Origin of the sequence: Burkholderia sp. BCC1638 (genome assembly GCF_902833195.1) — a bacterium.
GTDB lineage: Bacteria > Pseudomonadota > Gammaproteobacteria > Burkholderiales > Burkholderiaceae > Burkholderia > Burkholderia diffusa.
Genome location: NZ_CADFEC010000004.1, coordinates 109906 through 166919 on the forward strand (window position 1 = coordinate 109906; position 57014 = coordinate 166919).

The 57014-nt window shown below is 66.7% G+C and carries 51 protein-coding genes, 1 tRNA gene, 1 other RNA gene and 1 riboswitch (2 of these 54 only partly in view); of the genes, 26 read left to right on the plus strand and 27 right to left on the minus strand.

Translation table 11 applies throughout. The features are described from left to right. Positions 1-561, minus strand: partial view of a histone deacetylase family protein gene (locus HWX22_RS05850; protein WP_059699499.1) — the 5' portion only. Its footprint begins 363 nt before the window's first position; 561 of the gene's 924 nt are visible here — the first part of the coding sequence; the start codon lies at positions 559-561; the stop codon falls past the left edge of the window. A 43-nt stretch (positions 562-604) separates the two neighbouring features. Between HWX22_RS05850 and mltB the strand changes: the two genes are divergently transcribed. Further along, positions 605-1954, plus strand: a complete 1350-nt coding sequence (mltB, locus tag HWX22_RS05855; protein WP_082750561.1) for a lytic murein transglycosylase B — start codon at positions 605-607, stop codon at positions 1952-1954. 76 nt (positions 1955-2030) lie between these two features. On the opposite strand, the gene cysM is transcribed toward mltB, so the two are convergent. The 16 genes from cysM to gyrA all read right to left on the minus strand — a co-directional run bounded on the left by cysM (position 2031) and on the right by gyrA (position 19780). Then, on the minus strand, positions 2031-2933 hold the full coding sequence (gene cysM / locus HWX22_RS05860) for a cysteine synthase CysM (RefSeq protein ID WP_175915194.1): 903 nt from the start codon (positions 2931-2933) through the stop codon (positions 2031-2033). A 206-nt stretch (positions 2934-3139) separates the two neighbouring features. After that, complete coding sequence (locus HWX22_RS05865; protein WP_175915195.1) at positions 3140-3484, minus strand: helix-hairpin-helix domain-containing protein; 345 nt, start codon at positions 3482-3484, stop codon at positions 3140-3142. Positions 3485-3557: 73 nt separating this feature from the next. Then, the gene (rfaD, locus tag HWX22_RS05870; RefSeq protein WP_175915196.1) at positions 3558-4550 is read right to left on the minus strand and encodes an ADP-glyceromanno-heptose 6-epimerase; all 993 of its coding nucleotides are present in this window, start codon (positions 4548-4550) and stop codon (positions 3558-3560) included. Positions 4551-4614: 64 nt separating this feature from the next. Next, positions 4615-5565 (minus strand): D-glycero-beta-D-manno-heptose-7-phosphate kinase, encoded by a 951-nt coding sequence (rfaE1, locus tag HWX22_RS05875; protein ID WP_175915197.1) that lies wholly within the window; start codon positions 5563-5565, stop codon positions 4615-4617. A gap of 7 nt (positions 5566-5572) precedes the next feature. Then, complete coding sequence (locus HWX22_RS05880; protein WP_175915198.1) at positions 5573-6973, minus strand: UDP-glucose/GDP-mannose dehydrogenase family protein; 1401 nt, start codon at positions 6971-6973, stop codon at positions 5573-5575. A 90-nt stretch (positions 6974-7063) separates the two neighbouring features. After that, complete coding sequence (gene lapB / locus HWX22_RS05885) at positions 7064-8236, minus strand: lipopolysaccharide assembly protein LapB (RefSeq protein ID WP_175915199.1); 1173 nt, start codon at positions 8234-8236, stop codon at positions 7064-7066. A 53-nt stretch (positions 8237-8289) separates the two neighbouring features. Beyond that, positions 8290-8583, minus strand: a complete 294-nt coding sequence (locus HWX22_RS05890) for a LapA family protein (protein ID WP_059530004.1) — start codon at positions 8581-8583, stop codon at positions 8290-8292. 210 nt (positions 8584-8793) lie between these two features. After that, positions 8794-9117, minus strand: a complete 324-nt coding sequence (locus HWX22_RS05895) for an integration host factor subunit beta (protein ID WP_006750752.1) — start codon at positions 9115-9117, stop codon at positions 8794-8796. A 22-nt stretch (positions 9118-9139) separates the two neighbouring features. After that, entirely contained in the window at positions 9140-10870 is a 1731-nt protein-coding gene (rpsA, locus tag HWX22_RS05900) for a 30S ribosomal protein S1 (protein ID WP_347879454.1), read from the minus strand. Between the two features lie 123 nt (positions 10871-10993). Next, positions 10994-11680, minus strand: coding sequence for a (d)CMP kinase (cmk, locus tag HWX22_RS05905; protein ID WP_059530008.1), 687 nt, complete (start codon positions 11678-11680; stop codon positions 10994-10996). 13 nt (positions 11681-11693) lie between these two features. Next, positions 11694-12998 (minus strand): 3-phosphoshikimate 1-carboxyvinyltransferase, encoded by a 1305-nt coding sequence (gene aroA, locus HWX22_RS05910; RefSeq protein WP_175915201.1) that lies wholly within the window; start codon positions 12996-12998, stop codon positions 11694-11696. Between the two features lie 20 nt (positions 12999-13018). After that, on the minus strand, positions 13019-13945 hold the full coding sequence (locus HWX22_RS05915; RefSeq protein ID WP_175915202.1) for a prephenate dehydrogenase/arogenate dehydrogenase family protein: 927 nt from the start codon (positions 13943-13945) through the stop codon (positions 13019-13021). Between the two features lie 187 nt (positions 13946-14132). Next, positions 14133-15215, minus strand: a complete 1083-nt coding sequence (pheA, locus tag HWX22_RS05920) for a prephenate dehydratase (RefSeq protein WP_059530016.1) — start codon at positions 15213-15215, stop codon at positions 14133-14135. 33 nt (positions 15216-15248) lie between these two features. Continuing rightward, positions 15249-16331, minus strand: a complete 1083-nt coding sequence (serC, locus tag HWX22_RS05925) for a 3-phosphoserine/phosphohydroxythreonine transaminase (RefSeq protein WP_059530019.1) — start codon at positions 16329-16331, stop codon at positions 15249-15251. Positions 16332-16493: 162 nt separating this feature from the next. Then, on the minus strand, positions 16494-17093 hold the full coding sequence (locus HWX22_RS05930) for a DUF2059 domain-containing protein (RefSeq protein WP_059448245.1): 600 nt from the start codon (positions 17091-17093) through the stop codon (positions 16494-16496). Positions 17094-17176: 83 nt separating this feature from the next. Then, positions 17177-19780 (minus strand): DNA gyrase subunit A, encoded by a 2604-nt coding sequence (gyrA, locus tag HWX22_RS05935; protein ID WP_059816208.1) that lies wholly within the window; start codon positions 19778-19780, stop codon positions 17177-17179. 536 nt (positions 19781-20316) lie between these two features. Between gyrA and ompA the strand changes: the two genes are divergently transcribed. From ompA to ssrA, 4 genes are all read left to right on the plus strand, one after another. After that, entirely contained in the window at positions 20317-20985 is a 669-nt protein-coding gene (gene ompA, locus HWX22_RS05940) for an outer membrane protein OmpA (protein ID WP_006400736.1), read from the plus strand. A 152-nt stretch (positions 20986-21137) separates the two neighbouring features. Further along, entirely contained in the window at positions 21138-21836 is a 699-nt protein-coding gene (gene ubiG / locus HWX22_RS05945; protein WP_175915203.1) for a bifunctional 2-polyprenyl-6-hydroxyphenol methylase/3-demethylubiquinol 3-O-methyltransferase UbiG, read from the plus strand. 13 nt (positions 21837-21849) lie between these two features. Then, complete coding sequence (locus tag HWX22_RS05950) at positions 21850-22566, plus strand: HAD-IA family hydrolase (protein WP_175915204.1); 717 nt, start codon at positions 21850-21852, stop codon at positions 22564-22566. 17 nt (positions 22567-22583) lie between these two features. Further along, positions 22584-22953: a transfer-messenger RNA gene (gene ssrA / locus HWX22_RS05955) on the plus strand. Between the two features lie 260 nt (positions 22954-23213). Here the strand turns inward: ssrA and HWX22_RS05960 are convergent. The 3 genes from HWX22_RS05960 to HWX22_RS05970 all read right to left on the minus strand — a co-directional run bounded on the left by HWX22_RS05960 (position 23214) and on the right by HWX22_RS05970 (position 25366). Then, positions 23214-23567, minus strand: coding sequence for a DUF4148 domain-containing protein (locus HWX22_RS05960; protein ID WP_059699488.1), 354 nt, complete (start codon positions 23565-23567; stop codon positions 23214-23216). Positions 23568-23888: 321 nt separating this feature from the next. Next, positions 23889-24158 (minus strand): hypothetical protein, encoded by a 270-nt coding sequence (locus HWX22_RS05965; RefSeq protein ID WP_175915205.1) that lies wholly within the window; start codon positions 24156-24158, stop codon positions 23889-23891. A 101-nt stretch (positions 24159-24259) separates the two neighbouring features. Beyond that, entirely contained in the window at positions 24260-25366 is a 1107-nt protein-coding gene (locus HWX22_RS05970; protein ID WP_175915206.1) for a substrate-binding domain-containing protein, read from the minus strand. Positions 25367-25497: 131 nt separating this feature from the next. Between HWX22_RS05970 and HWX22_RS05975 the strand changes: the two genes are divergently transcribed. The 4 genes from HWX22_RS05975 to HWX22_RS05990 are packed head-to-tail and all read left to right on the plus strand — an operon-like array spanning position 25498 to position 30800. Beyond that, on the plus strand, positions 25498-25998 hold the full coding sequence (locus HWX22_RS05975; RefSeq protein WP_175907431.1) for an NAD(P)H-dependent oxidoreductase subunit E: 501 nt from the start codon (positions 25498-25500) through the stop codon (positions 25996-25998). Then, positions 25995-27572 carry a formate dehydrogenase beta subunit gene (locus HWX22_RS05980; protein ID WP_175915207.1) on the plus strand — a complete coding sequence of 526 codons (1578 nt, stop codon included), beginning with the start codon at positions 25995-25997 and terminating at the stop codon, positions 27570-27572. The genes HWX22_RS05975 and HWX22_RS05980 overlap by 4 nt, the downstream gene beginning before the upstream one ends. Positions 27573-27589: 17 nt before the next feature. Beyond that, positions 27590-30541: a formate dehydrogenase subunit alpha gene (gene fdhF, locus HWX22_RS05985; RefSeq protein ID WP_175907435.1), complete on the plus strand. Its 2952-nt coding sequence runs from the start codon at positions 27590-27592 to the stop codon at positions 30539-30541. A gap of 7 nt (positions 30542-30548) precedes the next feature. Next, positions 30549-30800 carry a formate dehydrogenase subunit delta gene (locus HWX22_RS05990; RefSeq protein ID WP_059816236.1) on the plus strand — a complete coding sequence of 84 codons (252 nt, stop codon included), beginning with the start codon at positions 30549-30551 and terminating at the stop codon, positions 30798-30800. Positions 30801-30808: 8 nt separating this feature from the next. On the opposite strand, the gene HWX22_RS05995 is transcribed toward HWX22_RS05990, so the two are convergent. Then, positions 30809-32473 (minus strand): FAD-dependent monooxygenase, encoded by a 1665-nt coding sequence (locus HWX22_RS05995; protein ID WP_175915208.1) that lies wholly within the window; start codon positions 32471-32473, stop codon positions 30809-30811. Positions 32474-32531: 58 nt separating this feature from the next. Between HWX22_RS05995 and HWX22_RS06000 the strand changes: the two genes are divergently transcribed. Further along, positions 32532-34442 (plus strand): tetratricopeptide repeat protein, encoded by a 1911-nt coding sequence (locus HWX22_RS06000; RefSeq protein ID WP_175915209.1) that lies wholly within the window; start codon positions 32532-32534, stop codon positions 34440-34442. A gap of 77 nt (positions 34443-34519) precedes the next feature. Here the strand turns inward: HWX22_RS06000 and HWX22_RS06005 are convergent, their stop codons facing one another. Continuing rightward, positions 34520-35815, minus strand: coding sequence for an MFS transporter (locus HWX22_RS06005; protein WP_175915210.1), 1296 nt, complete (start codon positions 35813-35815; stop codon positions 34520-34522). 41 nt (positions 35816-35856) lie between these two features. Here HWX22_RS06005 and HWX22_RS06010 point away from each other — a divergent pair, with 41 nt between their 5' ends. Then, on the plus strand, positions 35857-37116 hold the full coding sequence (locus tag HWX22_RS06010) for a hypothetical protein (protein WP_244135192.1): 1260 nt from the start codon (positions 35857-35859) through the stop codon (positions 37114-37116). Between the two features lie 77 nt (positions 37117-37193). Here HWX22_RS06010 and HWX22_RS06015 read toward each other — a convergent pair whose 3' ends face one another. Beyond that, positions 37194-37886 carry a DUF2968 domain-containing protein gene (locus tag HWX22_RS06015; protein WP_059816252.1) on the minus strand — a complete coding sequence of 231 codons (693 nt, stop codon included), beginning with the start codon at positions 37884-37886 and terminating at the stop codon, positions 37194-37196. A 114-nt stretch (positions 37887-38000) separates the two neighbouring features. Beyond that, the gene (locus HWX22_RS06020) at positions 38001-39188 is read right to left on the minus strand and encodes a type 1 glutamine amidotransferase (RefSeq protein ID WP_175907445.1); all 1188 of its coding nucleotides are present in this window, start codon (positions 39186-39188) and stop codon (positions 38001-38003) included. Positions 39189-39466: 278 nt separating this feature from the next. Here HWX22_RS06020 and HWX22_RS06025 point away from each other — a divergent pair, with 278 nt between their 5' ends. From HWX22_RS06025 to HWX22_RS06060, 8 genes are all read left to right on the plus strand, one after another. Continuing rightward, entirely contained in the window at positions 39467-40147 is a 681-nt protein-coding gene (locus HWX22_RS06025) for a GntR family transcriptional regulator (protein WP_175915211.1), read from the plus strand. Positions 40148-40154: 7 nt separating this feature from the next. Continuing rightward, positions 40155-41531 carry an amidase gene (locus HWX22_RS06030; protein ID WP_175915212.1) on the plus strand — a complete coding sequence of 459 codons (1377 nt, stop codon included), beginning with the start codon at positions 40155-40157 and terminating at the stop codon, positions 41529-41531. A 149-nt stretch (positions 41532-41680) separates the two neighbouring features. Further along, positions 41681-42193: a disulfide bond formation protein B gene (locus HWX22_RS06035; protein WP_175915213.1), complete on the plus strand. Its 513-nt coding sequence runs from the start codon at positions 41681-41683 to the stop codon at positions 42191-42193. Between the two features lie 613 nt (positions 42194-42806). Continuing rightward, the gene (xdhC, locus tag HWX22_RS06040) at positions 42807-43811 is read left to right on the plus strand and encodes a xanthine dehydrogenase accessory protein XdhC (protein ID WP_175915214.1); all 1005 of its coding nucleotides are present in this window, start codon (positions 42807-42809) and stop codon (positions 43809-43811) included. An 18-nt stretch (positions 43812-43829) separates the two neighbouring features. Beyond that, the gene (locus HWX22_RS06045) at positions 43830-44855 is read left to right on the plus strand and encodes an adenosine deaminase (protein ID WP_059530071.1); all 1026 of its coding nucleotides are present in this window, start codon (positions 43830-43832) and stop codon (positions 44853-44855) included. A 27-nt stretch (positions 44856-44882) separates the two neighbouring features. After that, positions 44883-45233: a hypothetical protein gene (locus tag HWX22_RS06050; RefSeq protein WP_175915215.1), complete on the plus strand. Its 351-nt coding sequence runs from the start codon at positions 44883-44885 to the stop codon at positions 45231-45233. Next, positions 45230-46549 (plus strand): guanine deaminase, encoded by a 1320-nt coding sequence (guaD, locus tag HWX22_RS06055; RefSeq protein WP_175915216.1) that lies wholly within the window; start codon positions 45230-45232, stop codon positions 46547-46549. The genes HWX22_RS06050 and guaD overlap by 4 nt, the downstream gene beginning before the upstream one ends. Before the next feature lie 96 nt (positions 46550-46645). Further along, positions 46646-46770, plus strand: a riboswitch (yybP-ykoY riboswitch). Positions 46771-46861: 91 nt separating this feature from the next. Then, a complete protein-coding gene (locus HWX22_RS06060; RefSeq protein ID WP_059448199.1) occupies positions 46862-47434 on the plus strand; it encodes a TMEM165/GDT1 family protein in 573 nt (190 codons plus the stop codon). A 52-nt stretch (positions 47435-47486) separates the two neighbouring features. On the opposite strand, the gene HWX22_RS06065 is transcribed toward HWX22_RS06060, so the two are convergent. Next, complete coding sequence (locus HWX22_RS06065; RefSeq protein ID WP_175915217.1) at positions 47487-48188, minus strand: DUF4136 domain-containing protein; 702 nt, start codon at positions 48186-48188, stop codon at positions 47487-47489. Between the two features lie 186 nt (positions 48189-48374). On the opposite strand from HWX22_RS06065, the gene pepN reads away from it, so the two are divergent. The 7 genes from pepN (at position 48375) to HWX22_RS06100 (ending at position 56252) form a co-directional block, all read left to right on the plus strand. Then, entirely contained in the window at positions 48375-51068 is a 2694-nt protein-coding gene (gene pepN / locus HWX22_RS06070; protein WP_059816280.1) for an aminopeptidase N, read from the plus strand. 288 nt (positions 51069-51356) lie between these two features. Beyond that, positions 51357-52376 (plus strand): class 1 fructose-bisphosphatase, encoded by a 1020-nt coding sequence (locus HWX22_RS06075; protein WP_059530086.1) that lies wholly within the window; start codon positions 51357-51359, stop codon positions 52374-52376. Positions 52377-52585: 209 nt separating this feature from the next. Further along, positions 52586-52661 (plus strand) — tRNA-Thr (locus HWX22_RS06080). 181 nt (positions 52662-52842) lie between these two features. Beyond that, on the plus strand, positions 52843-53652 hold the full coding sequence (locus HWX22_RS06085; RefSeq protein WP_175915218.1) for a LuxR C-terminal-related transcriptional regulator: 810 nt from the start codon (positions 52843-52845) through the stop codon (positions 53650-53652). A gap of 176 nt (positions 53653-53828) precedes the next feature. After that, positions 53829-55574 (plus strand): FAD-dependent oxidoreductase, encoded by a 1746-nt coding sequence (locus tag HWX22_RS06090; protein ID WP_175915219.1) that lies wholly within the window; start codon positions 53829-53831, stop codon positions 55572-55574. Continuing rightward, complete coding sequence (locus HWX22_RS06095; RefSeq protein WP_059530094.1) at positions 55571-55783, plus strand: hypothetical protein; 213 nt, start codon at positions 55571-55573, stop codon at positions 55781-55783. Before HWX22_RS06090 ends, HWX22_RS06095 begins: the two co-directional genes overlap by 4 nt. A gap of 214 nt (positions 55784-55997) precedes the next feature. Further along, positions 55998-56252 carry a GlsB/YeaQ/YmgE family stress response membrane protein gene (locus HWX22_RS06100; protein WP_059530096.1) on the plus strand — a complete coding sequence of 85 codons (255 nt, stop codon included), beginning with the start codon at positions 55998-56000 and terminating at the stop codon, positions 56250-56252. 90 nt (positions 56253-56342) lie between these two features. Here HWX22_RS06100 and HWX22_RS06105 read toward each other — a convergent pair whose 3' ends face one another. Together HWX22_RS06105 and HWX22_RS06110 are read right to left on the minus strand one after the other, a co-directional pair. Further along, positions 56343-56825: a hypothetical protein gene (locus HWX22_RS06105; RefSeq protein WP_059816289.1), complete on the minus strand. Its 483-nt coding sequence runs from the start codon at positions 56823-56825 to the stop codon at positions 56343-56345. Next, on the minus strand, positions 56822-57014 hold the 3' portion of the coding sequence (locus HWX22_RS06110) for a sialidase family protein (RefSeq protein WP_175915220.1). The gene runs 1067 nt beyond the window's last position; only the last 193 of its 1260 coding nucleotides appear in the window; its start codon lies off the right edge, out of view; its stop codon occupies positions 56822-56824. Before HWX22_RS06110 ends, HWX22_RS06105 begins: the two co-directional genes overlap by 4 nt.

Below are 57014 nucleotides of genomic sequence, written 5' to 3' on the forward strand. Positions count from 1 at the left end.
CTGGAAGAAGCTGCACATCAGCACGCGCTCGTCGTTCGCGAACGCGGCTTCGGTGCCGTTGCCGTGGTGCACGTCGAAATCGACGATTGCGACACGCTCGAGGCCATGGACGTCGAGCGCATGCCGCGCGGCGATCGCGACGTTGTTGAAAAAGCAGAAACCCATCGCGCGCGCGGGTTCCGCGTGATGGCCGGGGGGCCGCACGCTGCAGAACGCATTCGCGTAGCGGCCTTCGATCACGGCGTCGGTCGCCGCGATCGCCGCGCCGGCCGCACGCAGCGCGGCGCGCCACGTGTCGCGGTTCATCAGCGTGTCGGGATCGATCTCGACGTAGCCGTCAACGGGCGTCATGCTGCGGATGTAGTCGATGTGAGCCTGCGTATGCACGCGGCCCAGCGCCACCTCGCTCGCGAACGGCGCGGTTTCGTGCACGATCAGGTCGTCGATGCGGCTCGCGATCAGCTGATCCTGGATCGCCGACAGGCGGGCCGGGCATTCCGGATGCCATTCCCCCATCTCGTGCAGCATGCAGTCGGGGTGCGTATAGAAGGCGGTTGCCATAAGCTGTCATCCGCGACGCAGGGTGCGCCGCAGGTCTCCATCAATGATGTCCATCGTCTGCCGCGAATTCGCCGCTAACTTACCACAACGGTGCGCTGCTTCGCCCCGGCACGCAGGATGCGTCGGGTATACTGCGCCGAACCCCATCGCCCTGTCCGCCCGCTTCGACATGAATTCCAGCAAGCCTGCCGCCCTTCTCTCCGCACTGTTCAGCGTTCGCGTCCCGCTCGTTGCTGCTGCCGTCGCCGTTACCGTGGCCGCCGCGCCCGCCATCGCGCAGACGCAGCCCGCGAAGTCCCCCGGCACGCGCGTCGCGCAGGCGCAACCGCAGCAGCCGGCGCCGCAAGGCCAGACCTTCGAAGAGGAAATCGTTCCGCAGCGTTACGCGAACAACGCGAAGGTCGATGCGTTCATCGACGAGATGGTGAGCCGCAACGGCTTCGATTCCGCGAGCCTGCATGCGCTGTTCTCACGCATCAGCTACTCGGCCACCGCCGTGAAGCTCGTGAAGCCGGCGCCGACGCCTTCGGTGAAGAACTGGCGCGTCTATCGTTCGCGCTTCATCGAACCGATCCGCATCAACGCGGGCGTGAAATTCTGGAAGGCGAACAAGGCGACGCTGCAGCGCGCGTCCGAGGAATTCGGCGTGCCGCCCGAAGTGATCGTCGGCATCATCGGCGTCGAAACGATTTACGGCCGCTACATGGGCAACTTCCGCGTGCTCGATGCGCTGACGACGCTCACGTTCGACTACCCGGACACGCCGAATCGCGACAGCCGCCAGGCAACGTTCCGCAAGAATCTCGAGGACTTCCTCGTCTGGACCCGCGACAACCAGCTCGACCCGACGACCGTGCTGGGCTCGTACACGGGCGCGATCGGCATCCCGCAGTTCCTGCCGAGCAGCATCCGCGAGTATGCGGTCGATTACGACGGCGGCGGCCACGTCGATCTGCGCAGCAGTCCTGCCGATGCGATCGGCAGCGTCGCGAACTACCTGAAGCAGCACGGCTGGGAAACCGATCGCCCGGTAGTCTGGCGAATCACGCCCGACACGGGCAGCCTCGGCATCGCCCAGGCGGCCGCAGACGGTCAGCCCGAACCGCACTGGGCCCTGTCGCAACTGCTGCGCGCCGGCATGACGCTCAACGAGCCGACGGTCAACATCACCACCGAAGCCGGCACGCCGGTCACCGTGGTCGATCTGCCGTCGCCGGGGAGTGCGACCGAATACATGCTCGGCCTCAAGAACTTCTACGTGCTGACGCGCTACAACCGCAGCTTCTTCTACGCACTCGCCGTGTACCAGCTCGGCGAAGCCGTGAAGGCGCAGATGGAAGCGAATGGTGCATTGCCGCTGCCTGCGGCGGACACGGAAGCGCCGGCGCAGTAAGCACGGTCCGCGCAAAGAAAAAGCGCCGCTTGTGCGGCGCTTTTTTATCGCGTGATGCTGCTGATGCCGTTCGGGCTCAGGCAGGAAATACGCCAGTCGACAGATAGCGGTCGCCGCGATCGCAGACGATGAACACGATCGTCGCGTTCTCGACCTGACGCGCGATACGCATCGCGACTTCGCATGCGCCGCCCGACGAGATGCCGGCAAAGATGCCTTCGACAGCCGCGAGCCGGCGCGCCATCGTTTCGGACGCGGCCTGGCTCACGCTCTCGACGCGATCAACGCGGCTGCGATCGAAGATCGTCGGCATATAGGCTTCCGGCCACTTGCGAATGCCCGGAATGCGCGACCCTTCTTCCGGCTGCGCGCCGACGATCTCGATCGCCGGATTCTGTTCCTTCAGAAAGCGCGACGTGCCCATGATCGTGCCCGTCGTGCCCATCGCCGACACGAAGTGTGTGACGCGCCCTTCGGTGTCGCGCCAGATCTCCGGGCCCGTTCCTTCGTAGTGCGCGATCGGATTGTCGGGGTTCCCGAACTGATCGAGGATCACGCCCTTGCCTTCGCGCTGCATCTGCTCCGCAAGGTCGCGCGCCAGTTCCATCCCGCCCTTTACCGGCGTCAGGATGATTTCGGCGCCGTAAGCGGCCATGCTCTGGCGGCGCTCGATCGACAGATCCTCCGGCATGATCAGCACCATCTTGTAGCCGCGGATCGCCGCTGCCATCGCGAGCGCGATGCCCGTGTTGCCGCTCGTCGCCTCGATCAGCGTATCACCCGGCTTGATGCGACCGCGCGCCTCGGCCTTGCTGATCATCGACAGCGCCGGACGATCCTTCACGGAACCGGCCGGATTGTTGCCTTCCAGCTTCGCGAGCACCACGTTGTTGCGTGCGCGAATCTCTTCGTCCGGCAGGCGGACCAGTTGCACGAGCGGCGTGTTGCCGATCGTGTCTTCGATAGTTTTGTAAGCCATGGAGATACCGTGAGTGCGAGGCCGATCAATCGATTGATTGTAAACCAGCACCGGGGCTCGCGCCGGCAACCCCATTGTGACGATGGAATAGACGCGCCACACGATTCACGCGTGTGCGTGTGCAGCATGCACGCAAAAAACCCGCGGCAAGCCGCGGGAAGCCGTCGCAATGACGGCGACTGAAGGAGCCCTTTGTCTCGCGTGCGTTATTTCTGCGCGGTGCGGGCAGGTGCCGCAGCAGGCTTCGCCGCCGCCGGCTTGCCCGCGGCCGGTGCCGCCGCACCCGAGCCTGCCGCACCGATCGTCAACCCTTCCCGCTGAAGGCGCTCGACCGTTTGGCCGCCCATGCCTTTCACGCGCGATGCGAGATCGTCTGCATTCCTGAATGGCCCGTGTGCGCCGCGCTCGTCGAGAATCGCCTTCGCCCGCGCGGGACCGATGCCCTTGATGCCGACGAGTGCATCCTCGTTCGCGGTGTTGACGTCGACGGCCCCCCAGGCCGACGCGATCGCGCCGAGCATCGCGGCGGCGGCAAACCATTTCCTGATCATGTGCTGGATCTCCGATGAAATCGGTCGGCGGCTGCCGACCGTGAGACCCAGTCTAGCGATGCGACGCGCAGGTTTAAACCTGGCCGGATAGCCAACGCACGTAGCGGTCGACACCTTCCTGCACCGTCAGGAACGGCGCATCGTAGCCGGCAGCACGCAGTTTCGTCTGGTCGGCCTGCGTGAAGCACTGGTACTTGCCACGCAGCGCATCCGGGAATGGCACGTATTCGATCAGCCCTTGCTCGACCTGCTGCGCGAGCGTCAGCGGCGGCAGGTTGTCGAGTGCGCGCAGCGTGTTCACGACCGTCGATGCGATGTCGTTGAACGGTTGTGCCCGGCCTGTGCCGAGGTTGAAGATGCCCGATTTCTCCGGATGGTCGAAGAAGAACAGGTTCACCTTCGCGACGTCCTCGACCGACACGAAGTCGCGCGTCTGCTCGCCCGGCGCATAACCGTTGTACTCGCCGAACAGCTTGACCTTGCCTTCCGCGCGGAACTGGTTGAAGTTGTGGAACGCGACCGAGGCCATGCGGCCCTTGTGCGTCTCGCGCGGACCGTACACGTTGAAGTAGCGGAACCCGGCGATCTGGCTCTTCGCGCTCGGCAGCACGCGGCGGATCACCTGGTCGAACAGGAACTTCGAATAGCCGTAGACGTTCAGCGGCGCCTCGACCTCGCGCTCCTCGACGAATCGCGTCGAGCCGCCGTAGATCGCGGCCGACGACGCGTACAGGAACTGCGCGCCCTGCGCGAGGCACGCATCGAGCACCGCGCGGCTATAGCGGAAGTTGTTGTCCATCATGTAGCGGCCGTCGGTTTCCATCGTGTCCGAACAGGCGCCTTCATGGAACACCGCGCGTACCTTGCCGAAATCGCCGCGCGAGAAGCGCTCGACGAATTCCGTCTTGTCGAGATAGTCGTCGATCTCGCAATCGACGAGGTTCCGGAACTTGTCCGCGCGCGTCAGATTGTCGACCGCGATGATGCGCGACTCGCCGCGCTCGTTGAGCGCCTTGACGATGTTCGCGCCGATAAAACCGGCTGCGCCGGTGACGATGATGGTCATGGTCGTTCTGCCTGAAAAATTGCAAGACATACGTGCGGCGCGCTCGGCGCGCCGCCGAATGCGCTCAGTGAAACAGTTCGTCGTAGTCTACCGTGGCCGTACCCAGCTTGCCGACCACGATGCCGGCTGCGCGATTCGCGAGCACGACGGCATCGACGAGCGGCACGCCGGCGCCGAGCATCGTCGCGACCGTCGCGATCACGGTATCGCCCGCGCCGGACACGTCATACACCTCGCGCGCGAGCGCCGGTGCATGCAGTTCGCCCGCTGCGGAAAAAAGCGTCATCCCCTCTTCCGAACGCGTGAGCAGCAACGCATCGAGATCGAGCTCCGCACGCAGCTTCGCGACACGCGCGCGCAGGTCGTCTTCCGATTGCCACTGACCGATGACCTCGCGCAACTCGGCACGGTTCGGCGTGATCAGCGATGCGCCGCGATAGCGCGCCCAGTCGCCGCCCTTCGGGTCGACGAGCACCGGCTTGCCGGCCGCGCGCGCCTTCTCGATCATCGTCGTCACGTGCGTCAGACCGCCTTTCGCGTAATCCGACATCAGCACGACGTCGTGCTGCGGCAGCAGCGCATCGAAACGCGCGAGCCCGGCGAGCAGCACCTCGTGCGTCGGCATCGCCTCGAAGTCGACGCGCAGCAACTGCTGCTGGCGCGCGAGCACGCGCAGCTTGATCGTCGTCGGCAGTGACGCGTCGCGTTCGAGATGGGGAGTCACGCCGCTGCTGTCGAGCAATTCGACGATGCGCTCGCCCGGCTCGTCGCAGCCGACCACGCACAGGAGCCCGGCCTGACCGCCGAGCGTCACCGCGTTGCGCGCGACGTTGGCCGCGCCGCCAAGCCGCTCTTCCTGGCGCTGCACGTGCACGACAGGAACCGGCGCTTCCGGAGAAATGCGCTCGACGTTGCCGAACCAGTAGCGGTCGAGCATCACGTCGCCGACCACGAGCACGCGCGAACGCGCAAGCTGCGCGCGCGGTACCAGCACCACTTCGCGAAGGGTAGTCATCGTGCGTTCATCCACGGGGAGAGGACTGGGGATCGACATGCGGACGCCCGATCGCATGGTAGTCGAAGCCGAGTTCGGCCATCGCGTCCGGCTCGTACAGATTGCGTCCGTCGAAGATCACCGGCGCCTTCAGTTCGGCCTTCAGGCGCGTGAAATCCGGGCTCCTGAATTCCTTCCATTCGGTGACGATCACGAGCGCATCCGCGGCGGTCACGGCCGCGTCCTGGGTATCGACGAAGTGAAGGCGCGCAAGCGCGTCGGAAGCCTCGCCAAGGTCGAGTGCGAACACGCGGCGCGCCTCGTCGATCGCGACCGGATCGTACGCGCGCACGGTCGCGCCACGCCCGAGCAGCGCGGCGATCAGCCGACGGCTCGGCGCCTCGCGCATGTCGTCCGTATTCGGCTTGAACGCGAGGCCCCAGACCGCGAATTCGCGACCGTTCAGGTCTGCGCCGAAGCGCTGCTCGATCTTGCCGATCAGCACGTCCTTCTGTGCGGAGTTGGCCGCTTCGACGGCCTCCAGGATGCGCAGCGGCTGGCCGTTTTCGCTCGCGGTGCGAATCAACGCCTGCACGTCCTTCGGGAAGCACGAGCCGCCGTAACCGACGCCCGCGTACAGGAAGTGATAGCCGATACGCGGATCGGAACCGATCCCGCGGCGCACGGCTTCGATGTCGGCACCGACCTTGTCGGCAAGATTCGACATTTCGTTCATGAACGAAATGCGCGTCGCGAGCATCGCATTCGCCGCATACTTCGCGAACTCCGCCGAACGCACGTCCATGTAAATCGTGCGCTCGTGATTGCGGTTGAACGGCGCATACAGTTTCTTCATCTTCTCGCGCGCCACCGTGCCCGTCTCGTCGTCGTCGACACCGATGATGATTCGGTCCGGGCGCATGAAGTCCTCGACTGCCGCGCCTTCCTTCAGGAATTCCGGATTCGACACGACCGAGAAACGGTGCGCGACGCTGCCCGCGAGGCCGCGCGCGCCGAGCGCCTCGTCGACCACCGCGCGCACGCGCTGCGCGGTGCCGACCGGCACCGTCGACTTGTCGACGATCACCTTGAAACCGGTCATGTAACGGCCGATGTTCCGCGCGGCCTCGAGCACATATTGCAGGTCGGCCGAACCGTCCTCGTCGGGCGGCGTGCCGACCGCGATGAACTGGATCTCGCCGTGCGCAACGCTCGCCTCGATGTCGGTTGAGAAGCGCAGACGCCCTGCCGCGCGGTTGCGCGCGATGATGTCCAGCAGGCCCGGTTCGTGAATCGGCATCCCGCCGTTGTTCAGGATCTCGATCTTGCGCGGATCGACATCCAGACAGAAGACGTCGTGGCCGATCTCGGCGAGGCAGGAGCCCGTGACGAGACCGACATAGCCAGTGCCGATGATGGTGATTTTCATAGATGTTCCGGTACGTCCCGGTAAATGACTAACTTGGCCGCCGGGCCAGGCCCGGCGACAACCGCAGCGCTTGCGCGGCGAACGCCGGGATCAGCCCGGCATCGCAGGTTCGACGCGGCGCGGCGCATAGGTTTCCCAGCCGCTGCATCCGGGGCACTGCCAGTAGAAGAGCCGTGCCCGGAAACCGCAATTCTGGCACGTATAGCGTGGCAGATTCTTGGTGCGCTGCTTGATCAGCGCACGCATCATTTCAAGTTCCTTACGGCGCGGCTCGTCGGCGGCCGCGATCTGCGCATCGAGCAGGTGCAGCATGCCCGACAGATTCGGCGACTTCTCCATCTGCGTACGCGCGAGCGTATGCGCCGCTTCCTGGCCACGCAACCCTGCGATGTGCTGATAAGCAATATCGAGCAGGTCGTTCGACGGATAACGATCGACGTAGCCCATCAGCAACTCGGCGCCCTCGACCGGCTTGCCGAGCGCGACGTAAGCCTTCATCAGCTTGTCGGCGACGAGCGGCAGATACGCCGGATTCTGCGCTTCGACACGCTTCCAGTGCTCGATCGCGGCCGCGTGATCGCCCGCCGCCTGCGCGGCATCGCCGGACAGGATCGTCGCGCGAACGTTCTGCGGGTTCGCAGCAAGCGCGAGCTCCAGTTGCTCGGCCGCGTCCGTGGCGTTCTTGCGTTGCAGCGCGTCCTGCGCGAGTTCGCAATGGAACTGCGCGATTTCGGCGCCGAGCGGCTTGTCGCTCATCGATTCGATGCGTCTCGCGGTATCGATCGACTTGTTCCAGTCCTTCTCGATCTCGTAGATCGTCAGCAGCGCCCGCTGCGCGCCCAGCGCGTAATCGCCATCGGCGAGCCGATGGAAGGCCTCCTCCGCACGATCGAGCAGGCCGGCCTTCAGGAAATCCTGGCCGAGCTCGTACAGCGCGTGGTCGCGCTCGTTCACCGGCAGGTCCGTGCGGCTCAGCAGGTTCTGATGCACTCGGATCGCACGGTCCGTTTCGCCGCGGCGGCGAAACAGGTTGCCGAGCGCGAAGTGCAGTTCGACCGTCTCGGGATCGAGCTTCGCGACCTCGATGAACGCGTCGATCGCCTTGTCCGGTTGTTCGTTCAACAGAAAGTTCAGGCCGCGGAAATACGATCGCGGCAGGTTGGCGCTCTCCGACAGGAGATTCTTCAGGTCATAGCGTGACGCCGCCCAGCCGAGCGCGAACGCCACTGGAATCGCGAGCAACCACCAGAAATCCAGATCCATGCGAAATATCGAAGCAGAGACGAAAACCGCGCGAAGGTCGCGCGGCGTCCGTGTTAAATGACGGGCGGCATCGGCGGCTGGTCGACGACGGCCGGGGTTTCGCGCGCCGTACGCAGATCGCGCTTCAGGCGCCCGTTCTCGAGGCGCATGCGGAAGATCGCCGGCAGCGCGGACAGCAGGCCGGCCAGCAGCCCCACGACGAAGAACGCGAGGCCGATCAGGATCAGCGGCGCTTGCCATGCGTAGCCGGCAACGAAATTCAGCGTCGCGGTTTGCGTATTGGCCAGCGCGAGCACCAGCAGCAGCACGAACACCAATACCCGGATCAGCCAGACGATAAACTTCATGTAGCCCTCTCTTTGTTGAGGTTTGCCGTGGCGCGCGACTCCCCTTCGCGGCGCCGAATCGACCCGTATTGTAAAGGAAGCGTTTCCGCGTCACCGCACATCCTGCGGGTGCACGTTGTCATGCGGCCGCCGAAAATGAAAAAAGCGCCCGCAAGGGGCGCTTTTTTCTTCAGCCTTCGCCGGACGGATTCCGGGCAAGCCGAACGACGCTCAACGCTCGTCGTCCGGATCATCAGCTTTCAGCGGCTCGCCGGCGCGGCCGTCGACGCGTTCACGCAATTCCTTGCCGGGCTTGAAGTGAGGCACGAACTTCTCGGGCACCTGCACTTTCTCCCCCGACTTCGGGTTGCGTCCGACGCGTGCCGGGCGACGGTTGAGGCCGAAGCTGCCGAAACCCCGAATTTCGATGCGATGCCCTTTCGACAAGGCATCGGACATCGCATCGAGCATCGTTTTCACCGCGAAATCCGCATCCTTGAGGACAAGTTGCGGAAATCGCAGTGCCAGCTGCGCGACCAACTCGGATTTGGTCATACTTCAGCAGACCTCGTAAGGCTTACTGGTTCTGGCCGTCGAGCTTCGCCTTCAGCAGCGCGCCGAGGTTGGTCGTACCGGTCGCAGCAGCGCTGGTGTCCGACTGCAGGCCGCGGATCGCTTCCTGTTGTTCAGCCGAATCCTTCGCCTTGATCGACAGGTTGATGCCACGCGACTTGCGATCGATGTTGATCACCATCGCGTTGACCTTGTCGCCTTCCTTCAGCACGTTGCGAGCGTCTTCAACGCGATCCTGCGAGATTTCCGATGCACGCAGGTAGCCTTCGACGTCGCCCGTCAGCGTGACGACAGCGCCCTTCGCATCGACCGACTTCACCACGCCGTCGACGGTCGAACCCTTGTCGTTCATCGCAACGTAGTTGCTGAACGGGTCGCCTTCGAGCTGCTTGATGCCGAGCGAAATACGCTCCTTCTCGACGTCGATGCCGAGCACGATCGCTTCGACTTCGTCGCCCTTCTTGTACTTGCGAACGGCTTCTTCGCCGGCTTCGCTCCACGACAGGTCCGACAGGTGGACCAGGCCGTCGATGCCGCCCGGCAGACCGATGAACACGCCGAAGTCGGTGATCGACTTGATTGCGCCCGTGATCTTGTCGCCCTTCTTGAAGTTGCGGCTGAAGTCATCCCACGGATTCGGCTTGCACTGCTTCATGCCGAGGCTGATACGACGACGGTCTTCGTCGATCTCGAGGACCATGACTTCGACTTCGTCGCCCAGCTGGACAACCTTCGACGGAGCAACGTTCTTGTTGGTCCAGTCCATTTCCGACACGTGGACGAGGCCTTCGATGCCCGATTCCACTTCGACGAAAGCGCCGTAGTCGGTGATGTTCGTGACCTTGCCGAACAGGCGCGTGCCCGACGGGTAACGGCGCGAGATGCCTTCCCACGGATCGTCGCCCAGTTGCTTGATGCCCAGCGAGACGCGGTTCTTCTCTTGGTCGAACTTGAGGATCTTCGCGGTGACTTCCTGGCCAACCGACAGGACTTCGCTCGGGTGACGCACACGACGCCATGCGATGTCGGTGATGTGCAGCAGGCCGTCGATGCCGCCGAGGTCAACGAATGCGCCGTAGTCGGTGATGTTCTTGACCACGCCGTTGACGATCGCGCCTTCCTTCAGCGTCTCGAGCAGCTTCGCGCGCTCTTCGCCTTGCGTTGCTTCGATCACTGCACGACGCGACAGCACGACGTTGTTACGCTTGCGATCGAGCTTGATCACGCGGAACTCGAGCGTCTTGCCTTCGTACGGGGTCGTGTCCTTGACCGGACGCGTGTCGACCAGCGAACCCGGCAGGAACGCGCGGATGCCGTTGACCATCACGGTCATGCCGCCCTTCACCTTGCCGGTGATCGTGCCGGTGACGAGTTCGTTGTTGTCGAGGGCCTTTTCCAGCGACAGCCACGATGCAAGGCGCTTCGCCTTGTCGCGCGACAGGATCGTGTCGCCGTAGCCGTTTTCGAGTGCGTCGATCGCGACGGACACGAAATCGCCCGACTGCACCTCAACCTCGCCCTGATCGTTCAGGAATTCCTCGATCGGAATGTAAGCCTCGGACTTCAGGCCTGCATTGACGACCACGAAGTTGTGGTCGACGCGCACGACTTCGGCGGAAATCACTTCGCCGGCGCGCATGTCTTGGCGGGTCAGCGACTCTTCGAACAGAGCCGCAAAGGATTCGGTATTCGGGGTGGAGGTTTGCAGGTCGGACATAAAAATCTGATTGTGCATGGATCGCTGTGCCACGCCGGCCGGAATGGCAGGCTGAAAGGGCCAGATCGAAGCCACACGGGGTTAAGGGTTCGAAACACGCTTCGCGCTTCTCGCGCGAGGCACCTACTGCTGCCCGCCTTCTCAGGCCGGCTGACCGAGCGCCCGGTACCACTGCAGCACCTGGTCGACTGCTTCATCGACCGAAAGCGCCGACGTATCGAGCAGCTTGGCATCTGCCGCAGGCTTCAGCGGCGCGGCCGCGCGATTGCTGTCGCGCGCATCACGTTCACGAAGATCCTGGAGCAAGTTATCTATATTAGCAGAAAAACCTTTTTGCATCAATTGCTTATGCCGTCTGGCCGCGCGCGCCTCGGCGCTGGCCGTCAGAAACACCTTCAGCACGGCGTCCGGGAAGATCACGGTGCCCATGTCGCGGCCGTCGGCGACGAGGCCCGGTGTCTTGCGAAACGCGCGCTGGCGCGCGACGAGCGCGGTACGCACCGGCCCGTGCACGGCAATCGCCGACGCGCGGTTGCCAACCGCTTCGGCGCGGATGTCGTTCGACACGTCGACGCCGTCGAGCTGCGCGCAGCCCTCGCGGAACGTGATGTGAAGATCGTCGATCAGCTTCACGAGCGCATCGATATCCTCCGCCGCGATGCCGTAGCGCACGCTCGCGAGCGCTGCGAGACGGTACAGCGCGCCGCTGTCGAGCAGGTGGAAGCCGAGATGCGCGGCGACGAGCGCCGCGACGGTCCCCTTGCCGGAAGCAGTCGGACCGTCGATCGTGATGACGGGGGTCGGGTGAAAGGGTCGGGTCGATTTCATCGGAACTGTCGGGTCAGGCTTTGGCGAGCGCGACGAAGCGGTCGAAATAGTCGGGGAACGTCTTGCCGACGCACTTCGGATCGTTGATACGCACGGGCACGCCGCCCAGGCTGACGAGCGAGAAGCACATCGCCATCCGGTGATCGTCGTACGTGTCGATCGCTGCATTCGGCGTGAGCCGCTGCGGCGGCGTGACGACCAGATAGTCGGGGCCTTCCTCGACGATCGCGCCGACCTTGCGCAGTTCGGTCGCCATCGCGGCGATGCGGTCGGTTTCCTTCACGCGCCAGCTCGCGATGTTGCGCAGCGTGCTCGTGCCGCTCGCGAACAGCGCCGCGACCGCGATGGTCATCGCCGCGTCGGGAATCAGGTTGAAATCCATGTCGATCGGCTGGAGCTTGCCGTGGTCATGGCCGATGCCGCGCACCTCGATCCAGTCGTCGCCCATCGATACGTTCGCGCCCATCTGCATCAGCGCATTCGCGAAGCCGACGTCGCCCTGGATGCTCGCGCGCCCCACACCCTCGACGCGCAGCGGGCCACCGCCGAGCGCGCCGGCCGCGAGGAAGTACGAGGCCGACGATGCATCACCCTCGACCATGATGCGCCCCGGCGAACGGTAGCGGACGCCGGCCGGCACGACGAAGCGTTGCCAGCCGTCGCGCTCGACGGTCACGCCGAAGCGGGCCATCAGTCGGATCGTGATGTCGATGTACGGCTTCGAGATCAGTTCGCCATCGACTTCGACGACGATCCTGCCGTCCTTCGCCTTCACGAGCGGCAGCGTCATCAGCAGCGCGGTGAGGAACTGGCTCGACACATCACCGCGCACGCGGATCGGCGCGTCGACCGTGATCGCCGCAGGTTTGATCCGCAGCGGCGGAAAGCCTTCGTTTTGCTCGTAGTCGATCTGCGCGCCGATCTGCCGCAGGCCGTCGACGAGGTCGCCGATCGGCCGCTCGTGCATGCGCGGCACGCCGTGCACGCGATAGTCGCCGCCGTTGACTGCGAGCGCCGCCGTCAACGGTCGCACCGCGGTGCCCGCGTTGCCGAGGAACAGATCGGCGGTCTTCGCGGTGAACGCGCCGCGCGTGCCGGTGACGACACAGTTGTCACCCTCGCGCGCGAGCTTCACACCGAGCTTGCCGAGCGCGTCGAGCATCACGCGCGTGTCGTCGGAATCCAGCAGGTTGGTGATCGTCGTATCGCCTTCGGCAAGCGCCGCGAGCAGCAGCACGCGGTTCGAGATGCTTTTCGAGCCGGGCAGGCGCACGGTGCCCGATGCGCTGGAATACGGGCCGAGATCGAGATAGTCCATGGGAATCGTCCTGTTTCCTGTTATTTCTTGACCGGTTCGGCAGCGGGCTGCGCGCCACGTTCCTGCCATGCCTTGCGTGCAGCGCGCGAGCGCGTGAACACGGCTTCGAGCGCCGCGCCATCGCCAGCGTCGATCGCCGCACGCAGCCGGGCGAGCACGCGCGTATAGCCGTCGAGCTCATCGAGTAGCGCCGCGCGATTCGCGACACACACGTCGCGCCACATTTCCGGGCTCGACGCCGCAATCCGCGTGAAGTCGCGGAAGCCGCCCGCGGCGTACGAGAATTTCAGTTCGGCATCCGCCTCGCCGAGTATCTGCTCGACGAGCGCGAACGACAGCACATGAGGCAGATGACTGATCGACGCAAACACGCGATCGTGCTGCGTCGTGCTCATCGTGCGCACGTCGGCGCCGGTCGCCCGCCACATCGCATCGATCCGCGCAACCGCTTCGGGCGCGTTCTCCGGCAGCGGACACAGCACGACGTTGCGACCGACGTACAGATCCGGCAGCGCGGCCTCGACGCCGCTCGATTCGCGCCCGGCGATCGGATGGCCCGGTACGAATTGCGCGATCCGCGCACCGAGCACATCGCGTGCCGCCATGACGACGTCGGACTTGGTGCTGCCAGCGTCGGTGACGATCGTCGCAGCGTCGAGCCACGGCGCGATGCGCGCGAGCAGCGGGCCCGTTTGCGCGACCGGCGCGGCCAGCAACACGAGATCGGCGCCGGCGAGCGCGTCGCGCAGCTGCGCATCGTCGTCGAGCGCCGCTGCGCGATCGATCACGCCGAGCGCGAGGGCGCGCTCGACCGACGCACGCGAACGACCGACGCCGACAACTTCGCCCGCGCCGCCCGGTGCGCGCTCGCGCAGGGCGCGCGCCAACGATCCGCCGATCAGGCCGACGCCGAAGATGACAAGTTTGTTGAATGCAAAGCCTGACACGACAAGAGCCAAGTGACGCGCGCGGAACGACGCCCCGCGCACGGAAGTCCAGATTCCGGGCAACGGGCCCGCACCCGGCGCGACCTGCACCGGATACCGCCCGAACCCGCCTTGGGCAGCGCCGCCCGGCCTGCCCTGCCCGCTTCGCCGCGCCGCCTGCTCGGTGCTGGCGACGGGCTGCTACGCGTCAGCGCGCGCGCGGATACGAACCGAGTATCTTCAGGAACGCGGCCTTTTGGCCGAGCTCCGCGAGCGCGGCGGCCACGGCTGGTTCGTCCCGGTGCCCTTCGATGTCGATGTAGAAGTAATACTCCCACGTGCCGACCCGCGCCGGACGCGACTCGAAGCGCGTCATCGATACACCGTGCCGCGCGAGCGGTTCGAGCAGCTTGAACACCGCGCCCGGCTCGTTCTTCACCGACACGATCAGCGACGTCTGGTCGTGACCGCTCTGCCCAGCCGGCTGCTTGCCGACGATCACGAAGCGCGTGCGATTGTGCGGATCGTCCTGAATCAGCGAGAACGCGATCTGCAGGCCGTAGTGCGCGGCCGCGCGGTCGCCAGCGATCGCCGCGACGCTCGGGTCCGCCGCCGCGAGACGCGCGGCCTCCGCATTGCTCGACACCGCTTGCCGCTCGAGCTGCGGCGCGTTCGCGGAAAGCCACTGCTGGCATTGCGCGAGCGCCTGCGCATGCGCGCAGACGCGCGTCACGCCGTCGAGCGTGCCGCTCTGCGTGAGCAGGTTGTGATGGATCGGCAGCGCGAGTTCGCCGCTGATCAGCAACTGCGTCTGCAGCAGCAGGTCGAGCGTGCGCGACACCGCGCCTTCGGTCGAGTTCTCGACCGGCGCGATGCCGAATGCGGACGCGCCCGCCTCGACCGAGCGGAATACCTCGTCGATCGACGGACACGGCAGCCCTTCGATCGACTGGCCGAAATACTCGAACATCGCCTGTTCGCTATACGTGCCGACCGGCCCGAGAAACGCGACGTGGATTGTCTGTTCGAGCGCGCGGCTCGCGGCCATGATCTCGCGCCAAATAGCGCTGATGTGTTCGCTCGCGAGCGGCCCCGCGCTCATGTCCTGCAGGCGCGCGATCACCTGCAGCTCACGCTCCGGCCGGAACACCGGCGCGTTGAAATGCTTCTTGACCTCGCCCACCTCGAGCGCCACCGCGGCGCGCTGGTTGAGGAGCGCGATCAGCTGCGCGTCGATCGCGTCGATGCGGTCGCGCAGCGGTTTCAGGCGGGAATTCAGTTCGTCGTCCATGCGTAGTTGCCGTGCTGTTTGAACAGCGCGCGCTCAGGCGCCGCGCTGTTCGAAGTCCTTCATGTACTCGACGAGCGCCTTCACGCCCTCGAGCGGCACCGCGTTGTAGATCGACGCCCGCATGCCGCCGACGGACTTGTGGCCCTTCAGCTGCAGCAGCCCGCGCGCCTTTGCGCCGGCAAGGAAGTCTTCGTTGCGCGTTTCGTCTGCCAGGAAAAAGGGCACGTTCATACGCGAACGCACCGCCGGCTCGACCTTGTTCAGATAGAAGCTGCTCGCATCGATCGTGTCGTAGAGCAGCTTCGCCTTCTCGATATTGCGCGCCTCGATCGCCTCGAGGCCGCCCTGCCGCTTCAGCCACTGGAACACGAGGCCCGCGATGTAGATCGCATACGTGGGCGGCGTGTTGTACAGCGAGTTGTTCGCGGCGACCGTCTTCCATTCGAATGCGGACGGGCAGATCGACAGCGCGCGATCGAGCAGGTCCTCGCGAACGATCACGACCGTCACGCCGGCCATCCCGATGTTCTTCTGCGCGCCGCCGAACAGCACGCCGTACTTCGCGACGTCCATCGGACGGGACAGGATGTGCGACGACACGTCCGCGACGAGCGGCACGTCGCCGAGGTCGGGAATCTCGAACGTCTCGACGCCGTCGATCGTCTCATTCGTGCACAGATGCACGTAGGCCGGATCGTCCGACAGCTGCCATTCGGCGCGGGCGGGCGCGCGCGTGAAACCGTCGGCCGTCTTGCCGGATGCGGCCAGATGCGGCGTGCCGTATTTCTTCGCTTCGTTGAACGACTTCTGCGACCACGAGCCCGTCACGACGAAGTCGGCGGTCTTACGCGAACCAAGCAGGTTCATCGGCACGATTGCGTTCTCGGCAATGCCGCCACCCTGCAGGAACAGGATCCGGTGGCTGGCCGGCACATCGAGCAGTTCGCGCAGGTCGGTCAGCGCTGCCTCGTGGATCGACATGAATTCCTTGCCGCGATGGCTCATCTCCATCACGCTCATGCCGCTGCCGTGCCAGTCGAGCATTTCGTCGGCGGCCTGCCGCAGCACTTCCTCGGGGAGCGCCGCAGGACCGGCGGAGAAATTAAAGACGCGCATCGTGAAAACCTCGGGAGGGACGCGACCGGCTTGCCGCCGGCAGAAAGAACCGCGCCAGAAAAGAAATGGCCGCTTGCGCTCGCGCGCAAACGGCCATTATCGCACTGTCATCAGGCTCCCGCCAAACCCGGCCGAACGGCCGGGCGGCGTGGCCCGGACGGCTTACTTGCCCGGCTTGACTGCCGCGACTTCCTTGTCAGCCTGTGCGCGCGTTGCCTGGATCGCTTGCGGCATGTACTTCTGCATCAGGCCGTTGACCACGTCGCGGCCGACCTGATCCTGAACCTGGATGAACTTGCGGCCCGTCGGGCTCTTGTAGAACGTCGTCAGATCCTTGATCTCCGACGTGCTGTAGTACTTCGCGTAGGCGTCGTACTGAGCCGACATCGCGTCGCTCTGGAACTGTTGCGTGCCGAACACCTTGCCCGCGCCGTCAACCAGCTTCGGCACCGCGTTCTTCTGCAGCGTCGGCACGGCGGCTTGCTTTTGCTTGTCGTTCAGCGTCTTGTTTTCCGACAGCGCGTCCGACAGGATCGCCGGCACGAGCTGCTTTGCCTGCATCTCGGCGCTGTTGCCGATAGCCGACACGAGCTTCGGCGCGTCGATCGCGTCGAGCAGATCCTTGATCGCCGCCTTCTTGTCGGCGTCGATCGGCGCAGCTGCCGCGGTCGCAGCCGGTGCGGAATTCGACAGCGCTTGCGCCATCGCGAACGTCGGCACCAGTGCAGCCAGCAGAACCAGTTGCTTGAATTGCTTTTGCATCATCACTCCCTTTTGGAAATATGAATGGTTGCTCGCCGACCGCGGCGCCTGGCGCGCGCGGCGGCTCGAGTCTCATCCGTTCTTCAGGCTTCGCCGTCCGACGCCTCGTCGGCCTCGCCATCGCCCTCTTCGGCTTCTGCGATCTGCTGCAGGCCGGAGAGCTTGGTACCCTCATCGAGACTGATGAGTGTAACACCTTGCGTGGCACGTCCCATCTCGCGAATCTCGGACACGCGGGTACGAATCAACACGCCGGCGGTCGTGATCAGCATGATCTGATCCTCGGCGTCGACGAGCGTGGCGGCGACGACCTTGCCGTTGCGCTCCGACGTCTGGATCGCGATCATCCCCTTCGTGCCGCGGCCGTGACGCGTGTACTCGGTGATCGGCGTGCGCTTGCCGTAGCCGTTCTCGGTCGCGGTGAGCACGGTCTGCTCCTCGCTGCCAGCAACCAGCAGCGCGATGACCTGCTGCCCGTCCTCGAGCTGCATGCCACGCACGCCGCGCGCTTCCCGGCCCATCGGGCGCACGTCGTTCTCGTCGAAGCGCACGGCCTTGCCGGCGTCGGAGAACAGCATCACGTCGTGCGCGCCGTCGGTGATCGATGCACCGATCAGGAAGTCGCCCTCGTCGAGACCGACCGCGATGATGCCCTTCTTCATCGGGCGGCTGAATGCCTCGAGCGGCGTCTTCTTCACGGTGCCGAGCGACGTCGCCATGAACACGAACTTGTCGGCCGAGAACTCCTTGACCGGCAGCACGACGTTGATCTTCTCGCCGTCCTGCAGCGGGAACATGTTGACGATCGGACGGCCGCGCGAGTTGCGCGAACCCTGCGGCACTTCATAGACCTTGACCCAGTACACGCGGCCGCGGTTCGAGAAGCACAGGATGTAGTCGTGAGTGTTCGCGATGAACAGCGTCTCGATCCAGTCGTCTTCCTTCATCTGCGTCGCCTGCTTGCCGCGGCCGCCGCGCTTCTGCGCGCGATACTCGGACAGCGGCTGCGACTTCACGTAGCCCGCGTGCGACATCGTGACGACCATGTCCTGCGGCGTGATCAGGTCTTCGGTATTCAATTCGGTCGCATTCAGCTCGATCTTCGAGCGGCGTGCGTCGCCGAATTCGGCCTTCACCGTCGTCAGCTCCTCGCCGATCATCGTCGTGATCCGCTCGGGGCGCGCAAGGATGTCCAGCAGGTCGGCGATTTGCGCCATCACTTCGCGGTACTCGCCGATGATCTTGTCCTGCTCGAGACCGGTCAGGCGCTGCAGACGCATCTGAAGGATTTCCTGCGCCTGCGTGTCGGACAGACGGTACAGCCCGTCGGTCTGCATCCCGAACGCCGGGTTCAGGCCTTCGGGACGGTACGCGGAGCGGCCGCCCGCCGCCGCATTCTCGGTCTCGGCGCGCGTCAGCATCTCGCGCACAAGCGACGAATCCCACGGCTTCGCCATCAGCTCCTGCTTCGCGATCGGCGGCGTCGGCGCCGCCTTGATGATCGCGATGAACTCGTCGATGTTCGCGAGCGCGACCGCGAGACCTTCGAGCACATGGCCGCGCTCGCGCGCCTTGCGCAGTTCGTAGATCGTGCGGCGCGTCAGCACTTCGCGTCGATGCGACAGGAAGCACTGCAGGATTTCCTTCAGGTTGAGCAGCTTCGGCTGGCCGTCGACCAGCGCGACCATGTTCATGCCGAACGTGTCCTGCAGCTGCGTCGCCTTGTACAGATTGTTCAACACCACTTCGGGCACTTCGCCGCGCTTCAGCTCGATCACGACGCGCATGCCGCTCTTGTCGGACTCGTCGCGGATGTCGGAGATGCCCTCGAGCTTCTTCTCGTTGACGAGCTCGGCGATGCGCTCGAGCAGCGAGCGCTTGTTCACCTGGTACGGCAGCTCGTCGACGATGATCGCCATCCGCTGGCCGCGGTCGATCTCCTCGAAGTGCGTGGCCGCGCGCATCACGACGCGACCGCGCCCGGTGCGATAGCCGTCGCGCACGCCGGCGACACCGTAGATGATGCCGGCCGTCGGGAAATCCGGCGCTGGGATGATCTCGATCAGTTCGTCGATCGTCGCTTCCGGGTTGTTCAGCAGGTGCTGGCACGCGTCGACGACTTCGTTCAGGTTGTGCGGCGGGATGTTGGTCGCCATGCCGACCGCGATACCCGACGAGCCGTTGATCAGCAGGTTCGGGATGCGCGACGGCAGGACCGACGGCTGCATCTCGTTGCCGTCGTAGTTCGGCTCGAAGTCGACCGTTTCCTTGTCGATGTCGGCGAGCAGTTCGTGACCGATCTTCGCCATGCGAATTTCGGTGTAACGCATCGCCGCGGCATTGTCGCCGTCGATCGAGCCGAAGTTGCCCTGTCCGTCGATCAGCATGTAGCGCAGCGAGAAGTCCTGCGCCATCCGCACGATCGTGTCGTACACCGCGGTATCGCCGTGAGGGTGATACTTACCGATCACGTCACCGACGATACGCGCCGATTTCTTGTACGCGCGGTTCCAGTCGTTGTTCAGTTCGTGCATCGCGAACAGTACGCGCCGGTGCACGGGCTTCAGGCCATCGCGGACATCCGGAAGGGCACGTCCGACGATCACGCTCATCGCGTAATCGAGATACGAACGGCGCATTTCCTCCTCTAGGGAGGTGGGCAGGGTCTCTTTGGCGAATTGATCCATGTATCCGTATCGTTTCGGAGCGAAGACGGCGAACGCCTTTCGCGTGGGCGCTGCATGCGCAACGCAACGCGAGATTCTAACATGCGCCCATCGGCCGCCAATTCGCCACCCCCTCTATATGTAAACAGCAAAAATCGCCGTCCGTGGAAAAGGCACCCGAACCGGCCATGATCGCGCCCCTTCAGAAGGCTTGGGCGCCGCCCGGCTCCTTGTCACGCACGCGCGTAAACCCTTGCCGCCTTTCACGCAATTTCGCGGACACGCTCTTGACAATCCCTAAAAGTTACGGCAGGCGGGTGTTGCGCATGCACCACAAAGTTGAAGCGATCTTGGGGTGGGGAGGATTTTTTTTCGTAGGAAGGGAACGATATGGCAAAATGCCAACGCACTGAAAGTTAGACGCTGCTCGAAGTCTACACAGAGCGGTGCCGCGTTTTTTGTGCCGCACCAATGTTATACTTCGAGCAATGTATGACTTGTCACCGTCAACAGGCTCGCAGTAAACCTGCGGTAATCTCAATTTCGAGAGGAGAAATATGAATAAACTTTCAAAGCTCGCGTTCATTGCAGCTACCGCAGTTATGGCTGCATCCGCTTCGGCACAGTCGGTGCCGGCGTCGCGTCAAGCCGTCAACGACAACTGGGTGAACGGCACGGGCGAATGGGTGTGGATGAACGGCACGAACGAGCTCTGCTGGCGTGACGCGTTCTGGACGCCGGCCACCGCCAACGCAAAGTGCGATGGCGCACTGGTCGCCCAGGCACCGCAGCCGCCGGTCGCTCCGGTTGCTCCGGCCATCACGAGCCAGAAGATCACGTATCAAGCCGACGCACTGTTCGACTTCGACAAGGCAACGCTCAAGCCGCTGGGCAAGCAAAAGCTGGACGAACTGGCTTCGAAGATCCAGGGCATGAACACGGAAGTGGTCGTCGCTACGGGCTACACGGACCGCATCGGTTCGGACAAGTACAACGACCGTCTGTCGCTGCGCCGTGCGCAAGCCGTCAAGTCGTACCTGGTCAGCAAGGGTGTCCCGGCCAACAAGATCTACACGGAAGGCAAGGGCAAGCGCAACCCGGTCACGACCGGCTGCAACCAGAAGAATCGCAAGCAACTGATCGCCTGCCTCGCACCGGACCGCCGCGTGGAAGTCGAAGTGGTCGGTACGCAAGAAGTCCAGAAGACGACCGTTCCGGCGCAGTAAGCCGCGGTTTTCGACTGCTTCAAAGCCCCGCTCCGGCGGGGCTTTTTCTTTGACGCCCGTCCTGGCGCTCGCTGGCCTCGTTGTGCGCCCCCTTATATACTCGGGGCTGACGTACCGACGCACCGCCCTCCTTCCGTAGCCCGTTTGCCGACATGACCAACGCCGATCCGCACGAACTCCAGAAATTCAGCGACCTCGCCCATCGGTGGTGGGATCCGAATGCCGAATTCAAGCCCTTGCACGACCTGAATCCGGTCCGGCTCGGCTGGATCGATTCGCATGCGCACCTCGCCGGCACGCGCGCACTCGATATCGGCTGCGGCGGCGGCATCCTGTCCGAATCGATGGCAGGGCTCGGCGCCCAGGTAAAAGGCATCGACCTGTCGACCGAAGCGCTCGGGGTCGCCGACCTGCACAGCCTCGAAAGCGGCATCACGGTCGACTACGAGGCGATCGCCGCCGAAGCGATCGCCGAACGCGAGCCGGGCACTTACGACGTCGTCACCTGCATGGAGATGCTCGAGCACGTGCCGTCGCCGGCTGGCGTCGTCGCCGCGTGTGCGACGCTCGTGAAGCCGGGCGGCTGGGTGTTCTTCTCCACGCTGAACCGCAACCTGAAGTCCTACCTGTTCGCGGTGATCGGCGCCGAGTACATCGCGCAGATGCTGCCGAAGGGTACCCACGACTACGCGCGCTTCATCCGCCCGTCGGAACTGGCGAGCTTCATTCGCGGGACCGATCTGCACATCGTGGAGATCAAGGGTATTACCTATCACCCGATCGGCAAGCGCTTCGCGCTGTCGAACGACACCGACATCAACTATCTCGTCGCGTGCCGCCGCGGCGCGTGACCCTCCGACCGGCATGACGATTCCCCTTTCGACCGAGCCGCCGGCATTCGACGCGCCGCGCCTGCTGCACTGCGATGCCGTGCTGTTCGACCTCGACGGCACGCTCGCCGACACGGCACCCGATCTCGCCGCTGCAGTCCACAAGATGCAGCGCGTGCGCGGCCTGCCCGAAACGTCGCTCGACGTGCTGCGGCCGCTGGCATCGGCCGGTGCGCGCGGCCTGCTCGGCGGAGCATTCGGCATCGACCCGCAATCGCCCGGCTACGACGCGATGCGCGACGAGTTCCTGACCAATTACGCGACCGACATCTGCGTGCACACGGTGCTGTTCCCCGGCATCGGCGACGTGCTCGACGAGCTCGATGCACGCGGCGTGCGCTGGGGCATCGTCACGAACAAGGCGATGCGCCTCACCGCGCCGCTCGCCGACCTGCTCGGCCTCGCGCCGCGCGCGGCCTGCATCGTCGGGGGCGACACAACGCCGCACTCGAAACCGCATCCGGCCCCGCTGTTGCATGCGGCGGAACAAATGACGCTCGCGCCGGAGCGCATCGTCTACGTCGGCGACGATCTTCGCGACATCCAGGCCGGCAGCGCGGCGGGGATGGCGACGGTCGCGGCCGCATACGGCTATTGCGGTGACGGCGTCGCGCCGGCCGACTGGCAAGCGCAGCATCTGGTCGGCACGACGCAGGAACTGCGCGAACTACTGCGCGATGTTGGGCTATAATGGTCGATCTTATCCGCGGGGGCGACCTGGTTTCGACAGGGGTTGTGAAGCGGCTAGGGCATGTCGAGGACCCGTCACCTCGTTAATCAATGGGAAAATCGTAACTGCAAACGACGATACGTTCGCACTGGCAGCCTAACGGCCGCCGTCCTCTGCCTAGTTCACTGACGGGCTAGTGTCGCAAGACCGGTAGCAATACCGCCAGAGGTCATTTACGTCAGTTAAGCCCTGTCGGCGTCGCGACGCCAGGGTCGAAAATCTAGCGAATCGCCGTAGTGCAGCGTGTTCGTCCGCGTCGCTGCGGTTAAATCAAATGACTGAACTAAACATGTAGAACTAGTCGTGGAGCGCTTCTGGACGCGGGTTCGATTCCCGCCGCCTCCACCAAATTCCGCGCTTGACGCACGAACCCCGCACGACGCGAGTCTGCGGGTTTTTTGTTGCCTGAGAGGCCGAGCATCCCGCGCCCTCCGAAAAAGCGCCCGGCCTCGGACGGGCCGGGCGGAATGCCGCCGGCATTCCAGCGGCAGGAGGTGACGGATGTTCGACGTCGCCCGCGAGGTGATCGACCGCGGCGGACGGTCCCCCTGCCCGGCACGCGACGCATCATCGCTGCCGCAGCACGGCCTCACCGGGCGACGAGCCGCTTAGCTGCCGCGATACAGCGACTTCATTTCTTCTGCGCTGGCCGGACGCACACCGATCGCACGCGAACCCGACGCCGATGCGCCCTGCACCTGCGCGCCATAACCGCTGGCGTCGGCGCCTTGCGCCTGGGCGAGCGCGCTGCGCTGTTGCTCCGCGACACGCGCCGTGGCGGCCTGGATCGCTTCCGGATAGTGCGGATCTTCGCCGCGGGCGGTGTTGTAACCGGCCTGCTGGAGCTGAACCAGTTCGGCGCGAACCTGTGCGCGGGTGAGTGCCGAGCCGGACTGCGCGAACGACACGACCGGGGCAACGAGAGCAGCAGCAACGACAACGGCTTGAACGAGCGACTTCATGATGACCTACCTCCAGATTTGTCTGATTTCGCGGTGAACACCCGTTCATCGCTGACAAACCGAAGTTTATGTAGGCACGTGATTAAGAATAAGGCAGGTTTGAGGAAGACATCCTTCCCGAAACAAGGGTTAACCCTATATCCATGCAGACATGGGCCAGCACCGCAAGATCGCACCACGTCACGCGAGGCCGAACCGAGCCCCACAAAGCATGAGCCCCGCAAGGCAGTACACCCTGCGGGGCTCGAAAAGAACCGCGCGGCATCGGCGCGGTCTGGACAAACGATCGCGGCGCCGACCACCCGGCGCGTCAGCGCCTGCTTATTGAGTGTCCATCGGACACTTCAGGTTGCAGCCGTTCGGGTCCCCCAAATCGCCCTTGCGGCGCAATGCCGACTTCTTGCTGCCCTGGTATTTCTGCGACGGCGCAGACGCCGCGAACGGCATCTGCGGGTGCTCGTTCAGGCGGAACTGCTCGCTGAGGATCCCGCCGGGCACGCCCGGTGAATTCTGCGCGAACGTCAACGGCGAAACGGCAACAAGAAGCCCTGCGGTCAACGCTGCCGCGGAGAAGGGAACGGATAGTTTCATGGCGGGATGACGCCTGAACGGCGTGCTTGTTGGAACGTTGATCAAGCGGCAAGCGTAGCGCAAATCCCTCGCTGCTGCAGCGCGGTTCGCGCGCGTCCCCGTTACTGTGCGTTGCCGTCCGGCATACCGCCCCCGGCGATACCGGCGAATCCCTCCGCGATGCCGATCAGCGTCCCGCACGCGGCCGGATCGTAGCCGTCGAGATGCGCGACGCGGTCGACGAAGCGTGCATCGCGCAGCAAGGCGAGCACGCCGGCGAGCGGTCGCGAATCGAGCTGCGCGCGTTCGCACGCAAAGTAATAGTCCTCGTCGACGACCGGGATGAAATCGAGCCCGAAGTGATGGGCGGCCGGCTCGACGCCGAAGCCGAGATCGGCCATCCCGCTCGCGACGAATGCGGCGATCGCCGAATGCGTGAGTTCGGCCGACGCATAGCCGTCGATACGCTCGGGATCGATGCCGATCGCGCGCAATGCAAGATCGAGCAGCATCCGCGTGCCCGACCCCGGCTGCCGGTTGACGAAGCGGATGTCGTTGCGGGCGAGATCGGCGAGCCCGCCGACCTGCTTCGGGTTGCCCCGCGGCACGAACAGCCCCTGCTGGCGACGCGTCAGATGAATCAGCACGTGGCGCGTGTCGTCGAGCCACGGCCGGTAGATCTGCGCGCACTGTTCGCGGAACGCGCCGCGTGGCAGATGAAAACCGGCCAGCTCGCATTCGCCGCGCGCAAGCGCCTGCACGGCTTCGACACTCTCGCGATACTTGATGTCGACGGCGGCCTGCGCATCGACAAGCGCGGAAACGAGGGTCGCAACCGCGTAGCCGTGCGACGCATGGATGCGCACGGCGCCGTCGCGCTGCGCGAGCCGCCGGTTCAGGTCGCTCGCCACCTCGGCCGCCAGCGCGCGCAGGTTCCCGTCGAGACGGCTGCGCGCGAGCCGCTGCGCGTCGACGATCGCCTGCCCAAGCTCCGACAGCGTCGACCCCTTGCCGCGCGCCGTCTCGATCAACTCGCCTCCGACGCACGCCTCCAGCGCCCGCAGCAGGCCCCACGCGTGCCGATACGACAGACCTTTCGCCTGCGCGGCCTGCGCGATGCTGCCCGTATCGGCCACGAGCTCCAGCAACGGGGCGACGTCCGACAGGCTGGCGGTGCGGCCCTCGGTGTCGCGTACGGTCAGATACGCGTCGCATTCGATTCGAATCAATTATGCACTCCGATTTCCTATTGCGACTGCGGAATCTTCCGCTTATCGTTGCTCAAAATCAATCAGGACGAAGTCCCGATGTGCACTATATGAATTAGCGGCACATATGAGACTTTGGAGGAGCATAACCGATGTCCCCGAATTCCCCTGCGCCCGACGCGCTCGTCGAGCGCCACGCGCGTGCCGGCCGCTCGCTCGTCGCGATCCTGCATGCGATCCAGGATGACGCAGGCTACGTGCCGGCAGGCTGCGTCGCGCCGCTCGCGAAGGCGCTGAATCTGTCGCGCGCCGAAGTGCACGGCGTGCTCACCTACTATCACCACTTCCGCACCGCGCCGCCCGCGCGCGTGACGATCCAGATGTGCCGCGCCGAGGCGTGCCGCAGCATGGGCTGCGAAGCGCTGGCCGCGCACGCGGAAGCGCGCACGGGTTGCCGGTTCGATGCAGCGCACGGCGGTGGCGCCGACGCGCACGCGCCGGGTGACGTCGCGCTCGAATCGGTCTACTGCCTCGGGCTGTGCGCGCAATCGCCGTCGATGACGGTCAACGGCGTGCTGCACGCAAAGGTCACGCCGGAGAAGTTCGACGCCCTGCTCGCCGACGCGACCGCCCACACCCCGGAGGCCGCATGACGACCCGCATCTACGTTCCGCGCGATTCGTCCGCGCTGGCGCTCGGCGCCGACGCCCTCGCCGCCGCGATCGTCGCGGAAGCCGAGCGGCGCGGCGTCGCGATCGAACTGATCCGCAACGGCTCGCGCGGGCTGCTGTGGCTCGAGCCGCTCGTCGAGGTCGGCACGGCCGCCGGGCGCGCCGGCTACGCGAACCTGTCGGCCGCCGACGTGCCCTCCCTGTTCGACGCGAACTGGCTCGACGGCGGCGCGCATCCGAGCGGCGTCGGCCTCGTCGACGCCCTGCCCTATCTCGCGCGCCAGCAGCGCCTCACGTTCGCGCGCATCGGCCTGACCGATCCGCTGTCGATCGACGATTACCTGAAGCACGACGGCCTCGCCGGCCTGAAGAACGCGCTCGCGCTCGACGGCGGCGCCGCATGCGAATTGCTGATCGAATCGGGGCTGCGCGGCCGCGGCGGCGCAGCCTTCCCGGCCGGCATCAAATGGCGCACCGTCCGGCAGGCCAGCGCGACGCAGAAGTACATCGTCTGCAACGCGGACGAAGGCGATTCGGGCACGTTCTCCGATCGCCTGATCATGGAAAGCGATCCGTACTGCCTGATCGAAGGGATGATCATCGCGGGCATCGCGACGGGCGCGACGCTCGGCTACATCTACGTGCGCAGCGAATACCCGCACGCGATCGCGGCACTGGAAACCGCGATTGAGCGCGCCCGTGAAGCCGGCTGGCTCGGCGAACGCGTGCTCGGCTCCGCGCATGCATTCGACCTGCACGTCGCAAAGGGCGCCGGCTCGTACGTGTGCGGCGAGGAAACGGCGCTGCTCGAATCGCTCGAAGGCAAGCGCGGTGTCGTGCGCGCGAAGCCGCCGCTGCCCGCGCTCGCCGGCCTGTTCGGCCAGCCGACCGTGATCAACAACGTGATCACGCTCGCGACCGCGCCGGTGATCTTCGCGCGCGGCGCCGCGTTCTATCGCGACTACGGGATGGGCCGCTCGCGTGGCACGCTGCCGTTCCAGCTCGCGGGCAACATCCGCTACGGCGGCCTCGTCGAGCTCGCGTTCGGCGTCACGCTGCGCGAGCTGCTGTTCGACTACGGCGGCGGCACGGCCAGCGGCCGGCCCGCGCGCGCCGCCCAGGTCGGCGGCCCGCTCGGCACCTATCTGCCCGAACACCAGTGGGACGTGCCACTCGACTACGAGGCGTACACGGCAATCGGCGCGGTCGTCGGCCACGGCGGCATCGTGCTGCACGACGACACGTCGAATCTCGCGGAACTCGCCGAATACGCGATGAAGTTCTGCGCGATCGAATCGTGCGGCAAGTGCACGCCGTGCCGGATCGGATCGACGCGCGGCGTCGAGACGATCGCACGCATTCGCCAGGGCGACAAGTCGGAGCGACAGGTCACGCTGCTGCGCGATCTGTGCGACACGATGCTCGCCGGCTCGCTGTGCGCGATGGGCGGGATGACGCCTTACCCGGTGCTGTCCGCGCTCGACCATTTCCCCGAAGATTTCGGGCTCGCTGCCGGCAAGCAAGCCGCGTCGGGTCCGGTCAAGGCCGCGGCCTGACCCAGAAGGAGCCCTGAATGTCCCTCGACACGAACAACGTCCGCCAAGGCGGCTGCGGCTCGGGCCAATGCGCGTGCAAGAGCGCCGCGCAGGCGCGCGTGCGCGATCCGTTCGACGAAACCGACTACGGCACGCCGCAACGGCATGCCGATACCGACGTCACGCTCGAAATCGACGGCCAGCCGGTGACAGTGCCGGCCGGCACGTCGGTGATGCGCGCCGCGATCGAAGCCGGCGTCAATGTGCCCAAGCTCTGCGCGACCGATTCGCTCGAACCGTTCGGCTCGTGCCGCCTGTGCCTGGTCGAAATCGAAGGCCGGCGCGGCTATCCGGCATCGTGCACGACGCCCGCCGAAGCCGGGATGAAGGTGCGCACGCAGTCGGACCGGCTGCAGTCGCTGCGCCGCAACGTGATGGAGCTGTACATCTCCGATCACCCGCTCGACTGCCTCACCTGCCCCGCCAACGGCGACTGTGAGCTGCAGGACATGGCGGGCGTCGTCGGGCTGCGCGAAGTGCGTTACGGCTTCGACGGCGCAAATCACCTGCGCGAGCAAAAGGACGAATCGAATCCGTACTTCACGTACGATCCGTCGAAGTGCATCGTCTGCAACCGCTGCGTGCGCGCATGCGAGGAAACGCAGGGCACGTTCGCGCTGACGATCGCCGCGCGCGGTTTCGAATCGCGCGTCGCCGCCGGCGAAAGCGAATCGTTCATGGCGTCGGACTGCGTATCGTGCGGCGCCTGCGTCGCCGCGTGCCCGACCGCCACGCTGCAGGAAAAATCCGTCGTCCAGCTCGGCCAGGCCGAGCACTCGGTCGTCACGACCTGCGCGTACTGCGGCGTCGGCTGCTCGTTCAAGGCCGAGATGAAGGGCACGCAGGTCGTGCGCATGACGCCGCACAAGAACGGCCTCGCGAACGAAGGCCACGCGTGCGTGAAGGGCCGCTTCGCGTGGGGCTACGCAACGCACAAGGACCGCATCACGAAACCGATGATCCGCGAGAAGATCACCGACCCGTGGCGCGAAGTCAGCTGGGAAGAGGCGCTGACCTACGCGGCAACGCAATTCCGCAAGCTGCAGCAGAAATATGGTCGCGATTCGATCGGCGGCATCACGTCGTCGCGCTGCACGAACGAGGAAACCTACCTCGTGCAGAAGCTTGTGCGCGCCGCGTTCGGCAACAACAACGTCGACACCTGCGCGCGCGTGTGCCACTCGCCGACCGGCTATGGCCTGAAGACGACGCTCGGCGAATCGGCCGGCACCCAGACCTTCGCGTCGGTCGGCCAGGCCGACGTGATCGTCGTGATGGGCGCGAACCCGACCGACGGCCACCCGGTGTTCGGCTCGCGCATGAAGCGGCGCATCCGCGAAGGCGCGAAGCTGATCGTGATCGACCCGCGCCGCATCGATGTGGTCGACGGCCCGCACGTGAAGGCCACGCACCACCTGCAGCTGCGCCCCGGCACCAACGTCGCGATGGTCAATGCGCTCGCGCACGTGATCGTCACCGAAGGGCTCGTCGCCGATGCATTCGTCGCCGAACGCTGCGACACGCGTGCGTTCGAGCAATGGCGCGACTTCGTGTCGCGCGCCGAGAACTCGCCCGAGGCCACCGCTGAGGTGACGGGCGTACCGGCCGAACGGGTGCGCGAGGCCGCACGCCTCTATGCGACCGGCGGCAACGCCGCGATCTACTATGGCCTCGGCGTGACCGAACACGCGCAAGGCTCGACGACGGTGATGGGCATCGCGAACCTTGCGATGGCGACCGGCAACATCGGCCGCGAAGGCGTCGGCGTCAATCCGCTGCGCGGTCAGAACAACGTGCAAGGCTCGTGCGACATGGGTTCGTTTCCGCACGAGCTGCCCGGCTACCGGCACATCAGCGACGCAATCGTGCGCAGCCAGTTCGAGGAAGCATGGTCGGCCACGCTGCAACCGGAACCGGGGCTGCGCATCCCGAACATGTTCGACGCGGCGCTCGACGGCAGCTTCAAGGGGCTTTACTGCCAGGGCGAGGACATCGTCCAGTCGGACCCGAACACGCAGCACGTCGCGGCCGCGCTGTCGTCGATGGAATGCATCGTCGTGCAGGACATCTTCCTGAACGAAACCGCGAAATACGCGCACGTGCTGCTGCCTGGCTCGACGTTCCTCGAGAAGGACGGCACGTTCACGAACGCGGAGCGCCGCATCTCGCGCGTACGCAAGGTGATGCCGCCGCTCGCGGGTTACGCCGACTGGGAAGTGACGCTGCTGCTGTCGCAGGCGCTCGGCTACGACATGCATTACACGCATCCGTCCGAAATCATGGACGAGATCGCGCGGCTCACGCCGACCTTCTCTGGCGTGTCGTACGAGAAACTCGACGCGCTCGGCAGCATCCAGTGGCCGTGCAACGAAGCCGCACCGGACGGCACGCCGACGATGCACATCGACGCGTTCGTGCGCGGCAAGGGCCGGTTCGTGATCACGCAGTACATTCCGACGCCTGAAAAGGTCACGCAGCGCTATCCGCTGATCCTGACCACGGGCCGCATCCTGTCGCAATACAACGTCGGCGCGCAGACGCGCCGGACCGAGAACGTCCGGTGGCACGAAGAGGATCGCCTCGAGATTCATCCGCACGATGCGGAGGATCGCGGGATCCGGACCGGCGACTGGGTCGGCATCGAATCGCGGGCCGGCCAGACGGTACTGCGTGCGCTCGTGTCCGACCGCATGCAGCCGGGTGTCGTGTACACGACGTTCCACTTCCCCGAGTCAGGGGCGAACGTGATCACGACGGACAGCTCCGACTGGGCCACGAACTGCCCGGAATACAAGGTCACGGCCGTGCAGGTGCTGCCGGTTGCGCAGCCGTCGGACTGGCAGCGCGCGTATGCACGCTTCAACTCGGAGCAGCTCGATCTGCTCGAGCGCCGCGCCGCCACGCCGGCTGCCGCGACGACGGGCAAGTGAGGACGCGATGGACATCGGACACCTGATCGACATGGCCAACCAGATCGGCGCTTTCTTCGAATCTATGCCCGATCGCGAAGAAGCGCTGGCCGGCATCGCCGAACACATCCGGCGCTTCTGGGAACCGCGGATGCGGCGCGCGCTACTCGCCGCGCTCGACGATCCATCGAGCGAAGCCGGGCAACGCGCCGCGCCGATCGTGCGCGACGCGATCGCCGCGCACCGCGCATCGCTCACGCCGGCCGCGGCCCCCGCCTGAGCGCTCCGCTACGCGGGCACCGGCATGCCCGCGAACCAGCTTTCGCAATGGCGCAGCAGCGCGTTCGCGTCGGTGGCGGTACGGCCGCGCACCGCGATGTAGCCATCGGGGCGCAGCAGGTAGAACGACGGCCTCGAACGGCCGTATACCTGCGCGAGCCCGTCCGTGCCGTCGCTTTCGGCATCGGCGACGCGCCAGGTTCGCACGGCGCCCGGCATAATCCGCTCCAGCCCCTGCACGAGCGCCTGCGCGTCCGCGGGCATCGGCGGCACATCGGCGGTATCGCCCGTGTCGGCACCTGCCGGCTCCTCGAGCAGCAGCAGCGTAAAGCTCGCCGGATCGTGCAGGTCGTATAGTCGCGCGGTCCCGGGCGCCCGGCCGAGCGGCCCGTCGACCACGTGCACGAGCGCGTCGGGTGCACGCTCGCCTGCGCGCGGCCCGCCATCGAGCACGCGTTCGAGCGTGAGCGGGCTTTTCCGGTATTGCACACCGAGCTCGCTGACGGTGCGGCGCACCGCGTCACGCACCGGCCCGAACGACGCCAGCAGCGGCACGACATGATCGCGCAGCAGCTTCATCGCGCCGTGGTCGGCTTCGACGATCTGCGTGATGAAGCCGGTCTGCCGCAATACATCGCGCTCGATCGGATGGCGCTCCGCGTGATACGTGTCGAGCAGCCGCTCCGGCGTGCCCGCGCCAAGCACGCGCGCGAGCTTCCAGCCGAGATTGAACGCTTCCTGGATACCCGTGTTCATGCCCTGCGCACCCGCCGGGCTGTGAACGTGCGCGGCGTCACCCGCGAAGAACACGCGCCCGTGACGCAGCCGGTCGACCATCCGGCTATGCAGACGAAAATACGCCGACCACGCGAGATCGCTCGGCGCGATCGACGCGCCAACGCGAGCGCGCACGATCGCCTCGCATTCGTCGAGCGTCGGGGTCGGCGGGGTCGGCGCATCGGGCGGTGCGTCGCCGCCGGGCGGCCGGTCGGCGACAAGCCGGTAGCGGCCGCCGCCCATCGGAAACAGCCCCGCGATGCCGTCCGGCGTCGTGAACAGGTGGATCTCCTCGTCCGGCCAGTCGGGTATCGCCGCGAAATCGGCAAGCAGGAAGGTCTGCTCGAACGCATGCCCGGCGAAGCCCAGGCCGAGCAGATGGCGCACCGTGCTGTGCGCGCCGTCGGCGGCGATCAGGTACGACGGAGCGAACGCCTGTTCACGACCGTCGACGCCGCGGATCGTCACGTCGAGCGACGTACCGCCCGCTTCGCACGCGGTCAGCGTGACGCCGCGTTCGACCGTCACGCCGAAACCGGCCAGGTGCTCGGCGAGCAGCCGCTCGGTGATGCTCTGGTCGAGAAACAGCAAATACGGATAGCGTGTTTGCAGTGGATCGAAATCGAGCCGCGCGATCACGCGGCCGTCCGCATGCAGTGCGGCCGCATGCGCACGATGGCCCAACGCGAGAAACGGTTCGACCGCGCGATGCTGCTCCAGCAGTTCGAGCGTGCGCGCCTGGATGCCGATCGCGCGCGAATACGGTGCGGGCGCGGCGAGCCGGTCGATGATGCGCACCGGCACGCGGGCACGCGCGAGCGCCATTGCGGCTGCAAGGCCGGTCGGGCCCGCGCCGACGATCAGCACGGGCGGGATATCGAGCAGTGTGTCAGCCATGAGAACCTCGATGACACGCGATTGTGCAAGTCTACGCCGCTCCGCGTGACGGGGCCATATGCCGACCGGCCGATCTGGGGTACTCCCGCGCAGTGTGGGAAAATACGCGCTTTCCGTCAGTTTTCGCGTCATGGATTCCGCATTCGACCGAGCGTATGCCGCGCACCGCGCGGGCCGCCTCGCCGAGGCCGAGCACGGCTATCGCACCGCCCTCGCCACCAATCCCGCCGACGCCGACGCACTGCATCTGTTCGGCGTGCTGCGGCACCAGCAGGGCCAGCATGCCGAGGCGGCCGATCTCGTCGGGCGTGCGGTCGACCTGCGCCCGAACGATGCCGCGCTGCAGCTCAATCTCGGCAACGCGCTGAAGGCGCTCGGCCGACTCGACGAAGCGATCGACCGCTTTCGCAACGCGCTCACGCTCGCGCCCGAATTTCCGCTCGCGCACTACAACCTCGGCAACGCGTATGCGGCACTGCAGCGCCACGAGGATGCCATCGACGCGTTCGGCCGCGCGCTCCGGCTCACGCCCGACGACGCATCGATCCACAACAACCTCGGCAACGCGCTGAATGCCCTCGGCCGTCACGACGACGCGCTCGCCGCATTCCATCGCGCTCTTGAGTTGCGGCCCGGGCATGCCGGCGCGCACAACAATCTCGCGATGGCGCTGAACGCGACGGGCCGGGCCGACGACGCGATCGCGCACTTCCAGGCGGCGATCGCCGCGCAGCCGCGCTTCGTCGCCGCGCATTTCAATCTCGGCAACACGCTCGAGGCGGTCGGCCGTCACGCCGAAGCCGCCGCCGCATTCGAAGCCGCGCTCGCGCTGCACCCGCCGTTCCCGCTCGCCCTTTTCGGGCTTGCGAACGCGCTGTGCGCGCAGGCACGCCAGCGCGAAGCGCTGCCCTATTACGAACGCGCGGTCGGCCTCGATCCGTCGTTCAGTCTCGCGTGGCTGAACCTCGGCAACGCACATCACGCACTCGGCGCGCACGAGATGGCGCTGCGCGCGTACGACCAGGCGCTGCGCGTCGCTCCCGACCTCAAACTCGCGCACCTGCATCGCGCCGTCACGCTGCTGACGCTGGGCGACTTCACGCGCGGCCTGCCCGCATACGAAACGCGTCACGACACGCCCGGCGCGACGCCGCTCGGCACGCTGCCGCGCTGGCAAGGCGAGCCGATTGCGTCGCGCACGCTGCTGATCCGCGCGGAACAGGGCTTCGGCGACACGCTGCAGTTCGTCCGCTTCGTGCCGCTCGCGCGCGCGCGCTGCGCGCGCGTCGTGCTCGAAGTGCAGCCGGAACTCGTCACGCTGCTCGCGCCGGCCGCGGCACGCTGGCGCGTGACGCTCGTCGCACAGGGCGCCGCGAAGCCACCGGCGGCGGACGTCGCGTGCACGCTGATGAGCCTGCCGTTCCTGCTCGGCCTGCAGCCGGCCGACATCGTCGCGGGCAGACGCTACCTCGACGCGCCGGACAACGCGCACCGGCGCTTTCGCGGCTCGCTCGGCGGCCAGTCGAAGCGCAAGTTCGGTCTCGCGTGGTCAGGGCGCCGGCAGGCGCAGGAAAACCGCTCGATGCCGTTCGACGCGCTCGCGCCGCTGCTCGCGCTGCCGGACATCGACTGGGTCGTGCTGCAACCGGCGCTCGACGAAGATGAACGCGCGCGCGTCGACGCGCATCCGCGCGTGCATCGCCTCGACGGGCGACTGAACGACTTCGCCGACACGGCCGCGCTGATCGAACGGCTCGACGGCGTCGTCACGATCGACACGGCGGTCGCGCACCTCGCGGGCGCACTCGGCAAGCCGCTGTGGATCATGCTGCCGTTCGCGCCCGACTGGCGCTGGTTCACCGGCGACGATTGCCCGTGGTATCCGCACGCGCGGCTCGCCCGCCAGTCCGCACCGGGGCAATGGCTCGACGTGGCGACGGCGGTCGCCGGCGCGCTGCGCGACGCCTGACCACGGCCGCACGCAGATGAAAAAAAGGAGCGCGACGCGCTCCTTTATTCATTCGACGCGATGCGACGCGGGTGGCGTCAGGCCGCCTTGTACTGGTTGCGCGATTCGGGCGTGCGATACAGCACGAGCGTCGCGATCAATCCGCAGATCGCGGCGACGCTCAGCCACAGCCCCGGCGCCGCCTTGTTGCCCGTCTGGTGGATCAGCAACGTCGAGATCGCCGGCGTGAAACCGCCGATCGTCGTCGCAAGGCTGTACGCGAGCGAGAAGCCGGCAGTGCGCACGTCGGCCGGCATGACTTCGGTCAGCGCGACGACCATCGCGCCGTTGTACGAGCCGTACAGGAACGACAGCCACAGCTCGACGGCCAGCAGCCGCAGGAACGACGGATCGGCCACGAGCCACAGCACGGCCGGGTAGGCCGACAGCAGCGTGAGCACCGTGAACGCGATCAGCACCGGGCGGCGGCCGATGCGATCCGACAGCGCGCCGGACAGCGGCAGCCAGACGAGATTGGACAGGCCGACGCAGACGGTCACGACGAGCGCGTCGAGCGACGACAGGTGCAGCACTTCCTTGCCGAATGTCGGCGTGTAGGCCGTGATCATGTAGAACGACACCGTCGTCATGATCACCATCCCCATGCCGGCGATCACGACACCCCAGTTCTCGAGCATCGAACGCATGATCTCGCCCATCGTCGGACGATGACGCTTCGCAAGGAATTCGTCGGTCTCCTTCAGCGAACGACGGATCAGGAACAGGAACGGGACGATCAGACAGCCGATCAGGAACGGAATGCGCCAGCCCCACGCGGTCATGTCCTCGACCGGCAGCGCGCGGTTCAGCAGCACGCCGACGAACGCGGCGAACACGACCGCCACCTGCTGGCTGCCCGATTGCCACGATGTATAGAACCCCTTGTGGCCCTTCGTCGCGATTTCCGACAGGTAGACCGACACGCCGCCGAGTTCGACGCCCGCGGAAAAGCCCTGCAGCAACCGGCCGAGCAGCACGAGCACCGGCGCGAGCACGCCGATCGTCGCATAGCCGGGTATCGCGGCCACCGTGAGCGTGCCGAGCGCCATCAGCCCAAGCGTCAGGATCAGCCCCTTGCGGCGGCCGTGGTGGTCGATGTATGCGCCGAGCACGATCGCGCCGACCGGGCGCATCAGGAAGCCCGCGCCGAACACGGATAGCGACAGCATCAGCGACGCGAACGCGTTGCCGCTCGGAAAATAGGTTTTCGCGATGGCCGACGCGTAATACCCGTAGACCATGAAGTCGTACATTTCCAGGAAGTTGCCGCTGACGACCCGGAACACGGTACGAACCTTCGATTCCCGGGCGACGGCGTGTGTTGCTGTGGACATGTTGTTCTCTCTCGGCGCGGATGGCGCGACATCGGCGCCGTATGGATCCGACGATGCAGTGGCACCGGACCGGCACGCACGAACATCGCTGCCAGCCGACGGCACGCCGCGCAACGATGTGCACGCCGGCATGGTCGGCAAATGATGCCACGCGAAGCCGACAATTGCCTTGGGCCGGGGCCGTGATCAACGTCGCCGCGTACGTCTCGTACGAATCGCCTCGAAAAACGCACGAAAATCAGATCGGTCTGATCGACAGGTCGCCGGCGACTCACCACAATGTCACGACTCGCCACGCTATTCGCGCCGCGGCCGGCATCGTCGCCCGTGTCGCACCGCGTACCGCCCTCATGATCCCAACGCCTCTCGTTTCCGTCGAAGGTCCGCTTGCCCGCCCTCGTGTCGCGCCCCTCGACGGCGTGCCGCCGTTCGGCCGCGAATGGACGTTCCGCGGCACGCCCGGTACCCGGCTCGGCACGCGCTGCGCTGCCATCCTGAAGACCTCGTGCATCGACGTCGAAGCACCGCATCGCATGTGCCGCTGGCAATCGCCGCCCGCCGCGCGCCCGGTGTCTGCCGGTGTACCGGCCGTTGCGGCGCGCGCCGCCGGCCAGCACATCGAGCATGCCGCCGGTCGCGCGCATGACCGGCGTGCGCGGCACGCCGCCTGCTGGAGCATTGGCGCACTCGGCATCATCGGCTGGTTGATCGCCGCGCACGAGCCGTTCCCGGGTTTCGCGCCTGCGCCCGCGATGCAGACCGTTGGCGTCGAGCCGAAGCACGCCGTGCAGTCCATGGGTGCCGTGCAAACGGCCGCGGTGGCGCCCGCCACACCGACCATCGCGCCGGCTCAGCCCGTCGCGGTGCGGCCGGTTGCGACGCCCTCCACAGGCGCGCCCGTCACACGCGGCGCGACGACCAATCCAGCGCCGCGCCGTGCCGACACGACACCGAACGTTCAGCGCGTCGCCACGGCAGCGCCGCCGACGCCTCATCGTTCGGACAACAGGCGCACGGCAACGGCACGCGTACAAGCACCTTCCGCGCCGCGATTCACCGCCCGCCCGTCAGTCACTCACCACGCGTCGCGCACGCAGACGCCCGATCGCGTCGGTTCGCCTGCGCATCCCGGAGCCCCCCGCGACCCGCTCGACGATCCGCTCACGCTTATCGCGGTGGCGAACGCGCTGCAGGCCGATCGCCCGGCACCGGCGGCCAATGCGCCCGTCGCCGGCTTCGACTGGACAGCGCAATTGTCCCATCGCCGCCTGACCGACGTACCGGATACGCTCACCCGCTGACAGCGCCCAACAAAAAACCCGGCGAAGCAAGCTTCGCCGGGTTTTTTGTCCGTCCGTTGGTCCATCGGACCGAATCGTCACTTGTGCGCAGGCAATCCCGTTTCGGACTGCCGCTCGAGTTGCCGTACCTGCTCCTGCAGATCACGCAACTGCACCTGCGCGGCCCGCTTCTCGATCTGCAGTGCCTGCGTCTGCTCCTGCTCCGCCTTCTGCCGCTGCGCGACCTCGGCCTGCTGGCCGCGCGCGATATTCAGATCCGCCTGCAGTTGCTGCGCGCGATTCGCCTGCAGCGCGATCACGCGTTCGAGGAACGTCTTCTGCGCCTGGAGTTCGGTGCGACGAATTTCGACATCCGCGAGCTGCGCCGTCTGCTGGACGAAGTTCGCGTACACCATCTCCGCGCGGTTCTTCTCCTGCGACCTGATCACGCGCCACAGATGCTTGTCCTGAAACAGTGCGACGTAATACGTCATCTCGCGCGGATCGAACATCAGGCTTGCGCCATAGCTGCCGTTGTAGGTGGTGCGCATCTCGACGATTCGGCCGTCATGCAGCATCTGCGTGAGTTCAGCGACGTTGCCTTGCGCCGCGGCCTCCGTGGCGGACGCCGGCGCCGCGGTCGCCGCATCGCCGCTCAGGCTCGTCACCGCGGGGCGCGTGCCCGCGACCGGCGCGGTCGCGTCGGACCACGCCGCGCCCGCGTGCGCGCAGGCGGCCAGCGCAACGATCCACGTCGCGCATCGTGCAGGGGAAAAATCTCGGAAGGCCAACGTCAGACTCCGTCGAACGAATCGGGAGTCGCGATTATCGTTCAAAACGAAACGGCCGCATCTCGAATTTATCGGGATGCGGCCGGCTTTCCTGCGCGGCAATACAAGAACGGGTTACAGGCGGGTCTCGCGAGCGGCGCGCAGGAACGCATCGAGCAGCGGCGTGCAGTCGAGCAACTCGGAGCCGCCGGCACGATGAAACTCCGGGTGCCATTGCACGCCGACGACGAACGGCGCACGCCGGTAGCGAATGCCTTCGATGATCCCGTCGCCGGCCGACACGGCCTCGATGTTCAGATCGCGGCCGAGATCGCGGATCGCCTGATGGTGGATCGAGTTCACGATCGCTTCGCTGCGCCCGGGGAACATGCTCGCGAGCGTCGACGAGTCGGGGAAGCGGATGGCGTGGCGATGCTGGTCGTAATGCTCGCTCACGTGCGCATTCGCGGTCGGCACGTCCGTCGCGATGTCCTGGTACAGCGACCCGCCGAACGCGACGTTGATCAGCTGGGCGCCACGGCACACGCCGAGCACCGGCTTGCCGGACTCGACGAACTCGTGAAACAGCTCGAGCTCGTACATGTCGCGCACGCGGTCGCCCGGCCACTCGGGGCGCGCATCCGACGCCGCGTAGGTTTGCGGCGACACGTCGGCGCCGCCTTGCAGCAGCAGGCCGTCGAGATGCTTCGCGTAGTCGCGCAGGCGGATGTTGCTCGGATGCAGCATGCCCTGGTGACCGACGGTCGGGATCATGAACACGAGCACGTCGCGCGACATCACCCAGTGCGCGATCGATTCCTCGAGATACTGTAGCGTCTTGCCGCGCAGCCCCTTCGCGCCCGGCTCCGGATGGAAGATCCGCGCCGACACGCCGATGCGCAGCGTGCGCTGCGTGATCCGCTGGCCGGCGCGATCGAAGATCCGGCGTGCGCGCGCCGCGACGATCCGGCCGAACACCGACCACGGCGTGTCGCTTTGCTTCAGGTACGCCGGCGGCGCGTTCTGCGCGCTCGCGGGCGGCGGACGCGGCGTGTCGAAATCGGGCTGCGCGCCGAAACCGGGCGGCGCGGCACCGTGTTTCGGCGGCACTGCACGGCCTTCTGAGGCAGCGCCTGTCGTGCCCGCGGCGCCGGGCTCGGACGCCGCCGTGACCGGCGACGCGCCGTCCGCCGCGACGATCTGCGCGGCGGCAGCCCGCGTGGCGGGCGCCTCCGGCGTATGCGCCGGACTGGAACGGGGGGAATCGGTAGAAGCGGAAGAGGTGCCGGGCAGACCGGCCGGGGAAGGCGTGTTTTCGCTCATGACGATGGTCTGGTACGTCGCTCGCGCGTGGTGGATTGACGAGGATTCATTATGCTTCAGTGCACGATCGCGCGGTAAACGAGCAACATCCTGTCGATATTGTTGCAACTCGTCGCATCCGCCGCGACGCGCATCACCGGCCCCGTTCGACAACATCGACAGTCGCCCGGGCCAACTGGACATCAGTGATATATCACAATAATATTCACGAATCGCCCGCGCTACCCGATCGACCGCGCCATGATCGCGCCCTGCCCGGCCACCGCGCCGCCGCCCGCATGAACGACCTGACCGACGCCCTCCACGACCGGCCCGCCGCATCAGCGGTCAGCCTCGCCGATCGCGCGTACGCGCTGATCCAGCGCGACATCATCACGATGCGCCTGAAGCCCGGCGCCGCGCTCAACGAAGCCGACCTCGTCGCACGCACCGGCATCGGCCGCACGCCCGTCCATCAGGCCGTCCACCGGCTGGTGCTCGAAGGGCTGCTGTCAGTGATGCCGCGCAAGGGGCTGATGGTGCAGCCGCTGTCGCTCGACGACATCGTCGCGGTGATCGACGTGCGCCGCATCAACGAAGCGCATTGCGTCGAACTCGCCGCCCGCCATGCGACGCCCGACGATTTCGCGCGCATGGCCGCGCTGCTCGACGACGGGCAGGCCTGCGTCGACACGCACGACGTCGAAGGCATGATGGAGCTCGACCGCGCGTTTCATCAGACGATTGCCGCGGCGGCACGCAACACCGTGCTCGCGGAAATCCTGCGCGCGCTGCACGAACGCTCGCTGCGCTTCTGGTTCGTCACGCTGTCCGAGCCGCGCCACCTGTCCGAGGTCCAGCGCGAACACCTCGAATTGTTCGAACGGCTGTCCGCGCGCGATGCCGCCGGCGCGCGCACGGCCGTCGAACGCCATATCGATTCGTTTCGCGCCACGCTTGTCCAACATCTTCGTCCCTGAGCCGCCCATGACCACCTTCACGCCCTTCCCTCCGCTCGCCCAGCTCGCCGCCGACCTCGCCGCCGGCCGGACCACGAGCCGCGCGCTCGTCGACGTCGCGCTCGACCGGATCACCGATCCGTCCGGCCAGGGTGCCGCCGTCTTCACCGAAGTCGACGCCGACAACGCGCGCGCGGCCGCCGATGCCCACGACCGCCTGCGTGCGGCGGGCACGGTGCTGTCGCCGCTCGCGGGCATCCCCGTGTCTGTGAAGGATCTGTTCGACGTCGCGGGCCAGGTGACGCGCGCCGGCTCGCGCGTGCTCGACGGCGCGCCGCCCGCCAAGTCCGACGCGGTCGCCGTCGCGCGGCTCAAGCGCGCGGGCGCGGTGCTGGTCGGCCGCACCAACATGAGCGAGTTCGCGTTCTCGGGGCTCGGCCTGAATCCGCACTTCGGCACGCCGCGCTCGCCATACCGCCGCGACGTGCCGGGCGACGCGCGGATTGCCGGCGGCTCGTCGTCCGGCGCGGCCGCGTCCGTCGCCGACGGGATGGCGGCCGTCGCGCTCGGCACCGACACCGGCGGCTCGATCCGCATTCCGGCCGCGCTGTGCGGGCTCACGGGCTTCAAGCCGACCGCGAGCCGGATCCCGACGCAAGGCGGCGTGCCGCTGTCGACCACGCTCGACTCGTTCGGCCCGATCGGCCTGACGGTCGCCTGCTGCGCGCTCGTCGACCGCATGCTCGCGGGCCTCGAGCCGCACGTGCCGGCAGCGCGACCGCTCGAAGGCGTGCGGCTCGGCGTGCTGACCAACTATGTGACGGACGGCGTCGACGCCGATGTCGCCGCCGCGCTCGACGCATCGCTGAAACATCTCGAAGCCGCCGGCGCGATCGTCACGGAAGTGCGCTTTTCCGCGCTCGACCGGTTGCCGGACATCAACCGCTTCGGCTTCTCGCCGATCGAGGCCTACGCGTGGCATCGCCCGCTGCTCGCGCAGCACCGCGACCAATACGATCCGCGCGTGCTGTCGCGCATCCTGAAGGGCGAGCCGGCGAGCGCGGCCGACTATCTCGACCTGGTCGCCGCCCGCCAGGCGATGCTGGACGAAGCGGCGCACACGGTCTGGTCGCGCTTCGACGCGCTCGTCGCGCCGACGGTGCCGGTCGTGCCGCCGCGCATCGCCGAACTCGAAGCGGACGACGCCGCCTTCACGCGCACCAACGCGCTGATCCTTCGCAACCCGAGCGCGTTCAACTTCCTCGACGCCTGCGCGCTGTCGCTGCCGTGCCATCCGCGCGACGCAGCGCCGGTCGGCCTGATGCTCGCGGCCGCGCCGCATCGCGACGACGCGCTGCTCGCGATCGGCCAGGCGGTCGAAGCCGTGCTGAACACGATCCGGTGACCGCACGGGCGCAATGACGGCGGCAGATGCCCCGGACGCAGTGGCTGCGGCGGGGTGCCGCACGTGCGCTGTCAGTTTCGTGCCAGATCGTTCGCGCTAAAATCGCGCGATTGTTTATCGGACCGACCAACGACAGGAATCCCGCCGACATGAACGACTCCACGCTCGCACTCCGCCGTGAACGCCGCCTGCTGATGCTGCTCGGATGGGTGTGCATCGCCCTGCTGGCCGGCGCGCTCTATCTGCAGTACGTGAAGAACGAAGATCCGTGCCCGCTGTGCATCATCCAGCGCTACTTCTTCGCGGCGATCGGGATCTTCGCGTTCCTGGCGGCCGGGATGCGCAACTGGCGCGGCATCTGGGTGCTCGAGCTGCTGATCGCGATCGCCGCGGCCGGCGGCGTCGGCACCGCCGCGCGGCACCTGTCGATCCAGATGAATCCGGGCTTCAGCTGCGGCTTCGACACGTTGCAGCCGATCGTCGACAGCCTGCCGCCCGCCCAGTGGTTCCCCGGCATGTTCAAGGTCGCCGGCCTGTGCGAGACGGTCTACCCGCCGATCTTCGGCATCCTGCTGCCGGGCTGGGCGCTGATCGGCTTCGCCGCGATCCTGATTACCGTCGCCTCGAGCCTCTGGCGCCATCGCCGCAAGCTGGCAGGCTGACCGGCGCGCCACGCGGTCCGGCCGACCGGTCGAGGCCGCGCAGGCGCGTCGCGCCGCTCACCTGGCTGCGCCAGCGCAGCCCCGACGCGCCCGCACCCTGCCCGCCGCGCGTAAACACCTACCCCCGCCGCAACCTGGATTTCCGGGCGAACGCACGTCGCGCGACATCCGCGCGCACGCCCCGCCGCACATGCGTTTCGGGCCGATGCCCGTGCATCTGCGCCCCGATTCCGCGCGGCGGGCCTATGATCGACATGATCGCCGCCTGATAGCCCGGATCACCGCCCGGCAATGTTTCCGCCGCCTTGCGGTGCTATCTTCGCGACTGGATGGCGATCTACGTGCGCGAGGCCAGCGGTCTCACCTCCTGCGTAACGCGCGCCCGATCCGCAATGTCGACTGGATTCATCATGACAACGCAAACCATCCGCATCCGTCACCCTCATGGCGTCCGCGCGTCCCGCGGCGTCGTTCGCGCGCGCCTTCGGCGCACGGCCGCCGCACCGGATCAGTCGGGCAGCCGGCCCGCGTCGCTCCCATCCGTCCTCGTTGCCACCGCGCCCGCCAGCCCGCGCCGCGCGTCGTGCCGCGTCGTCCCGACCGGAGCGTGCTGATGGAAGCCTGGCTCGGCGATTTGCAGCAACTGCTCGCGCACGGCGAAGCGGCCGTGCTCGTGACGGTCGCGCACACCGACGGCTCCGCGCCGCGCGAGACCGGCACCAAGATGCTCGTCACGCGCGACACGGCCCGCCATACGATCGGCGGCGGTCATCTGGAATGGAAGGCGATCGAGATCGCACGTCACCTGCTGAAGGACGGCGCGCATGTGCCCCACGCACGCCGGCTCGAACGGCTCGCGCTCGGCCCGAGCCTCGGCCAGTGCTGCGGCGGCGCGGTCGTGCTCGCGTTCGAGCGGCTCGACGTCGGCGACCTCGGCTGGATCATGTCGCTCGCCAAGCGCGTCGCGGCGGGCGCCGCGACCGTGCGTAGCGTATCATTCGGCCCCTCGCCGGGCGCGCCGCTGCTCAGCGAACCCGAATCGCCCGCGGCGCACGCCGATTGCCTGCTGTGGGAAACCGGCGGCGTGTCGCTGATGACCGAAACGATCGCGCCGTTTGCGTTCCCCGTCGTGCTGTTCGGCGCGGGACACATCGGCACCGCGCTCGTGAAGGTACTGGCGACGCTGCCGTGCCACGTGCACTGGATCGACGGGCCCGACGCGGTGTTCCCGCCGGCCGACGCACTCGCCGGGATCGGCAATCTCGCGATCGACGCGGTGGCCAGCCCGGCCGATGCCGTCGACACGGCACCGCCGCATGCGTACTTCGTCGTGATGACGCACGACCACGCACTCGATTTCGTGCTGGCCGAACGCATCCTGCGGCGCGGCGACTATGCGTATTTCGGGATGACCGGCTCGCGCACCAAGCGCATGCAGTTCGATCATCGGCTGGCGGCGATCGGCATCGATCCGGCCCAGGTCGCGCGGATGCACTGCCCGATCGGCGTCGAAGGCATCGTCGACAAGGCACCCGAAGTGATCGCAATCTCGGTGGCCGCGCAGTTGCTGCAGGCCGTCGAGGCGAACGCGCCCGTGCAGGTTTCCCCACAATTCTGACCGACCAAGAACAACGCCATGACCCCGACATTCAAGGACAAGATCGCCCGCGCTCCGAAAGCGGAGCTGCACATCCATATCGAAGGCTCGCTCGAGCCCGAACTGATTTTCGCGCTCGCGCAGCGCAACGGCGTGAAGCTCGCGTACGAGTCGATCGACGCGCTGCGCGCCGCGTATGCGTTCACCGACCTGCAGTCGTTCCTCGACATCTATTACGCCGGCGCGAGCGTGCTGCTGACCGAGCAGGATTTCTACGACATGACGGCCGCGTACTGCGAACGCGCACTCGCCGACAACGTCGTCCACACCGAGCTGTTCTTCGACCCGCAGACGCACACCGAACGCGGCGTGCCGATCGAGACGGTCGTTGCCGGCATCGACCGCGCGCTCGCCGATGCCGAGCAGCGCGGGCTGTCGAGCAAGCTGATCCTGTGTTTCCTGCGCCACCTGTCCGAAGAAGATGCGCTCGCGACGTTCGAATCCGCGTTGCCGCTGTTCGAACGCTATCGCCACCGGCTGATCGGCGTCGGTCTCGATTCGTCCGAGCTCGGCCATCCGCCGACGAAGTTCGCGCGCGTGTTCGAGAAGGCGCGTGCGCTCGGGCTGAAGCTCGTCGCGCATGCGGGCGAGGAAGGTCCGCCCGCCTACATCCACGAAGCGCTCGACGTGCTGAAGGTCGACCGGATCGACCACGGCGTGCGCAGCATCGAGGACGCGGCGCTCGTCGAACGCCTCGCGCGCACGCGCACGGCGCTGACCGTGTGCCCGCTGTCGAACCTGAAGCTGTGCGTGTTCGACGACATGACGAAACACACGCTGAAGGCGCTGCTCGATCGCGGCGTCGCGGTGACGATCAACTCCGACGATCCGGCCTATTTCGGCGGCTACGTGAACGACAACTACTTCGCGACGGTCGACGGGCTGCAACTGACGGACGCCGAAGTGCACACGGTGATCCGCAACGGCTTCGAGGCGTCGTTCGTCGACGCCGCGCAGCGCGATGCGCTGATCGCACGTCTCGATTCGTACTGGCAAGCCGCGTGACGGCCGGCATCGAGGTTCGCTAGACAGATGAAACACGTCGACGACAGCCGCTTCGTGGCGACCGGCTCGACCCTGCGCCACGCCGGCCGCGTGCATGCCCCGCGCGCGCACGCCGACGCCGCGCCCGTCGCCCGCTTGGCGACGGCGTTGTGCGACGTCGCGCGCCGAAGCCTGTCGTGGCGGCTCGTCATGCAGCTCGCCGCCGCGCCGGTCGCACATGCCGCCACGCTCGCGTGCGCGCTCGCCATCCGCGGCGCCCCGGCCTTCGCGCTTCGCCGCGTCGCGCATGCCCGGGCAGCACCCGCCATGCCGTCGCCCGCGCGGCGCCGACCGTTTTCTTCTGTTCGCCTTACCTTGATGCAGGACCATTCGTTATGACGCAAACCGCTTTCCGTTCCCAACTGCTGACCTTCAACGGTGACCCGGCGCAGTCGAGCCAGGCCGCGAACCACGAGACCGACGGCCTTCTGATCGTCGACGACGGCAAGGTCGTCGCGGCCGGCCCGCATGCGCGGCTCGCCGCGACGCTCGCGCGCGACGCGGTCGTCCATGACCTGCGCGACAAGCTGATCGTGCCCGGCTTCATCGACACGCACATCCACTATCCGCAGACGGACATGATCGCGTCGCCGGCGCCCGGCCTGCTGCCGTGGCTCGACAAGTACACGTTCCCGACCGAGCGCCAGTTCGGCGATCCGGAACATGCGCGCGAGGTCGCCGACTTCTTCGTCGACGAACTGCTCGCCTGCGGCACGACGAGCGCGCTCGTCTACTGCACCGTGCACAAGCAGTCGGCCGACGCGCTGTTCGCGGCAAGCGACGCGCGCGACCTGCGGATGATCGCGGGCAAGGTGCTGATGGACCGCAACTGCCCCGAATTCCTGCGCGACACCGCGCAATCGGGCTATGACGACAGCGCCGAGCTGATCGACCGCTGGCACGGCAAGGGCCGCCAGATGTACGCGCTGACGCCGCGCTTCGCGCCGACGTCCACCGAGGCGCAGCTCGAGGCATGCGGCGAACTCGCGCGTCGCCATCCGGACGTGTTCGTGCAGAGTCACGTCGCGGAAAACGTCGATGAAGTGAAATGGGTTGCCGAGCTGTTCCCCGGCCACCGCAGCTATCTCGACATCTACGATCGTTACGGACTGCTGCGCCCGCGCGCGGTGTACGGCCACTGCATCCACCTCGACGACGAGGACCGTCGCCGGATGGCCGAGACGCGCACCGTCGTCGCGCACTGCCCGACGTCGAACTTCTTCCTCGGCAGCGGATTGTTCGACTTCGACAAGGCCGGCGAATTCGACGTGCCCGTCACGCTCGCCACCGACGTCGGCGGCGGCACGTCGTTCTCGATGCTGCAGACGATGAACGAGGCGCACAAGGTTGCGCGGCTGTCTGGCCACCACCTGACCGCGACGCGGATGTTCTGGCTCGCGACGGCCGGCGCCGCCCAGGCGCTCGACCTCGCCGACACCGTCGGCACGCTCGCGCCGCGCACCGAAGCCGACTTCGTCGTGCTCGACCCGCAGGCCACGCCGCTGCTCGCGCGCCGCACGAAACGCGCGGAGTCGCTCGAGGAACTGCTGTTCGCGTTCGCGCTGCTCGGCGACGACCGCGCCGTGTACCTCACGTATGCGGCCGGCCAGCTCGTGCACGAGCGCGGCGCCGCACGCCGCACCGCCGCCGCGTAACGCGCGCGCGCCTGCCCATGCCTGCGCCGGCGTGCGTCGTGACGCACGCCGGCGCAACCGGATTCGCACCGCGCACGCCACACGGCGTGCTAGAATTCGCCGCTCATTGGGGAGTAGCCGCTCCGCTCGATGCTCCGCGCCAACCGCGCGCATCGTGACGGAGGCGTCCGTCAACAGACTTGGCCTTTCGGCCATGGCGGACGCAGCCACGAAGGCCTGGCGAGACCGATGGTTCACTGCGCGCCGCATCAGGGCCCGGCGCGCGGCGGATCGTCGCTCGCACGCACAACACTGGCCCGTGGAACCCCATACGTGTCCCAAGCCTTCCTGATCTCCACCGGCGCCGTCGCCCTCGCTGAAATCGGCGACAAGACCCAACTGCTGTCCCTCGTGCTGGCCGCGCGCTATCGCAAGCCCGTGCCGATCATTCTTGGCGTACTCGTCGCGACGCTCGTGAACCACGGCTTCGCCGGCGCACTCGGCGAATGGCTCGGCGCGCTCGTCACGCCGTCGATCATGCGCTGGGCGCTCGCGTTCTCGTTCATCGCGATGGGGCTGTGGATCCTCGTGCCGGACAAGCTCGATGCGGACGAAGCCAATGCCAACCGCTCGCGGCTCGGCGTGTTCGGCGCGACGCTCGTCGCGTTCTTCCTCGCGGAAATGGGTGACAAGACGCAGATCGCGACCGTCGCGCTCGCCGCGCGCTTCCAGGATTACATCGGCGTGGTGGCCGGCACGACTTTCGGGATGATGTTGGCGAACGTGCCCGCCATCCTGCTGGGCGACCGTTTCGCGCACCGCTTGCCGACGAAGCTGGTGCACGGCATCGCGGCCGTGCTGTTCGTCGTGCTCGGTGCGCTGGCGCTGCTGGGCGTCGGGGCGTGACGCGCGCAGGCACGTGGCGCGGCCGGGCGGCCGCGCCGGTGTCGATACCGCATTACTTCGCGACCGCCGCCCCCGATGCCGGCACGGCCGACACCGCACGCTCGTTGGCGGCCGGCGCGGCCGGGCCGCCGCGCTTGTCGACCGGCAACCGCACCGTGCGGATCGCGCCGTTCGCCAACGGGAAATCGGCGAGCGCGCTGCGCGCGAGGAACGGCATCGCATACAGCAGCGCACCATTGTCGCCGGTGGTGCGCGCGGTCACGTTGTAGACTTCCTTGCCGGTCGCGCGCTCGGTGATCCGGATGCCGAGCGTGTAGTCGAAGACCTGATAGGTCTGCGCGACGTAGCCGGCCGGCATCGGCCCCCAGGGCCCCCACGGGCCCCACGGCCCGCCCCGCCAGTACGGCCCCGGCCCCATGAACCACGGGTCGTAGTAAACCGGCTGCGGCACCGTCACCAGATCACTGCCGACCCCGTAGGCCAGCCCGATCAGATAGCGGGCCTGCGCGGCCGGCACCTGCCTGAATGCATACGCGGACAGCTCGTTCGCGACGATCGGCTCGTAAGTCGATTGCTCGATGCTGTGCTTCTGCGCATCCGTGCGCGTGAAGGCGTACGTGCGTGTCGCGTCGCTGCCGCTCCAGTCGGAGAAGGCCGTGACCTGCGTCGTCACGTAGCTCGTGCAGCCCGTCAGCAGCGCCACGCACAGCACCGCCGCCCAGCTCGCACTCCGTTGAATCCATTCGTGTTTCATGTCGATCCTCGTCGCTCCGTCATCCGTTCGTCGCACCGCGCGAACCGCACGGGATGCCGATAATACGCGGACAGCCGGAACCGGTAAAAAGTTCGCCCGGCACGCAGCCGCCAGCCTTTGTACAATGGCCCGGTTCGCCCGGCCCGCGCCGCGGGCCCGATCCCCATTCCACCGATCTCGACGACCATGTCCGACAACGCCTCCTCCACCGTGATCCGCCGCGCCGACTATACGCCGCCGGCCTTCCTCATCGATTCCGTCGCGCTCGAATTCGATCTCGCGCCGGCCCGCACGATCGTCAGGAATACGATGCGCGTGCGCCGCAATCCGGACGCGGCGCCGACGCCGCATCTGGAGCTGCTGGGCGAAGCGCTCGAATTCCTCGGTGCACACCTCGACGGCGCGCCGTACGGCGCGGTGCGCGTGCACGAACACGGGCTGACCGTCGAAAACGTGCCCGACACGTTCGAGCTCACGCTCGACAGCGCGTGCGCGCCGGACCAGAACACGACGCTGTCCGGCCTGTACGTGTCAAGCGGCAACTTCTTCACGCAGTGCGAGGCCGAGGGCTTTCGCCGCATCACCTACTTCCTCGACCGCCCCGACGTGATGGCGTCGTATACCGTCACGCTGCGCGCCGACAAGACCGCGTATCCGGTGCTGCTGTCGAACGGCAACCTCGTCGACTCGGGCGAACTGCCCGACGGCCGCCACTTCGCGAAATGGGAAGACCCGTTCCGCAAGCCGAGCTATCTGTTCGCGCTGGTCGCGGGCAAGCTCGTCGCGATCGAGGAGAAGATCACGTCCGGCTCCGGCAAGGAAAAGCTGCTGCAGGTCTGGGTCGAACCGGCCGACCTCGACAAGACCCGCCACGCGATGGATTCGCTGATTCACTCGATCCGCTGGGACGAGAAGCGCTTCGGCCTCGAGCTCGATCTCGACCGCTTCATGATCGTCGCCGTGGGCGACTTCAACATGGGCGCGATGGAGAACAAGGGGCTCAACATCTTCAACACGAAGTACGTGCTGGCGAACCCCGAGACCGCGACCGACACCGACTTCGCGAACATCGAATCGGTGGTCGGCCACGAGTACTTCCACAACTGGACCGGCAACCGCGTGACCTGCCGCGACTGGTTCCAGCTGAGCCTGAAGGAAGGCCTGACGGTGTTCCGCGACCAGGAATTCTCGGCCGACATGGCGGCGGGCGACGACATCGATTCCGCGGCCCGCGCGGTCAAGCGCATCGAGGACGTGCGCGTGCTGCGCCAGCTGCAGTTCGCCGAGGATGCGGGCCCGATGGCGCATCCGGTGCGTCCGGAAAGCTACGTCGAGATCAATAACTTCTACACGATGACCGTCTACGAGAAAGGCTCGGAAGTCGTGCGGATGTACCAGACGCTGTTCGGCCGCGACGGCTTCCGCAAGGGAATGGACCTGTACTTCAAGCGCCACGACGGTCACGCCGTGACGTGCGACGACTTCCGTCATGCGATGGCCGATGCAAACGGACGCGATCTCGCGCAATTCGAACGCTGGTACAGCCAGGCCGGCACGCCGCGCGTGTCGGTGCGCACCGCGTACGACGCAGCCGCGCGCCGCTACACGGTCACGCTCGCGCAAGGCTACGGCAATGCGTCGCCGGCCGCGCGCGAGACGCAGCAGGGGCCGCTGCTGATTCCGTTCGCGATCGGCCTGATCGGCCGCGACGGCCGCGACCTGCCGTTGCGTCTCGACGGCGAAGCGGCCGCGTCGGGCACGACGCGCGTGCTCGACTTCACCGACACCGAACAGACCTTCACGTTCGTCGACGTGCCGGAGCAGCCGCTGCCGTCGCTGCTGCGCAATTTCTCGGCACCGGTGATCGTCGAGTATGACTACAGCGACGACGACCTCGCCTTCCTGCTCGCCCACGACAGCGACCCGTTCAACCGCTGGGAAGCCGGCCAGCGCCTCGCGACGCGCGCGCTGCTGACGCTCGCCGCGCGCGCCGCCGCGAACGAGCCGCTCACGCTCGGCGAGAACTTCGTCGCCGCGTTCCGCCGCGTGCTGACCGATGCAGACCTGTCGCCCGCGTTCCGCGAACTCGCGTTGACGCTGCCGTCGGAAACCTATCTGGCCGACCAGATGGCGGAAGCCGATCCGGCCGCCGTGCATCGCGCGCGCCAGTTCGTGCGCCGCCAGCTCGCGACCGCGCTGCGCGCGGAGTGGCTCGCCGCGTACGAGCAGCACCAGACGCCGGGCGCGTACGAGCCGACGCCCGACGCATCCGGCCGCCGTGCGCTGAAGAACCTCGCGCTCGCGTATCTCGCCGAACTCGAGGATCCGGCCGACGCCGTGCGCATTGCGACCGCGCAGTACGACGCGGCGAACAACATGACCGATCGTGCCGCCGCGCTCGGCGCGCTGCTGTCCGCCGCGGCATCAGGCGCGAACGACGCGGCCGCACACGCGCTCGACGACTTCTACCGTCGCTTCGAGAAGGAAGCGCTCGTGATCGACAAGTGGTTCGCGATGCAGGCCGCGCAGCGCGGCACGTCCACGCAGCCGACGCTCGCGAAGGTCCGCAAGCTGATGGCCCACCCCGCGTTCAATCTGAAGAACCCGAACCGCGCACGCTCGCTGATCTTCAGTTTCTGCGCGGCGAACCCGGCGCAATTCCACGCGGCGGACGGCTCGGGCTACGCGTTCTGGGCCGAACAGGTGCTCGCGCTCGACGCGATCAACCCGCAGGTCGCCGCGCGCCTCGCCCGCTCGCTCGAACTGTGGCGCCGCTTCACGCCGGCGCTGCGCGACCGGATGCGCGATGCGCTCGAGCAGGTCGCCGCCGGCGCGAAATCGCGCGACGTGCGCGAGATCGTCGAGAAGGCCCTCGCGTAACGTCACGCACGCGATTCGCGTCGCGTGCCCATGCGACGAAGCCGGCGCCGCCCCGTTGCGGCGCCGGCTTTTTTGTCGTCTGAAGGTTGGCGGGGTTGGAGCCGGACCATGTGTTCAGCCGCCCGGTTTTACCGCCGCTTTCGCGCCGAGCCGCCGCGCCACGCACGCCGGCACCCGGCCGGGGCAGCCGACCGACCATGTAACCGGACGAAAAAAGGCGGCGGCTCGGGAGGCGCGCCGGGTAAAATTGCGGCAATTCAAGGATTCTTTGGCCTTTCGGAGTCTGTCATGTCCATTGCCCGCCGCACCACGCTGTCCAAGTTCCTGATCGAGCAGCAGCGTGAGACCAACAACCTCCCCGCCGACCTCCGCCTGCTGATCGAAGTCGTCGCCCGCGCGTGCAAGGCGATCAGCTACAACGTGTCGAAGGGCGCGCTCGGCGATGCACTCGGTACCGCCGGCAGCGAGAACGTCCAGGGCGAAGTGCAGAAGAAGCTCGACATCCTGTCGAACGAAATCCTGCTCGACGCGAACGAATGGGGCGGCAACCTCGCCGCGATGGCGTCGGAAGAAATGGAAACGTTCTTCCCGATCCCTGCGAACTACCCGCGCGGCGAATACCTGCTCGTGTTCGACCCGCTCGACGGCTCGTCGAACATCGACGTGAACGTGTCGATCGGCACGATCTTCTCGGTGCTGCGCTGCCCGGACGGCAAGCAGGCCACCGAGGAATCGTTCCTGCAACCGGGCACGGAGCAGGTCGCGGCCGGCTACGCGGTGTATGGCCCGCAATCCGTATTCGTACTGACGACCGGCAACGGCGTGAACTGCTTCACGCTCGACCGCGAAGTCGGCTCGTGGGTGCTCACGCAAAGCAACATGCAGATCCCGGCCGATACGCGCGAATACGCGATCAACGCATCGAACGCACGTCACTGGTATGAACCGGTCCAGCGCTACGTCAGCGAACTGAACGCCGGCAAGGAAGGCCCGCGCGGCGACAACTTCAACATGCGCTGGATCGCGTCGATGGTGGCCGACGTGCACCGGATCCTGAACCGCGGCGGCATCTTCATGTACCCGGCCGACAAGCGCACGCCCGATCGTCCGGGCAAGCTGCGCCTGATGTACGAAGCGAACCCGATGTCGTTCATCGTCGAACAGGCCGGCGGCGCCGCGACGACGGGCACGCAGCGCATCATGGAAGTGCAGCCGACCGGCCTGCACCAGCGCGTGCCGGTGTTCCTCGGTTCGAAGAACGAAGTCGAGCGCGTGACCAGCTATCACAACGAAGGCGAAGGCAAATAAATTTGCACTGCAGCACTAGACGGAGGTGCGAGACGCCAGTACAATCGCGCCTTCGCGATGTGGCCCTGACAGGCTGCATCGCAGTGAAGTGAAAGCGGGAAGTCCGCCGGATCGATGGTTTCGCGAAGCAGCCGCAGCAAGCTGAAAAAAATTTCGCAAAACCTATTGCCAAGATCTCGGATTTCACCATATAATTTCATTTCTCTGCTGCCGGTGTAGCTCAGTTGGTAGAGCAGCGCATTCGTAATGCGAAGGTCGTAGGTTCGACTCCTATCTCCGGCACCAAGATATAAAGGCCTGATAAGCATCGCTTATCAGGCCTTTTCTCTTTTCCGGCGACGATTTCCTATACACGACGAAGTCCTGCGCCACCCTCCCCGTCATTTCCGCTTGCGGGCATCCCCCGACTCCCGCGCCGCGCGCCGCCGATTACAATCGCCGGACCACCCGGCCCTTCCCCCGCATCATGCGCATCTGGCGCCTCGAACGACCCAACCTCGGCGGACAACTGGACGTGTCCCGCGCGACCGGTCTCGTCACCGCGATCGGCGGCAGCGAGCCGAATGCGTTCGCCGCGGAAATCCTGAAGCTGTTCGACGATGCGCTGTCCGTCACGCAGTGCATGATCTTCGCGTATGAGTTCGGCAGCCGGCCACGCACAGTGTCGGTCGCCGATCATCGCGGCGGCCGCTACCTGCGTGACGTCGCCGACACCTACGTGCGACATTTCTATCCGCTCGACGGCAACCAGAAGATCGTCTCGGCCGCGGGTCGCGCAACGCACCGCCGCGACGTGCTGCTGCATCAGCAGGCCGGCGACGAGATCTGCCACGACACATATCGGGCAGCCTGCTACCGCGGCCCCGACGTGTCCGATCGCCTCGCGTTGCTGATGCAGCCGAACGACTCGACCTGGCTGTCGATCAACCTGTATCGCGCGCATCGCAGCGGCGCGTTCCAGCCGCGCGAGATCGCGGCCATCGAAACGCTCGCACCGCTGATCGCGCAGGCCGCACAGCATCACTACGCGCTCGCCGGCGCGGCGCAGATCGGCATCCCGCAACTGATGCTCGCGCGGCTGCGCGGCGCATGCCCGGCACTGTCCAAGCGCGAACTCGACGTGCTGCGCGGCGTGCTCGAAGGCCAGACCGCGCAGGAGATCGGTGAAACGATCGGCGTGAAGGCCTCCAGCGTCGTCACCTATCAGAAGCGCGCGTACCGGCGCCTCGGCATCTCGAGCCAGCGCCAGCTTTTTGCGCTGTGCCTCCAACCCTGAACCGCGCTCGCCGATCCTGAACGCGTCGGGGGTAAATCCCGGCCCGCCGCCGGCCGAACGCTGTCCCCGGAATGGGGACAGCGGTGTTCGGTACGGCTTCCATACTGCATCCAGCCTGCCGCACGCATCGCGTCGTCGAGCGTGCGCATTCCAACAGTGCAACCTGGAAGCCAACGATGGGCATCGAAGTCAAGCCATATCCGTTCGTCGCCGCGCGCCATCCCGCGCATCTGCCGACCTGCAGCGACAGTGTCGACATGCAGCGGCACCGCGTCGCGATCGTCGGCGGCGGGCCGGTCGGCCTCGCCGTCGCGCTCGGCCTCGCCAATCACGGCATCCGCAGCGTGCTGCTCGAAGCCGATGATTCAGTCTGTCACGGCAGCCGCGCGATCTGCATCTCGCGACGCAGCCTCGAGATCATCGAACGGCTCGGCGCACTCGATCGTTTCCTTCGCGTCGGACTGCCGTGGAGCGGCGGACGCAGCTTCTATCGTCACGACGAAGTGCTGCATTTCACGATGCCGCAGGACGAAAACCAGAAGCTGCCGCCGATGGTGAACCTCGCGCAGTATCACATCGAGCAGTTCCTGCTCGACGCCGCACTGCGCCGCCCCGAACTCATCGAAGTCCGCTGGCAGACGAAGGTCGCCGGCGTCACGCAGCGCCCGGACGGCGTACGTCTCGACGTCGATACGCCGCTCGGCGGCTACGCGCTCGATGCCGACTGGGTCGTCGCGAGCGACGGCGGGCGCAGCACGATGCGCGATGCGCTCGGCCTGTCGCTGCACGGCACCAGCTACGAAGGCCGTTACGTGATCGTCGACATCGCGCTCGACAGCGATCGGCCGACCGAGCGACTCGCCTACTTCGACCCGGCGTCGAATCCGGGCTCGACGGTACTCGTCCACAAGCAGCCCGACAACGTGTGGCGGATCGACTACCAGCTGCGCGACGATGAGGATCCCGAAGCGGCCGTCAAACCCGAGAACGTGATCCCGCGCGTGCAGAGCCTGCTCGACATGATGGGCGAGCGCGGCGACTGGTCGCCGATCTGGATCACGATCTACAAGGCGAACGCGCTGACGCTCGAACGCTACCGGCACGGCCGCGTGCTGTTCTGTGGCGACGCCGCGCACCTCGTGCCGATCTTCGGCGTGCGCGGCGCGAACTCGGGAATCGACGATGCCGACAATGTCGCGTGGAAACTGGCGTACGTGATTCGCGGCCTCGCGTCGGACGCGCTGCTCGACAGCTATTCGGACGAGCGCGTGTTCGCGACGCACGAGAACCTGCGCTACGGCACCAAGAGCACCGAGTTCATGGCGCCGCCGTCGTTCGCATTCGACCTGATGCGCAAGGCCGTGCTGACGCTCGCGGCCCGGCATCCGGCGTTGCGTTCGCTGATCAATCCGCGTCAGACATCGGCCATCGCTTACACGACGTCGCCGCTCAATGCGGACGAACGCGATGCGTTCTCGGCTGGGCCGCCGCCCGGCACGGTACTCGCCGAATGTCCGCTAATGCTGCAGGCGTCGAGCGACATCGGCAACGACAACGGCGTGCGTCGCGGCCACCTGACCGATCTCGTCGGCGCGTGCTTCACCGCGTTCCGCTTCACACGCGACGGTGCGTCCGATCCGTCGTTCGCCGATCTCGAACGACGCCTGCACGACGCCGGCATACCGTTCGCGCTGGTCACGCTCGCGCGGCACGCGGCACCGCAACATCCGCGATGCGGCGGCTACGATGCCGACGGCCGGCTGTTCGACCTGTACGGCGCGCGCGACGGCACCGTCTATCTCGTGCGTCCGGACGGACATGTGCTCGGCCGCTGGCACGATGCGCGCGTCACCGACCTGAGCGCCGCACTCGAGCGCGTGCTGCACCCGCACACGTCATCCGATCCTCAGGAGAACGCATGATGACCGACACCGAACGCGACATCCTTTACACCGACCTGTGCCGCACGATGACTCGCATCGGCGAAACCGATGCATCGCTCTTTCTCGCGCGCTTCGCACTGCTCGCGATCGAGGCGATCGGCGACGCGGCGACCGTCACCCGCCTGATTGCCGACGCCGGTGACGGCCTGCCCGACACCGACGCATCGACGCCGACGCACGGACGATGACACATGGCGCCCCTTTCCTTGCAGATTCATTGCGTAGCCAGACGAATCCCCTGGAAAAACCCGTTAAGGGTGCATAACATTACTTAACGATTCCGACCCGTCTATCGCGTTACATTGCGTGGGCGGCGCGGCGGGTCGCATGCCGCCTTCATGCAGCTTGCGGCGAAACAGCCGACGTCCGGTCATTTCGACTCAACACAAGGAGAGGATCACCATGACTCATGGCTTGATTATGTGGCTCATCATCGGCGCGATCGCCGGCTGGCTGGCGGGCCTGCTCGTCAAGGGCGGCGGGTTCGGCCTGATCGTCGACATCATCGTCGGCATCGTCGGCGCGGTGATCGGCGGCTGGCTGGCCGGGGTGCTCGGCATCAGCCTCGGCAGCGGCTTCATCGGTTCGGTGATCGTCGCGGTCATCGGCGCCGTGATCCTGCTGTTCGTGATCCGGCTGTTCAGGCGCGCGGCCTGACGATCTTCTTGCGCGCCTCCGGGCGCGCGCTTTCGATTCGTATTTGCATCGGAGCGGCGCGCGGCATCGCCCGCGCGCCACCTTCCGCTTTCACCGGCGCTTGCCGCCTTGCAACCAGCCGTCGAGCACGTCGGTCGTCAGCAATCCGCTGCGCGCCTCGCGTGCACCATCGCGTCCGATCCACACGGTACGCGGCATTTCTCCCCGCCACCTCGCATCGAGTGCCGCTCGCAGACGCTCGGGCATCGGCTCCGCGTTCGCATATTGCGCGACCTGCGGCGGCAGGTTCATTTGCGCGAGCGCCTGTGCGATTGCCGCACCGTTGTCGTCGTACGCGTCCATCGAGACCATCGCGAGCCGCACGTCCGGATGCCGGCGCTGCCACGCGACCAGATGCACGGCGTTCTCGCGGCAGTAGCCGCAATCGAGCGACCAGATCTCGACCGCGAGCGGCCGTTCTGTCGCCGTCGCGTACAACTTCGCGACCTCGGCCGCGCGCAGCGGCTGCAGTTCACCGGCCCATGCGGGCAAGCTCGCAAGCACGGCGCCGATCGACACCATCAGTCGTTTCATTGCTCTCCCTCCACGGGAATGAGTCGATAGCCGTCGTGGCGCGTACGCCACGACAGGTAGATGCGTCCTGCATCGTCGAGCAGTTGCGGGTTGTCGCTCGCACCCGACGTCGACGCGATCACGCGCGGCGCCGACCAGTGCTCGCCGCGATCGTCCGAGCGGCGCAGCTTGATCTGCATCGTGTCGCCG

Excerpts from the sequence above, each read along its gene's own strand:
- mltB (WP_082750561.1), top strand. The coding sequence starts at position 605 with ATGATGTCCATCGTCTGCCGCGAATTCGCCGCTAACTTACCACAACGG.
- HWX22_RS05865 (WP_175915195.1), bottom strand. The coding sequence starts at position 3,484 with ATGATCAGGAAATGGTTTGCCGCCGCCGCGATGCTCGGCGCGATCGCG.
- HWX22_RS05880 (WP_175915198.1), bottom strand. The coding sequence starts at position 6,973 with ATGAAAATCACCATCATCGGCACTGGCTATGTCGGTCTCGTCACGGGC.
- HWX22_RS06050 (WP_175915215.1), top strand. The coding sequence starts at position 44,883 with ATGAAACACGTCGACGACAGCCGCTTCGTGGCGACCGGCTCGACCCTG.
- HWX22_RS06095 (WP_059530094.1), top strand. The coding sequence starts at position 55,571 with ATGATGACCGACACCGAACGCGACATCCTTTACACCGACCTGTGCCGC.
- HWX22_RS06085 (WP_175915218.1), top strand. The coding sequence starts at position 52,843 with ATGCGCATCTGGCGCCTCGAACGACCCAACCTCGGCGGACAACTGGAC.
- HWX22_RS06000 (WP_175915209.1), top strand. The coding sequence starts at position 32,532 with ATGCCGACCGGCCGATCTGGGGTACTCCCGCGCAGTGTGGGAAAATAC.
- HWX22_RS06105 (WP_059816289.1), bottom strand. The coding sequence starts at position 56,825 with ATGAAACGACTGATGGTGTCGATCGGCGCCGTGCTTGCGAGCTTGCCC.
- HWX22_RS05990 (WP_059816236.1), top strand. The coding sequence starts at position 30,549 with ATGGACATCGGACACCTGATCGACATGGCCAACCAGATCGGCGCTTTC.
- pheA (WP_059530016.1), bottom strand. The coding sequence starts at position 15,215 with ATGGACGACGAACTGAATTCCCGCCTGAAACCGCTGCGCGACCGCATC.
- HWX22_RS05895 (WP_006750752.1), bottom strand. The coding sequence starts at position 9,117 with ATGACCAAATCCGAGTTGGTCGCGCAGCTGGCACTGCGATTTCCGCAA.
- fdhF (WP_175907435.1), top strand. The coding sequence starts at position 27,590 with ATGTCCCTCGACACGAACAACGTCCGCCAAGGCGGCTGCGGCTCGGGC.
- HWX22_RS06075 (WP_059530086.1), top strand. The coding sequence starts at position 51,357 with ATGTCCATTGCCCGCCGCACCACGCTGTCCAAGTTCCTGATCGAGCAG.
- HWX22_RS06025 (WP_175915211.1), top strand. The coding sequence starts at position 39,467 with ATGAACGACCTGACCGACGCCCTCCACGACCGGCCCGCCGCATCAGCG.
- HWX22_RS06100 (WP_059530096.1), top strand. The coding sequence starts at position 55,998 with ATGACTCATGGCTTGATTATGTGGCTCATCATCGGCGCGATCGCCGGC.
- gyrA (WP_059816208.1), bottom strand. The coding sequence starts at position 19,780 with ATGGATCAATTCGCCAAAGAGACCCTGCCCACCTCCCTAGAGGAGGAA.
- cmk (WP_059530008.1), bottom strand. The coding sequence starts at position 11,680 with ATGAAATCGACCCGACCCTTTCACCCGACCCCCGTCATCACGATCGAC.
- HWX22_RS05995 (WP_175915208.1), bottom strand. The coding sequence starts at position 32,473 with ATGGCTGACACACTGCTCGATATCCCGCCCGTGCTGATCGTCGGCGCG.
- HWX22_RS05890 (WP_059530004.1), bottom strand. The coding sequence starts at position 8,583 with ATGAAGTTTATCGTCTGGCTGATCCGGGTATTGGTGTTCGTGCTGCTG.
- rfaD (WP_175915196.1), bottom strand. The coding sequence starts at position 4,550 with ATGACCATCATCGTCACCGGCGCAGCCGGTTTTATCGGCGCGAACATC.
- HWX22_RS06010 (WP_244135192.1), top strand. The coding sequence starts at position 35,857 with ATGGATCCGACGATGCAGTGGCACCGGACCGGCACGCACGAACATCGC.
- HWX22_RS06030 (WP_175915212.1), top strand. The coding sequence starts at position 40,155 with ATGACCACCTTCACGCCCTTCCCTCCGCTCGCCCAGCTCGCCGCCGAC.
- HWX22_RS06005 (WP_175915210.1), bottom strand. The coding sequence starts at position 35,815 with ATGTCCACAGCAACACACGCCGTCGCCCGGGAATCGAAGGTTCGTACC.
- HWX22_RS05980 (WP_175915207.1), top strand. The coding sequence starts at position 25,995 with ATGACGACCCGCATCTACGTTCCGCGCGATTCGTCCGCGCTGGCGCTC.
- HWX22_RS05930 (WP_059448245.1), bottom strand. The coding sequence starts at position 17,093 with ATGCAAAAGCAATTCAAGCAACTGGTTCTGCTGGCTGCACTGGTGCCG.
- HWX22_RS05975 (WP_175907431.1), top strand. The coding sequence starts at position 25,498 with ATGTCCCCGAATTCCCCTGCGCCCGACGCGCTCGTCGAGCGCCACGCG.
- HWX22_RS06045 (WP_059530071.1), top strand. The coding sequence starts at position 43,830 with ATGACCCCGACATTCAAGGACAAGATCGCCCGCGCTCCGAAAGCGGAG.
- HWX22_RS06020 (WP_175907445.1), bottom strand. The coding sequence starts at position 39,188 with ATGAGCGAAAACACGCCTTCCCCGGCCGGTCTGCCCGGCACCTCTTCC.
- pepN (WP_059816280.1), top strand. The coding sequence starts at position 48,375 with ATGTCCGACAACGCCTCCTCCACCGTGATCCGCCGCGCCGACTATACG.
- serC (WP_059530019.1), bottom strand. The coding sequence starts at position 16,331 with ATGCGCGTCTTTAATTTCTCCGCCGGTCCTGCGGCGCTCCCCGAGGAA.
- rfaE1 (WP_175915197.1), bottom strand. The coding sequence starts at position 5,565 with ATGACTACCCTTCGCGAAGTGGTGCTGGTACCGCGCGCGCAGCTTGCG.
- xdhC (WP_175915214.1), top strand. The coding sequence starts at position 42,807 with ATGGAAGCCTGGCTCGGCGATTTGCAGCAACTGCTCGCGCACGGCGAA.
- cysM (WP_175915194.1), bottom strand. The coding sequence starts at position 2,933 with ATGGCTTACAAAACTATCGAAGACACGATCGGCAACACGCCGCTCGTG.
- HWX22_RS06090 (WP_175915219.1), top strand. The coding sequence starts at position 53,829 with ATGGGCATCGAAGTCAAGCCATATCCGTTCGTCGCCGCGCGCCATCCC.
- ompA (WP_006400736.1), top strand. The coding sequence starts at position 20,317 with ATGAATAAACTTTCAAAGCTCGCGTTCATTGCAGCTACCGCAGTTATG.
- ubiG (WP_175915203.1), top strand. The coding sequence starts at position 21,138 with ATGACCAACGCCGATCCGCACGAACTCCAGAAATTCAGCGACCTCGCC.
- rpsA (WP_347879454.1), bottom strand. The coding sequence starts at position 10,870 with ATGCACAATCAGATTTTTATGTCCGACCTGCAAACCTCCACCCCGAAT.
- HWX22_RS06035 (WP_175915213.1), top strand. The coding sequence starts at position 41,681 with ATGAACGACTCCACGCTCGCACTCCGCCGTGAACGCCGCCTGCTGATG.
- HWX22_RS05950 (WP_175915204.1), top strand. The coding sequence starts at position 21,850 with ATGACGATTCCCCTTTCGACCGAGCCGCCGGCATTCGACGCGCCGCGC.
- aroA (WP_175915201.1), bottom strand. The coding sequence starts at position 12,998 with ATGGACTATCTCGATCTCGGCCCGTATTCCAGCGCATCGGGCACCGTG.
- guaD (WP_175915216.1), top strand. The coding sequence starts at position 45,230 with ATGACGCAAACCGCTTTCCGTTCCCAACTGCTGACCTTCAACGGTGAC.
- HWX22_RS05965 (WP_175915205.1), bottom strand. The coding sequence starts at position 24,158 with ATGAAACTATCCGTTCCCTTCTCCGCGGCAGCGTTGACCGCAGGGCTT.
- lapB (WP_175915199.1), bottom strand. The coding sequence starts at position 8,236 with ATGGATCTGGATTTCTGGTGGTTGCTCGCGATTCCAGTGGCGTTCGCG.
- HWX22_RS05960 (WP_059699488.1), bottom strand. The coding sequence starts at position 23,567 with ATGAAGTCGCTCGTTCAAGCCGTTGTCGTTGCTGCTGCTCTCGTTGCC.
- HWX22_RS06065 (WP_175915217.1), bottom strand. The coding sequence starts at position 48,188 with ATGAAACACGAATGGATTCAACGGAGTGCGAGCTGGGCGGCGGTGCTG.